Origin of the sequence: Mycobacterium sp. 141 (assembly GCF_000382405.1) — a bacterium.
In the GTDB taxonomy this organism is placed as follows: Bacteria; Actinomycetota; Actinomycetes; order Mycobacteriales; family Mycobacteriaceae; genus Mycobacterium.
This window is the reverse complement of record NZ_KB908259.1, coordinates 1-55,734: the sequence shown is the minus strand read 5'-3', so window position 1 is coordinate 55,734 and position 55,734 is coordinate 1. Positions and strand designations below refer to the sequence as shown.

Sequence of the window (55,734 nt, the reverse complement as noted above, 5' to 3'; positions counted from 1 at the left end):
GGCGTTCGAAGAATTTGAGGATGCTCTGGAACGAGTGGGTCTTTGAGCTCGGTGATCGCGCAGGCGCCGGTTGCGCGGAAGCGCATCACCAGCAACGGCCGCGTGGTAGGGCTTTCGGGGGCTGTCGTGCTGCTGGCTACGGTCTGCGTCGCCAGCCTCGCCATCGGCACCGAGAATGTCGCGCTCTCAACAGTGTGGCACGCCGTCACCGACTACCACGATGTCGGCGATCAGTGGATCGTGCACGACCTGCGTATCCCCCGCACCGTGCTGGGGCTTCTGGTCGGTCTGGCCCTCGGACTGTCCGGAGCACTGATCCAGGCCGTCGGACGGAACCCGCTCGCGGATTCGGAGATCCTCGGGATCAACTCCGGTGCCGCTCTGTTCGTAGTGGCCGCAATTGCGTTCTGCGGGTTCAGCGGCATCTGGACCTACATCGGGTTCGCCTTCCTGGGTGCCCTGTTCGCCATGGTGATGGTCTATCTGGTCGGAATGACCGGACGCTCACCGGTGACTCCCGTTCGGGTACTGCTGGCCGGTGTGGCGATCGCCGCGGTGATGGACGGTATCGGCTTCGTCATCCGACTGCGCAATCCCCGCGCCTTCGACAACATGCGGTTCTGGGACGCCGGGGCGCTCGACGGACGACCGCTGCAGGTGGCCGGGGCGATCACGCCCTTCATCGCCGTCGGAGTCATGCTGTGCGTAGTGGTGTCGCGCTCGCTGAACATCACCGCGCTCGGCGACGATCTCGCCAAGAGCATGGGCGGCAACGTGGTCCGCACGCAAACGCTCAGTCTGATAGCGGTGACTTTGTTGGCCGGCGCGGCGACGGCGGGTGCAGGGCCAATCGGATTCGTCGGGCTGATGGTTCCGCATGCGGTGCGCCGCTTCACCGGACCGGATTGGCGCTGGATCCTGGCCTACGCCACCGTCGTGGCCCCGACGCTGATGCTCGGCGCCGACATCCTCGGCCGCGTGGTGATTCGGCCGGCCGAGTTGCCGGCAGGGATCGTCACCGCCTTCCTGGGCGCTCCGGTGCTGATCTGGCTGATCCGCAAGTCAAGAGGCGAGCGGACATGACCGTGATCGATTTCGGAAAGCGGCAGTGCGTGGTGCGCGCTTCCCTACCGCTGGTTGGCATGGTCTCGGCGCGCGCGTCCTGGCGGGCGGTTGCGGTGGTGGCCGTGCTGCTGTTCGGCGCCGCGACAGCCGCTGTGCTGGCTATCGGGATCGGTAAGTACTCGATCACACCGGTGGACGTGTTGCGGGTGCTGGTCGGCACGAACTCCTCGTTCGACCGGGTCGTGGTGCTGCAATGGCGCATGCCACGCATGCTCATGGCCCTGCTGGTGGGTGCCGCGCTCGGTGTGTCCGGCGCGATATTCCAGGCGCTGACCCGCAATCCTCTCGGCAGTCCCGACATCATCGGGGTGAACTCGGGCGCGTACACCGGCGCGCTGGCGGTGCTGGCCGGCACGGGCGGTGGTTACTACGCCGTAGCCGCCGGTGCGTTGACCGGCGGATTGATAACCGCGGTGCTGGTGTACGCACTGTCCTATCGCAACGGGCTGGCCGGCTACCGGCTGATCGTGGTCGGAATCGGGGTGGGTGCAGTGCTCAACGCGGTGAACCAATGGGTGGTGATCAAGCTGGACCACCACACCGCGGTGACCGCCGCGGTGTGGCAGCAGGGCACCCTCAACGGGCTGACGTGGGCTCAGGTGGTGCCGACGACGGTGTGCCTGGTGATCGTCACCGCGGTCCTGCTAGGCCTGGGTCCACAGCTGCCCGTGCTGCAGATGGGTGACGACGCTGCCGGCGCTCTGGGAGTTTCACCGGAACGGACCCGTTTGGCGTACCTGGTAGCCGCAGTGGCGCTCGTGGCGCTGGCGTGTGCGGCGGCGGGCCCGATCTCGTTCGTCGCCCTGGCGGCGCCGCAGATCGCGCGGCGGCTTACCGCAAGTCCAGGCGTGGCGCTGATACCGGCCGCCGCAATGGGAGGGGTGCTGCTATTGGCCAGCGACATCGCCGCCCAACACGTGTTCACCGACAATGAGCTGCCGGTGGGCGCGGTCACGGTGTCGGTAGGCGGGATGTATCTGGTGTACCTGCTGTTCACCCAGGCGCGGCGCCGATCATGACTGAAGAGGGCGGAACCCCCGTGAACTCAATCGCGAATTCGATCGCAGACCCCAGCGTCGTGCAGACCGGCATCGCACTGCAGGCGAGCCAGGTGACGATCGGCTACGAACAGCGAACCATCATCACCGAGTTGTCGGTCGATATTCCCGTCGACCGGGTGACCGCGATCGTGGGTCCGAATGCGTGCGGAAAGTCAACGCTGCTACGTGGATTCGCTCGGCTGCTCAAGCCTGCCGCCGGTCAGGTGATCCTCGACGGCCATGACATCGCCGCGCTGCACACCAAGGAGGTGGCCCGACGGTTGGGGCTGTTGCCGCAGACCTCGATCGCCCCGGACGGCATCACGGTCGCGGATTTGGTTGCCCGCGGGCGCTTTCCACATCAGAAAGTGCTACGTCAATGGTCTCCCGCTGATGCCGAGGCGGTTGCCGACGCGATGTGCTATACCGGCGTGACTGAGCTCTCGGCCCGGCTGGTCGACGAGCTTTCCGGCGGTCAGCGGCAACGGGTTTGGGTGGCAATGGTGCTCGCCCAGCAGACCCCTCTGATCCTGCTCGATGAACCGACCACGTACCTGGACATCGCGTACCAGGTCGAGCTGCTCGATCTGTTCGCGATGCTCAATCATGAGCACAACCGGACCGTGGTTGCCGTGTTGCACGATCTCAACCAGGCCTGTCGATACGCCGACAAGCTCATCGTGATGAAGTCCGGAAAGATTGTGGCCCAAGGTAATCCGAACTCCGTGATGACTACCGATCTGATCGGCGAGGTGTACGGTCTGCAGTGTCAGATCATCGACGATCCGCAGACCGGGACGCCGTTGATCGTGCCGCGGGCATCTCAATACGCGCGGACCGTCACAGCTCGGGCGCCGCGGTGAGGTACCCGCCCGGACACACTGCGGGACGTGCAGAGAGAACTCAGCACAGTGCCAAACCGACAACAACAGGGTACGACGCCGTCGAGCCGCCTTCGGTGCTACGGCGACCGCGAACGTACGGGAGGAGTGCCTTGTATACCAACCCTTTTGATAACCAGAATGGCCGCTTTTCGATGCTCGTCAGCGACGAGAACCAGCACTCGCTGTGGCCGGTGTTCGCTGATAGGTCTACCGAATCGCTGCGCAGCCACCTGCAGCACTCTGCGGCCGCATCCGACACAGTTTCATCGGCGTGACCCCCGGCGGCGTCCTGCGACGCACTGTGAGCCGAAACCTCAAGTGGCTCACCTCAGGCACCGGCCTGATCGCACTGCATCAACTATGCGAGGTCTCGATACCGGTGCTAATCGGCATCATCGTCGACCGGGCGGTGGCGACCGGAAGTGTCGACGCCATCATTCGCTGGGTCGCTGTATTGGCTGCGCTCTTCCTAGTACTCACAGTGTTTTACCGTTATGGCGCACGGTTGCTGATGTTCGCCATCGCGCGCGAATCCCATCTGCTGCGCGTGGAGACCAGCGCCAAGATCCTTGATCCCGCCGGAATCAACACCGAATACAAAGTCGGCGAGCTGCTTTCGATCTCATCTGATGACGCCGACAACGTCGCTTACCTGCTGGACTACATCCCGCGCATCGTTGCCGCGGTGGTGGGCACCATTGTCTGCGGGGCCGTGCTGCTCAGCATCTACCTGCCACTGGGGCTGATGGTGCTGTTGGGCGTGCCCGTCGTGGTGGTCGGCCTGCAACTGACCGCGCCGCTGATCGCGAGCCGAGTGGAGGAACAACAGGCCGAGATCGGCCGCGCCACCGCGCTGGCCACCGACCTGATCAGTGGGCACCGTCCGTTGCAGGGCATCGGTGCCCAGGCCAATGCGGCCGCACGCTACCGGCTGGCCAGCCGCCGGGCACTGTCAGCGACCCTGCGGGCCGCACGTATTCAGAGCGTGCACCAAGGCGCCGCAGCGGCCGCCGGTGCCCTGGCCGCCATGGCCATCGCCGTGCTGGCCGCGTATTTCGCCATCCAGGGCGATCTTTCGGTGGGTCAATTGATCACCGTGATCGGGCTCTCCCAATTCCTGATCGAGCCGTTCTCGTTGCTGGCCATCGTGCCGAGCTGGGTGGCCGAGGCCCGGGCCTCAGCCAACCGCGTGGCCAACGTCCTCAATGCACCCACCCGGCATGCCCCAGCCGAGGTTTCTGCGGCCGAGCCTGGTGTCGCACCCGGCGCGCTGTCGGTCCAGCACGCCACACACGCCGGTCTGGGCGACCTGTCCTTCGACGTCGCACCCGGCGAATTCGTCGCTGTGCTCACCACCGACGTCCGCGACGCGACCGCCCTGATCGATCTGTTGTCCGGCCACGAGCGTTCCGAGCGGTCCGGCACGGTACGGGTCGGAGGGCGCCGGATCACCGAGATTCCGGCAGGTCAACGCCGCAATCACCTGCTGGTCGAGCATCACCTGAGTGCATTGTTCAGCGGCACGCTGGAATCCAATCTGAAGGTGACCGGTCCGGATGTGCAGGGAATACAAGAAGTTCTGCGTGCGTCATGCGCGATCGATGTGGTCGACCTGCATCCCGACGGCCTTGCCCACCCGGTGGCCGAACGCGGTTCCAGCCTGTCCGGTGGACAACGCCAGCGCTGGACCCTGGCCCGCGCCCTGCTGGTGAATCCAGAGGTGCTGGTGTTGCACGACCCGACCACGGCCGTCGACGCGGTTACCGAGCAGGCCATCGCGGACGGTCTACGCCGGCTGCGCACCGCGGCCGGGCGCACCACGATCGTGTTCACCAGCAGCCCGGCGTTGCTCGCCGCTGCCGACCGGGTGCTCCTGGTAATCGACGGGCGCCTGCACAGCGAGGGCACCCACCGCGAACTGGTGGACGCCCACGACCACTACCGCAATCTGGTGACACGATGATCTCCGACGAACCCATCACCCCGCCGGTACTTCCGGTCGCCACCACCAAGCGGTCTATGGGCTGGCTGCTGGCCGATTTGCACCGGCGCCGCGGCCAGTTGCCGGCGGTGATCGGGGTCGGCCTGGCCGCCGCCGGGGCCGCGGTACTGCCGATCTACCTGCTGGGCACCCTGGTGGACCGCGCCGACCAAGGTGACACCGCTGGCGGCTTGGTCGCCCTGGCGGCCGTCATCGCGGTGGCCGCGGTGGCCGGTGGCCTGGGCACCGGGCTGTCGTCCTACCTCACCACACGGCTGGGCGAACAGATGCTGGCAGATCTGCGCGAGCAGGTGCTGCATCGGGCCCTGAACCTGCCGGCCACCCTGATCGAGCAGAGCGGCCGCGGGGATCTGCTGTCGCGGGTCGGGCCCGACGTGGCGGTGGTCGCGCGAACGGTGTCGCAGGTGCTGCCGATGATCCTCAACGGTTTGTTCCTCGGTGTGGTCACCCTGACGGGCATGGCCAGTATCGACTGGCGGCTGGGCCTGGCCGGGGGCCTGGCCATCCCTGCCTATGTCGCAGGCCTGTGGTGGTACCTGCCGCGCTCGGCACCCATGTACGCCGAGGAGCGGGTGGCGATCGCCAGCCGGGCGCAGGTCACGGTGGAATCGATCCAGGGCGCCAAAACCATCGACGCCTACGAGGTCCACGACCGGCACCTGGCCGATATCGACCGGGCATCGGCGCGGGCGCGCGACATCTCGATTTCGGTGTTCACCTTCTTCACCCGCCTGGTCGGCCGGGTCAACCGGGCCGAGTTCATCGGCCTGACCGCGACGCTGGTGTCCGGCTTCCTGCTGGTGCGCGCGGGCGACGTCACTGTCGGCCAGGTCACTGCCGCAGCCCTGATGTTCCATCGGTTGTTCAACCCGATCGGTGAACTGATGTACAACTTCGACGAGATCCAGTCCGCCTCAGCGAGTCTGGGCCGGTTGGTAGGCGTCATCGACCAACGGACGCCTGATGCGGATCGCAACGACACTGCGGCCGGGGCTCGCGTTCCAGCCGGCGTCGAAGTCGACATCGCGAGAGTCTCATACACCTACAACACGGGACCCGAAGTGCTGCACAATGTCTCGCTGCACATCGCGGCGGGCACTCGGTGCGCCCTGGTCGGCACCACCGGCGCGGGCAAGACCACGCTGGCCGGGATCGTCGCCGGCATGCTGACCCCTACGATCGGGGTGGCTCGGATCGGCGGGGTCTCGATAGCCGATATCGAGCGCGACGAGCTGCGACACTGGGTGGCCACCATCACCCAGGAAGTCCACGTGTTCTCCGGACCGCTCATCGATGACCTGCGTCTGGTGGCACCCGACGCCAGCACCGAACAGGTCTGGGCCGCACTGGATACCGTCGGTGCCCACGGTTGGGTGCAGGCCCTCGACGACGGTCTGGACACCCTCGTCGGTGAACACGGTGTGGCGTTGACAGCAGCGCAGGCGCAGCATGTCGCGATGGCCCGGCTGGTGCTGGCCGACCCACGGGTGGTGGTGCTCGACGAGGCCACCGCGGAGGCTGGCAGCGCGCACGCCGTCGAACTGGAGCTTGCGGCCGCCGCTGCGACCGCCGGTCGCACCACCCTCGTCGTCGCTCACCGACTGACCCAGGCCGCGAAGGCCGACCAGATCGCGGTGATGGACAACGGTCGCATCGTCGAAAACGGTACCCACGCCGAACTCATCGCTCTCGACGGCAGATATGCTCGGCTGTGGCAGGCCTGGAGCAACCACAACTGACGATCACCGTGCTGGAGATGGATCTGACCGGCGGTGGGCTTCGAATACTGTTGCGCAGCTCAGGCGTTGGTCAGGTCGGCAACCGGTCGGCCGTTGAGCGCGTTCGCCAGCTGCGGGGTCAGCACGTCGAGCGCGTAGAGCAGCGAGTCGGGACCGCTGTAGGTCAGTGCATCGCTGAGCTTGGAGTCGAAATTGGTATAGAGCGTACGATCCTGGCTCACCACGCCAAGGCGGGCAAATGCCGGCGATTTGAGGAGTTCCTGCTTCGTAGCACCGTTGACGAACAGCACGTCGCGGTCGAGCAGTCCCAGCTTCTCCTCACTGACGTCACCCACCACGTCCTGGGTGTTGAAACCCAGCGCGGTGAACAACGAACGGCGGGGGTCCTTGGCGCCCAACAGGTAGTGCCCGCCGTCAGCCGGGCCGAAATCGACCACCAGGGTCTTACCATCGAATTCCGGGTTCTTCTCGCGAGCCTCGTCGATGCGTCCCTGTACCTGATCCACCAGAGCCTTTGCCTCGGTTTCCTTTCCGAGCGCCTTGCCGGTAGTCAGCAATTGGACGTTCCAGGGGGTTTCCTCGTCGGCATAGTCCGACGATTGGATGACTGTCGGCGCGATCTGCGACAGCCGATCGTAGGTTTGCCGGTCGATGGTCTCGTAAATCGCCAAGATCAGATCGGGTTTCTGCGCCGCGATGGCCTCGAAGTCGATCGAGTCGGCACCCCATGTCGGTACGCCCTTACCGTCGGTGGCCTTCTCAACCCACGGCAAATCGTTGTAATTCTCCGAAAATTCGCGACTGCTGACAGGTACCACCCCGAGTGGGAGTACGAAATCCTGATCGGTCCAGCCCACGGTGACGACCCGGCTTGGGTTGGTCGGAACCTTTGTCTCACCGAACTTATGGCTGATCGTGGTCGTGGTGTCGGTTGCCGTCGACGTGGATTCGCCTCCGCAGGCAGTCACCAATCCGGCAACGACGGCAGTGGCGACGATCGGCATCATCAGCCGGCGCCACCCTCCTTGTTGAAACTTCATTCACGAACTCCACTTCCCTGTGACGATCCTGGCAGCCCTTTAGCTTAGGCTACCTTTACTCACGGGGTGTTTCGTCTTGGTCGCGGTCGGTGTGGACTACAACCTGCTGTGGGTCGGCCACGTACGGGAAGAGTCACGTAACAGCATCGCTGCGGGATCATCCGTGCCATCCATTCCACAGGCGGTGTCATCACCTCGGCCGGAATCATCTTCGCGGCCTCGCTGGTCGGCCTGATATTTGGCCAGGCCATGCAAGTCCGCTCCCGGTCCGCAAGGCGGACACCACACCGGGTAATCGGCGCACCAGTCCGCGGTCAAGGAGGGTAGCCAAATGGCGGCCCTCCTTGACTGTGGGCTAGCGGCAGATGAACACTGGCGAACCATGAGCGTGGCTGTACTGCGGCAGATGTTCGAGCAGATGGTGGAGAACAAAAACCCCACAGCCATCGAGCGCTTCTACCATCCGACATTCGTGATGTTCTCCAACGGCGTTACGCAAGACTTCGATGCGTTCGCCGCAAGCCACAGGACCGTCTACTCCACGCCGATCCACTACTCCGTGGAATACGACGAACAGGCCTGGGTGGAGACGGCAGACAAGGTCGCAGGCCGGATATGGATCACGACCAGCCGCCCGGGCGAAAGCCCTACTCGTATCGAGGTGGTGTTGATCGCTGCATTCACCGACGGCAAAATCAGCCGTATTTGGGAAACGACATGGCCGAGCTGGAACACCTTACCGGCGTTCGAGACCTACTGACTCCCCTGCCGAACGTGAAGTCGTTGGCGAATTGTCGGATGTTTGTCACAGCCACGTTCAGACCCTTCGGCAAGGGCTCGCCCCACGACTACGAGTTGTGCTGCTGAAGAACGGTTGCGGGAACAGACGCCGTCTCTCGTCGTCGCCGTCCGCTCAACACAACGGTCACCGTTTGCCGCCATAGAACGAAACACGTTCGGCGCCAGTGGTTTAGGTGCGCCCGACATCGAGGACTCCGCGGTGCGGGTCGACGCCGGGACGATCCCGACATTCCGATGGCCCAAAATCTACGCATCGCACAGGTGGCCGGTGACTCGGGTTCGGAACGCTGGCGGCGCTCGCCATCACGATCGCTGCGATCGGTCCGCGGGCACGTGACCATCCTGCTAATTTTGCTCGTTGTGCTCACGACAGCGCGTACGCTCAGCCCATGGCCAGAAGGCTGCACATGGATGTGCGGCTCGCTACCCAGGTGCTGTTGCTGCAAGTCGCCGTAGTAACGCTCACTCTGGGTATCGCAGGCCGTCTGCTCGCCTTCATGAGTCACCAGCACCATGCCGACCGGTACGGAGCCGGACTCCGGAATACCGGGTGGGCGCGGCATCGGAATGGCCCTGTCTCACCAGATCAGTCGCGCATTGGGTGGCGATATCCGGCTGTCGAGTCCGGGTGATCCGGACACGGAGTTGTGCGGCGCAGAGTTCATCGCCCGGCTGCCGGGTGTGATGGTGGAGGAGGAAGCCCAATGGTTAGCACAGACCTGATGGTGCTGGTGGTCGACGACTTCCGAGTGGCGAACATGCACGCAGGCATCGTCAACGCACTACCGGGGTTCTCCGTATCAACAACGGTGACAACGCTCGCCGCTGCCCACAAGGCAGCCCCCGTCGACCTTGCCTTGGTGGACGTCTATCTACCGGATGGATCGGGGATCGACTTTATCCGTGGGTTACTGTGCGACAGTATGGTTTTGAGCGCCGCCACCGACGCCCGAACGATCCGCGCAGCGTTGGCGGCCGGCGCCCTGAGCTATCTCGTGAAGCCATTCGCTCCGGCAGACCTGGCAGCCCGCCTGTCGGGCTACGCGCGCTATCGCAGAATCCTTTCTGGAACCAAGCTTGGCGCCAGCAAGGTGGACTCGGCGCTGGATGCTCTGCGCCCCCGCATCACGCCCCTGCAATCCCCGACCGCCGCTACCTCGCCTACCAAACAGCTTGTACTCCAGGCACTTCGCTCATCGGGTCAGCCGATGTCGTCGGCCGAGGTCTCCACGGCGATCGGGGTTTCGCGGGCAACGGCACAACGGTATCTGTCGACGTTGGCCAACGCCGGCGAGGCCAAGATTCAACTGCGTTACGGCACGACCGGTCGGCCCGAACAGGAATTCGCCGCTGTCGACAAACCACCCAATCGGCAGGTGCGGTGAGCTTAATCGCCTGAGCCGGCCGGTCCCCCTGCCGAGGTGACGTCGTCGTTGCCGTTCGAGTGTTGTTCTGCCGCAACATATTGCGTCAGCTCCCCCAATCAGATACGCCGCGCTAACTCACCGGCGCCGGATCCGGAGAGCTCGGCCAGCCGCCGCTTGCCGCCCGACAGTCGGTCGGCGGCTACATATGCAACGGCTGTACCGACATGGTCCAGGCAGTACGAGTGCTGCAATCTGAGGGGCGGCGGATGTCCTCCCCGTGCACGATGATCTCGACGAGGCGCGAAGTTATGGGAAGCGGTGGCGAGGTCGCGGACCGACCACCCGTCGCACAACGAAGCGACCTACCATTGGGCCGGCCGGAGTCGGCTCAGGTCATCGACGAGTGCGACGCGCTCGGTGTGCACGTCCGCCCACACCGCGCCCACCCTGCCAGCCATAGCGGTCAGCAAACCACATCGCTCGAACCCAGGCATGTCCTCGTGGTGGACCCGCTGCGACAATGGTGGCGTGGTCGAGCAGAGCATCTGGATGCAAAAGGTCGCGGCTGACCCCGGCCATTCACAGTGGTACATCGAACGTTTTCGATCCATGGCGCGCGCTGGCCAGGACCTGGACGGCGAAGCCCGCCTGATAGACGCGATGGTGGCACGCGGCGCCCGCATACTCGATGCCGGCTGCGGCCCCGGCCGCGTGGGTGGGTACCTCGCCACCGTAGGCCACGACGTAGTCGGCGTGGATGTCGATCCGGCACTCATCAAGGCTGCCGAGCAAGATCACCCTGGGCCACGCTGGCTCGTCGGCGATCTTGCCGAACTCGACCTGCCCGCACGTGGCGTCTCACAGCCGTTCGACGTGGTCGTATCGGCCGGCAACGTCATGACATTTCTCGCCCCGAGTACCCGCATTCAGGTGCTGGGCCGACTTCGTGCGCACCTTCTCGGTGACGGTCGGGCGGTGATCGGCTTCGGAGGGGGTCGCGACTACGAATTCGGTCAGTTTTTCGATGACGCAGCCGAGGCTGGATTCACCCCCGATCTGCTGCTGTCCTCGTGGGATCTACGTCCGTTCACCGAAAACTCCGACTTCCTGGTCGCGGTTCTCCGGCGGTCACCATAACTCCTTGGCGAAAAGACCCGATCGAGCGACAGGGGCCACGAACCCGACGGATTCGTGGCCCCTGTGTCGTTGACCTGTCAAGAGTGTGCGGTTACGACTGGAGCTGCCCGAGGGTGACCTGCACGGTGCGAGAAGCTCCCGACTGGTCATCGTAGGTCAGCGTGATGTTGTCCCCGGGCGCCTTGGAATGAACCGCTGCGACCAGAGCGTCGGGACCGTCGATCACCTGGTTGTCGAGCTTTGTGATCACCACGCCGTTGGGCAGTCCGGCCTGGGCTGCCGGACTCCCGTCGACGACCCCGGCGACCATCGCCCCGGACGTGTCGTTACCAGACGCGAGTTGGACGCCCAGGGAGGCGTGCTGGACCGTTCCCGTTGAAACCAGCTCGTCGGCAATACGTTTTGCTTGATCCACCGGGATTGCGAAGCCGAGTCCGATGGAACCGCTTTGCGAGCCCTGAGCACTGCCCAGCGAAGCAATGGCGGAATTCACCCCGACGAGATCGCCGTTCATGTCCACCAGCGCGCCTCCGGAGTTGCCCGGATTGATCGCCGCGTCGGTCTGAATGGCACTGATCACCGAATGCTGACCAGTCTGCTCATCACCGGTGACGACCGGACGATCCAATGCACTGATGATGCCGGTCGTAACGGTCCCCTGCAGGCCCAACGGTGAGCCGACCGCGACGACGTTCTCTCCCACCTTCAGATCCTTCGAAGAGCCGATGGTGATCGGAGTGAGCCCGGAGACGTTCTGGGCCTGCACCACCGCGATGTCGTCGTCGGGGTCGGTTCCGACGACGGTAAACGGTACTGTGCGGCCATCGGAGAAGGTCACAGTTGCCTGTGCAGCGCCGGCGACCCGGGCGGACGGCCTGGCGAACGGATCCTGGGCGTCCGGTCCGGACTGACCGTCGCCGGGGAGCTCTCCACCCGGGAACATTCCGCGCGGCAGACCGGGAATTCGGATACTCGGCCCGCTTTCGGCAGGCATCGGCTGCTGACCACGAGCATCTTGTGCGACCGCGGCCACGACATGGTTGTTGGTGAGGATCAGCCCATCGGCGCTGAGCACGATGCCGGACCCCTCCTCACGTTCTTGCCCGCTTTGGATCTGCAGTTTCACCACGCTGGGCAAGACCTTGGCCGACACCTGCTCGACCGATCCGGTGGGCACCGCGCTTCCTGGCTGGGTTGGTGCGGAACCATTGGCAGGCGCGGGCTTTCCGATGTTCACCGGGGCCGGCGCCTGGGCGGTAGGTACGGCATGTCCCACATGGTCGACGACCGCGACCGCCGTCGCGGCGCCTGCCACCATGGCAACCGCGGCCGTGCCTGCTACGAGTAGGCCGACTCGAGGGCGCTTCCGACGCTGCGGCTTTTGCTGCGTCGGCCCTTCCTGGAACGGAGTACTCGCCTCAGGTCTCGGAGCATAGGGCGGGGGGTTCGTTCCGGTGGCGCCGGCTGGGTTGTACGGGTAGTGCTGCTCGGACTGGCTCCACTGTGCCGGGTTATCTTGATCGGATGGCTGTTTCGGCTGCCACTCGCCGTGGCTTCCCTGTGACGAATTCCTCGACCAGTCGCTCATTGCGTGGGTTCTTCTTCCTCGAGACGCAGATGTTCATACGCCGTGGCGGCGTCCGACTGTAGGTTGCCTGTGCTGACTGAGACTTTGCTGAGAATGAGTTCGGTGCTGTCCAAGACTTTGACGGGGTCGGTGCCAGGCTCGGTCAGCCGTCGGGGTGAGTCTTTCCCAGAACTCCTGTCGGCCGCAGCCGGTCAGATCACGCGGGCCACCTGACCGGGCAACGAGGCTGTTACGGTGACGGCCGTGAACTCCTCTCGCGTGTCTTGCTCCGTCGTGTTGGCAGCCTGCGCCGCATCGATCACCATGACACTCGCCGCATGCGGCTCCGACGCGGACAACCAATCGGCAAGCACGCCGGCGACACATACGTCTTCCGCGTCCGAATCGGCTCCGTCGCCCGTCAGCACAACGGCACCCATCGCCAGTGCGTGCCCGACGGCAGCACCAAACACCGGTGCCAACCCCGAATGGACGCTGGCCGGCGCCACCGGCAACGTCGCCGTGACGGGATCCACCGATACCGCGGCGCCGAACGTCGCCGTGGGCACACCGTTCACCGTGACCGAGACCCAGGTGCACACACTGCAACCCGGAGACGGCCCCGTCGTCGCCGACACCGCAACGGTTTCCGTTTGCTACATGGGCGTCAACGGACGTGACGGGAATGTGTTCGACAGCAGTTACCAACGCGGCGAGCCGGTGCAGTTCCCGCTTGACGGCGTCGTGACCGGTTTCAAGAAGGCCATCGCAGGACAGAAGGTCGGCTCCACGGTCGCCGTCGCCATGTCGTCCGCCGACGGGTATCCCGATGGCGAGCCCCGCGCCGGAATCCAGAAGGGTGACACACTCGTCTTCGCGATCAAGATTCTCGACGCCACGGACTGAGGCCGGCGCAGGCGACCGCCGTACTCACAAGGCGTCGTCGTGGATCTGGTCGATGCGAACGACACCGTCGACACCCGCGAGCACCCGGCTTGCTTCCATGACGCCCGCACCTGACAACGTCATGGTGATCCCCACTTCTCCTGGCATCACGGGACTTTGGGCCGTCAGAACCGACGGAGCACCACCCGGTGAATCGGCCACCAGCGAGATCAGATGCCATCGATGTACGTCGCACACCTGCAGCAGCTGGCGCAGAATCCCGCGGCCGTCCAGATAGATGACGTGTACCTGAACAGATCCAGGCAATCGCCGCAACAGCTTCCGCAGTCCCGGCCCGATCCCCAGCACGATGGTGAAATGCAGTGCCGTGACGACAATCGCCAACAGAAGCAGACCCGCGGCAGCCGCCATGCCGATCGCGGCCGATTCCCAGATTGCTGCCGCGGTCGTCAACCCCACCACGGCACCGCGGCGCGTGATGATGATGCCGGCTCCGAGGAAACCGATGCCGGAGACGATCTGTGCGGCGACCCGAGACGGGTCGAGGACAACGGCACCTGCCGTCACGACATCGCCAAAGCCGTACTTGCTCACCAACAAGATCAGCGCCGCGGATGTACCCACGATCGCTTGCGTGCGAAGACCCGCGCTCTTGCCCCTGGCCTCACGTTCGAGTCCGATCAAGGCAGTGAGCGCAAAAGCGGCCACCAACTCGACGATCTGGCGGGGCCCCTGTCCGGCCCCACTGAAAAATGCATCAGCCACCCACATATGTCATGCCACCATAGGCGCCATTTCTGGCGCTGACCACACGCGGCGTGTGGGCCGGTGATCACCCGATATTCGGGGCGTTACCTTTCCGACGACCGCGCGGTTGCGTGGCGTGGCCTGAAGCCCGGAACACCGGATTGTGCCATTCGGCGGTATCCAATGCAGCGTCCCACGGGCGGATCAGCATGTTCGGTCTTCCTGGGCTGTCAGCAATGCGTTGGACAGAAACCGTTGTGCGATAAGGATATTCGTACCCAACCGGCAGGGTGAGCGGCCAAGTCCGCGGCGAGCACCGTTGAGGAGCTCGTCGAGCGACTCAGCCACAGAGGGTCTCCGAGGGCTCCGATGCTCCACCAAAACTGGGTTCGAACACCCAACACTGCCTTTCTTGCATGCCAGTGGACATCCAGTTTCAGGACAATGAGCTTGTGCTCGTGCGCCTGATTGATGCATCGTTGTGCGCGAAACAGCGTCCCACAAGTGCCATGCTCCAGCGGTTTTAGCCACATGATCGGTTGGATCCACACTGATATGCAGAAAAACTGATTTAGCATCTCGCATCACATTGACATGCTTTTATGTCGACAGCTACATTCTGTTGCATACCACAAGCGCATCCGGCGAGGTGGCCGACCCCGGTCCCGACCGCGGTCTCGCCATAACAGCCATAACAACTGTTCGGCCCGTTGGCGCATCCACACCAGATCATCACCGGAAGAGGTAAATCCAGTGCCTGTCGACATCTGCCGCAGCAACACCGTTACCCGCGATATCCCGTGAGTCGTTCCAAGCCCGACCGGCTGATTGCCGAGATACGTCGACGCATCATCGCCGGCGAGATCCCACCCGGTGTGAATATCTCCGAACTGACCCTTGCCGAGGAGTTCGGAGTGTCCCGCACCCCGGTACGCGAGACGTTCAAGCAGCTGCAGACCGAGGGGCTGGTCGAGATCCGGCCCCGGGTCGGCACGTTCGTCACTACCCCGTCGCGGCGCGAGATTGTCGAGTTGTTCGAGATGAAAGAACTACTCGAAGGCGCCGGCGCCCGGCTACTCGCCGAGCGCGGAAGGGTGCCGGAAATCGATCAGCTGGAAAGCAACCTCCAGCGAGCCGCCGCTGCAGTGGTCGATGATGATCGCGCCCGGTACGCCGAGCTGGTTCACGAGTTTCACAACGTGCTCATGTCCGGGGCCGACAACGCCAAGTTGCAGGGCCACTACCGGACGTTGATGAACCAGCTCGCCTACTCGCGCCTGGTGACCACTTCGCTGAGCCAGCCCGGCCGGCTTGCCCAGTGTGACCGCGAGCATCGCCACGTGTTCGAGCTGATCGTCGCCCAGGACGGTGCCAACGCCGAACGTGTGATGCGCGAACATGTCCGCGCCAGCCGGCAAGCGCTGCTGGCCGGCGTGCAGTTCTGACCACCAATCCGACGAACAATCAGACCAGGAGCACGATCGATGACCGGCACAATCACACCGTTCGCGAAAAACGCCGGCTGGGCCGATGGTTTTCGTGCCGAGGTCCGGGAAGCGTTTGCTGCAGGATTGCCCGCAGTGTTCCTCGATGAGGGCGGCGCGCTGCTCGCATTTCCGGCAGCCACCGCCACCACAGCCCAACTGCACTTCGCCATCAGTCACTCGTCTGGAATTGTTCACGCCGCGATGCCGAGTTCACTGCTGGACAGATTGCGGATACCGGATCAGCCGATTCTCGCCTCGGAGAACAGCGGTGCGTCGTTCACGGTGGCTGTCGATGCTGCATCAGGCATCGGCACAGGCATATCCGCGCGGGACCGGGCACACACCATGCGAGTGCTCGCAGACCCCGGCACCGTCGCCGATGATGTGACCCGGCCGGGTCACATCCTGCCGGTCCGCTGTGCGGACGGCGGTTTCACAGAGCGGGGGCGGGCGTGGGAACGTGCCGTCGATCTGAGCAGAGCAGCAGGACATCCGCCGGTGGTCGTGATGTGCCGACTCGTCGATGACGCCGGCGAGATCCTTGACGGCCTGACCGCGACGTTATTTGCACTGAACCACCAACTGGCGCTGAGCGCCGGCACCTCTGGTATCGACACACGGCCGGACGGCGTCCGGGCAACGCGAACGAACTAACCGAGCGGCATGGCTTCTCGGCGCAACTAGACTGCGTGTCGTCGGCCACGGGAAGCGGTTGACCCCTGGTCGAGACCAGCAAGAAGGGCCTGACGGCTGGCACGGACGTGTTCGCGCATCACGCGTTCGGCAGTATCACCGTCTTTGGCGAGGATCAGATCCAGCACCTGACGGTGCTCGCGGTTGGACTGCAGCGGCCGACCGGGCTGGCTCAGTGAAGTGGTCACCAGGCGCGAGTAGGCGAGCTGGTTCATCAACGTCCGGTAGTGACTTTCCAATTTGGCGTTGTCGGCACCGACGATGAGTAGGTTGTGAAACTCGTCGATGAGTTCGACGTACCGGGCCCGATCGTCGGACGCCACGGCCTGATCGAACTGGCGCAAGTTTTCTTCGAGTCGATCGACTTCCGGCACACGCCCACGTTGGGCAAGCAACCGTGCCGCAGCGCCTTCCAACAGCTCTTTCATCTCGAACAGCTCCAGGATTTCGCGCCGCGACGGCGTAGTCACGAAAGTACCGACTCGAGGTCGAATCTCGATCAGGCCTTCGGTCTGCAGCTGCTTGAACGTCTCGCGTACCGGGGTGCGGGAGACTCCGAACTCCTCGGCCAGAGCGAGTTCTGAGATGTTGACTCCGGGAGCGATCTCACCGGTGATGATGCGACGACGGACTTCAGCAATCAGTCTGCTCTGAATAGAGCCGTTGCGGGAGCCGTCGTCGCTTCTCACCCGTGCCTCCCCTTCGATGTCACTCCAACCCTGGGTCAGCCCAGCGGCGACAAAGCGCCGCCATCGAAAAACTTACCGGCACTGTAAACCATCGGCGGACGGTCACTGACCGCGGCGTGCACCACTCGGCAGATGAACACCGTATGGGTGCTGGCTTGCAGTCGTTCGCGGATCTCCACTTCCATCTGAGCGCCGCTGTGGTTGATCAGCGGGCTCCCGAACGGTCCCGGAACCCAATCCAGGCCTGAGAACTTGTCCGGGGTTTTCGTGGCAAAGACATTGACCACATCGAGTTGATCGGTCGACAAGATGTTGATGGCCAGGTGCTTCGCCCGATAAAGGCAGTCGTGAGTAGACGATGTTCGCTGTACCGCAACCATCACCGTTGGGGGTTCGAGCGAGATGCTGGAGAAAGCATTAACCGCCAAGCCCCGAGGCGTCTGCTGATCTAGCGCAGTAACAACCGTGACTCCGCTGATGAACTGTCGATTGACCTGCTTCATCACGTTGAGGTCGGGCTCAATCTGGGCCGTTGCGCCGTCGTCTTTCGTCATCTCGATCAACGATCCTGGCCGACGGTGATGATCCCGAGCGCAGTCAGGAGCGCTCTGGGGTCCCAGGTGACGAACTCTTCAACGACATGGTCGCCGTCAAATCGCGAGAACGTCGCCCCGCTGATCTCGACTGTGCGGTGAGTGGCCGGTACCCCCAAGAACGGATGCTGGTGCGTTCCCGTGCTGTGCCAACGAACCGCGGCACGATCGCCCTCGATGATAATTTCGTCCACCACGGTCAGAAGATCGGGAAACGCGCCGCGGGTGCTGACAATCGACGCCTTGAAATCGGCCAAACCCTGACCGCTGCTGGAAGTGCCAAACCGCAGGTAGTCTGGGCTAAACAGCTTGTCGAGAGCATCTACTTCCCCGCGGTCCCATGCCGCCTCCCACACTTGCTGGATCCGATCACGACGGTCGTCGATGTCAGACATGTCCTTGTCTCCTTTCACTGTGCGACTACCGATCTGCTCATACGGACGAATTGACTGCGTCATGGCCGGGCGATGCTCCGACGGACCAAAAGCCAAGTACTCCAGGAAGATCAAGTTCACTGAAAGCACGGCCGGCTAGCGGGCGCCGACGCCTCCGGCCAGGGCGTCCTACCGAGCAGCTGCGGTACCAACACTGTGGTGTTCGGGAAGAAACACCCAGGTCATCTGGATCGCAACGATCTGAACACTCGTGCAAAAACCCGCCACGGGCCGGTCGCGGGCAGAGCCAGTCTGTCTGCTCGCACCTCCTGCGACAGCTCCCGCCGCCGCAGCGCGAAGGTCGTCGAGCCTGCCGAGACATGGCAATCCCTCGAGTCATGCGGAAAGCCGACAAGCTTGCATACAACAAAATGTAACGTAGCTCATAGTTGTATGTCAATGTGATGGGGGTTGGACGCAACCAGACCTTCCACCGCCCAAATAATGCCTTCGGCGACCATCGTGCATGAATGTTGAACAACCCTGTGTTTCAACATGTTTAGTCGTCATTGCGGTTACATCGCCAGCGCCCATATCAGATTTCCGCGCAAAGGCCCAATACACTATTGACCAACTCTCAGTAGAGGTCTACTGTGCTGTGGCATGCAAGAGAGTGGGCGCGAAGGCAGCATCGGGTTGAGGAAGCTGGTTCTCTATCGCGAGGCGGTGGTAACCGAGGCCGGCGAACGACCGGACAATCCGGCGCTGCAGGCCACTGTCGCCGCAGTGATCGCCAATCCATGGTTGGGAACCGGTCCGTCACGTGACCTTCAGCCAGAGGTCACCCAAATCGCTCCGGTACTCGCCCAACTCCTGAGTGATCGTTTGGTGGCGGCGCTCGGTGGGGTCGATGCAGTCGAGGCGTTCGGCAAGGCTGCCATCGTCGGTAATGCCGGAGAAATCGAGCACGGTGGCGCGCTGATCCACACCCCCTACTTCGGCAACCTCATGCGGGAGTTCCTGGAGGGCGAATCGATCATCTGCTTCGCTGATACTCGGTCCGAAGCCGGTGCGGCACTGGTCGTTCCACTCTGGCACAAGACACATGCCGCGACCCGCAGCCATTACCAGACCGTCAGCGCCAGGGTGTCCGACGCGCCCCGCCCCGACGAGATCGTCATCATCGCCGCCGGATCGACCGGTCCACGGCCCCACCCCCGCATCGGGGACCGCAAAACTGACCCCGCCGTCACCGTCAAGAATCTGGAGAGTGCCCTGTCATGAAGCTGCGCAAGATCGTCACCGTCGTCGAGGAGATCCGCACCGAGGGCGGACGCGAGGTGAACCCGCCGGCGCGCATCGCCGTCATCGCCGCGGTGATCGAAAACCCCTGGGCTGGACAGGGTTTCGTCGAGGACTTGGCTCCCGGTATCGATGCGACCGCCTCCGATGTGGGTGCACTGCTGGCACCCCTGGTCCTGGAAGCTCTCGAGGGTACTGCGGAGGCCTACGGTAAGGCCGCGATCGTCGGCCTCAATGGCGAGATCGAGCATGGCTCGGGGCTTATCCACACACTGAAGTTCGGTGATCACTTCCGCAAGGCGGCCAACGCCACCACCCTGTTGCCTGCTGTCGAGAAGCGCGGTCCAGCCGGTGTCATCTTCGACGTCCCGCTCAAGCACATCACCGATGCCACCATCCGGTCGCACCATCAGACCATCGAGGTGCGCATCGCCGACGCTCCACACGCCGACGAGATCGTCATTGCGCTCGCAGCTGCTACACAAGGTCGCCCACAGCAGCGCCTCGCTCCCCTGAGCAGCGAAAAGTAACGATCGATGACCGGGCCGACACTCGTTCTGCTGCACGGGGTGGGCCTTGACCACACCGTGTGGGAGCCGGTGACTGCGCTGCTGGACGACCGGTTCACGGTCCTGGTTCCCGACCTGCCCGGGCACGGCGGCCGGCCACCGGCCCCGGCGGGAGTGACGTTGGCGGACTTGGCCAACGGCGTGGCCGACGAGATCCCAGCCGGGTCGCATCTGGTCGGATTCTCCCTCGGTGCACTCGTCGCCCAGTATCTGGCCGTGCACCGACCGGAGCTGGTCGCTTCGCTTACCTCGGTTGCCTCAGTGTGCCAACGGACTCCGGAGGAGCGGGCAGCGGTACTGGCCAGACTCGATACCGCCGCCACGGACGTTGCAGCGAGTTCGGCTGCGTCCCTGCATCGTTGGTACGACGGTACCGACGTCGCCGCCGACCAGATCGCACAGACCAAGGCGACGCTGCTGGCCAACGATCCGGACAGTTTTGTGAACTGCTATCGAGTGTTCGCCACCGGCGATGCCGAGGTCGGCCCTGACTTACACCGCATCGCCGTACCGGCACTCGCTGTCACGGGTGAGCTCGATCCGGGTTCCACTCCTGAAATGACGTCACGCCTCGCCGCCGCCATCCCCGGCTGCGAAGCGGTCGTCATCCCCGGTGCGCGACACATGCTCCCGGTCCAGTGCCCGCGCGAACTCACCGACGCACTGTCCTCGTTCTTCGGAAAATTCATCGGAGGTTACCCACGTGTCTGAACCCCGCAAGCTGCAGCACTTCATCGGCGGAAAGTCAGTGGAGCCTGCATCCGGTGAGTACTTCCCGAGCACGAACCCTGCCACCCGCGAGGTGTTGTATCTGGCGGCCCGCGGCAACGCGACCGACATCGATGCCGCGGTGGTATCGGCCACCGAGGCGTTCCTCGACCCGCGGTGGCGTGACCTCAGCCAGACCAAGCGCGGGCACCTGCTGCGCCGCCTCGCAGATCTGATCGGCGAGCACGCTGAGGAGCTGGCCCGCTCGGAGTCCCTCGACAACGGCAAATTGCTGCGCGAGATGCGCGGCCAGATGGCCACGCTGCCCGAGTATTACTACTACTACGCGGGTTTGGCCGACAAGATCGAGGGCGCTGTGGTCCCCACATCGGACCGGCGAGTGCTCAACTACACCATGCGCGAACCGCTCGGTGTGGTCGGGGCGATCACCCCCTGGAACTCGCCGCTGACGCTGACCACCAGCAAGCTGGCGCCCGCGTTGTGTGCCGGTAACACCGTGGTGATCAAGCCATCCGAATACACCTCGGCGACCGTGCTGAAACTGGCCGAGCTCGTGATCGAGGCCGGCTTCCCGCCCGGCGCGGTCAACGTCGTCACCGGGTTCGGGGCTGAAGCCGGCCAGCCGCTGGTGGACCACCCGGGGCTGGCGAAGATCTCGTTCACCGGCAGCACCGCGACCGGGGCGCGGATCGCAGCATCGGCGGCAAGCCGGTTCATCGGGTCGACACTTGAGCTGGGCGGCAAATCCCCCAACATCATCTTCGATGACGCCAATGTCGCCAACGCTGCAATGGGCGTTGTGGCAGGCATTTTCGCCGCCGCCGGGCAGACCTGCATCGCGGGCAGCCGCGTTTTCGCACAGCGGGCGATCTACGACGAATTACTGCAACTGGTCGCCGATCGCGCAAGCAGCATCCGGATGGGCAACCCGCTCGACGATGACACCGAGATCGGTCCGCTGGCGTTCGAAGACCAGCGCAACAAGGTGGCGTCCTACGTCGACCTCGGCCGCGACGAAGGGGCCCGGGTGCTCACCGGCGGTCGCGCCACCGATGCCGGGCTCGGCGGATTCTTTTACGAACCAACGGTTCTGGTCGACGTCAACAACCAGATGCGGGTGGTCCGCGAAGAGATCTTCGGTCCGGTCGCGGCAATCATGCCGTTCGACACCGAAGACGAGGTCGTGCAGTTGGCCAACGACACGGAGTACGGCCTCGCGGCCGGCGTCTGGACCACCAACCTGGCGCGCGCCCACCGTATGGCCGGGCGGCTGGATGCCGGCACCATCTGGGTCAACACCTACCGGGCCATGTCACCGATGTCGCCGCGCCAGGGCTTCAAGAGCAGCGGCGTGGGTGTTGAACACGGTACCGAGACCATGAAGGAGTACACCCGGCTCAAGAGCGTGTGGATCAACACCAACGAGGGCCCGGTTCCCGACCCGTTCGTGATGCGGAGCTGACATGCCACTCGTCGAGGTCACTCTCGCAGCTGGTCGCTCGGACGACCAGATCCGCGCCATGATCCACGAAGTACACGAGGCCGTGCTGCGGACCGTGAACACCCAACCCGAGCACATTCGGGTAATCGTCCGCGAGGTCCCCCGAACCCATTGGGCAACAGGCGATATCACCATCGCCGAGATGGATCGCAAGAAAGGTAGTGCGTGATGAGATTCTCCTTGTTCATCCACATGGAGCGATGGGACGAGTCGGTGAGCCACCGGCAGCTCTTCGAGAATCTCGCCGAGCTGTCCCTGATGGCTGAGGCCGGAGGCTTCGGCACCGTGTGGATTGGCGAGCACCACGCCATGGAGTACACGATCTCGCCCAGCCCGATGCCCTTGTTGGCTTACCTCGCCGGCCAGACCAGCACGATCCGCCTGGGAGCGGGCACCATCATCGCCCCGTTCTGGAACCCGATCCGGGTCGCCGGCGAATGCTCGCTGCTCGACGTGATCAGCGACGGCCGCATGGAAGTCGGGTTGGCGCGCGGCGCCTACCAGTTCGAGTTCGACCGCATGATGCCTGGGCTGTCCGCGGCTGAGGGCGGTAAGTACCTGCGCGAACTGGTGCCGGCAGTACGCAAGCTCTGGCAGGGTGACTACGCCCATGACGGCGAGATCTGGCAGTTCCCCACCTCGACCAGCGTGCCCAAGCCGATCCAGCAACCGACGCCGCCGATGTGGATCGCCGCGCGCGATCCCGATTCCCACGACTTCGCGGTGGCGAATGGGTGCAATGTGATGGTTACCCCGCTGATGAAAGGCGACGAGGAAGTTGTCGACCTCAAACGCAAGTTCGACACCGCTGTTGCCAATCACCCCGAGGTGCCCCGACCTGAACTGATGGTGTTGCGCCACACCCATGTTCACTCCGCCGACGATCCCGACGGCTGGCGCCCGGCCGCCGCGGCGATCTCAAAGTTCTACCGCACCTTCGACGCCTGGTTCGGCAACAAGACCACGCCGGTCAACGGGTTCCTCGACCCCAGCCCAGAAGAGAAGTTCGCCGGGCGTCCCGAATTCGAACTCGAGTCCCTGCACCGTACCGCGATGATCGGCACGCCCGACGAAGTCATCGAGCGGCTGCGCTCCTACCAGGAACTCGGGGTCGATGAGTTCAGCTTCTGGATCGACAACAGCATGTCACACGACGAAAAGCGCAAGTCCCTTGAACTTTTCATCAAGGAAGTCGTTCCCGCCTTCAACTGATATGCGTTGTTCTGCACGTTCATAACGAATCTCCGCTGACTCCCGCCGGTCGTGGCAGTCAGGCCGCCTCCTCCAACCGTCGACTGACTCGAAGCCCGACAACAAGCAGGACCGAAAGGCAGATCAATGAGTGAAGACGTTTCGCTCGCATCCACCGGTGAGGTTGCCGCCGACCTCCATTACCGAAACAAGATCGCAGCCGTAGAACCCTATAGCACCGACGCGATCCCCGATTCGGAGCGGCATGGGAAGGCAGTCTCCCAGTTCTTCATCTGGTTTGCCGCCGGCATGAACTTCCCCATCATGGTGCTGGGTTTCGCCGCGGTCGGCATGGGCATATCGCTGGTCTCGGCGATCACCGCGATCGTCGCGGGGTCATTCGTCGGAGCCGCCGTGATGGGCATTATGTCCAGGATGGGTGGCAGACTCGGTGTCCCCCAACAGATTCAAGCACGCGGACCCCTGGGGTTCTTCGGCAACTTCGTCCCCGTCGCCTACGTCAACGTCTTCGCCGGCATCGGCTGGGCCGCCGTCACGATCATCCTCGGCGCACAGGCGGCACACGCCCTGATGCCGTTCATCCCGTTCTGGCTGACGGCCCTCGTGCTCGTCAGCCTGCAGCTCACGGTGGCCGTGTACGGGTACAACATGATTCACTTCCTCGAACGCATCCTCGCCGTGGTGCTGTTCTTCGGCTTTCTGCTGATCACAATCGTGTCACTCTCCCGCGGCTGGTCCGGTTCATTCCCCGCCAACCCGGATGCGAAAGGATGGGTCGGCCCCATCGGTGGCTGGATTACGTTCGCCGGGTTCTTCTTGTCCTTCCTCATTGCCTGGTGGCCGTTCGCGTCGGACTACTCCCGCTATCTCCCCGACGAGGATCACGTCAACCGTGCCAGCGGGCTCTGGACCTTCGCGGGCAACTTCCTGTCGCTGTCCTGGCTGGGCATCACCGGCGCGATTCTGGGCCACTTCGCCACAGCGGGAGAGAGCCCGATCGAGGCGCTCCATCGTCTCACCGCCGGCCCCTTCGCCGTCATCGCACTGATGGCTGTGCTGCTGTCGTCGTTCTCACAGAACTTCCTCAACGTCTACGGTGGGGCGATCTCCATTCAGACACTGCGGATACCGGTCAGCCGTACCACCGGAGTGGTCTTCATCTGCGTGATCGCCTACGTCATCGCCCTCTGGGCGGACGAAAACTTCGAGAACAAGTTCAAGACGTTCCTGTTCTTGAGTTCCTACATGATCGCCCCGTTCGGCGCCCTACTGCTTCTGGACTACGTCCTCAACCATCGTCACGACCGGTCCAGGATCGCCGAACTCTACGACTCCCGGCGAATCTTGGAGTGGGGATTCATCGCATGGCTCATCGGCGTCGTGGCATCCATGCCATTCTGGCAGCTGGCGTTCTTCACCGGTCCCATCGCAGCCAAACACCCTGATTGGGGCGACCTTTCATACGTCATCGGGTTCGTGGTGGGTGGATTCGCGTTCATCATCCTCAACCGGCTACCTCCGCTGTGGCACACAAAAAATCCGGTTCTCCGGGACCAGCACCCGCATACATAGGTCCGTCGAGACCTAACGTCCCGCGAGTCACCCAGTTCGTTGAAGACAACACCAGTCCCAGGAAAGTACCGCAATTCGTGGAGATCAGAGCAGCCGTTCTAGATGCCATGGGCGCCACCCCGCCGTACGCGTCATCCAAACCCTTGACGATCGAAAACCTCCAGTTGCGGGCGCCCGGCCCCGGCGAGGTGCTGGTACGCGTCAAGGCCGCAGGACTGTGTCACTCAGATCTGTCTGTCATCAACGGAAGCCGCCCACGGCCGATGCCGATGGCGTTGGGTCACGAAGCTGCCGGGATCGTGGAAGAGGTGGGCCCCACGACCGGTGGCGGAGACGACCTCAAGCCAGGTGACCATGTCGTGTTTGTCTTCGTCCCGTCGTGCGGCCATTGCGAGCCCTGCACAGAAGGCCGCCCCGCGCTATGCGAGCCGGGCGCGGCAGCCAACGCTGCGGGCACCCTGCTATCCGGCGCCCGTCGGCTGCAGCGCCAGGACGGCACCCCGGTCAATCACCACCTCGGAGTATCGGGATTCGCCGAGTACGCCACAGTTTCCCGCCGTTCACTGGTGAAGGTCGATCCCGAACTTCCGTTGGTGGAAGCTGCCCTGTTCGGATGCGCCATACTCACCGGCGTCGGTGCGGTGATCAACACCTCACGGATGCCGGCCGGGTCGTCGAGCGCGGTGATCGGTCTCGGCGGCGTCGGGCTGGCGGCGCTGCTCGGTGCGGTTGCTGCCGGCGCACGCACGATCGTGGCGGTTACCCGATCTGACGAGAAGTTGGCGTTCGCACGCGAACTCGGTGCCACCCACGCCGTCAATGCCAGTGACCCCGAGGCCGCGCAGCAGGTGATCGCTGCGACCGGCGGCGGTGTGGACTATGCCTTCGATTTCTCTGGCTCGACCAGAGCCCTCGACCTTGCCTACCGCATGACCCGCCGCGGAGGAACGACCGTGACCGCCGGCCTGCCGGCGCCGGACGCAACCATGCCGCTGGCGCCCGTCACGCTGGTCGCCGAGGAGCGCACCCTTCGAGGTAGCTATATCGGCACCGCGGTCCCGAATCGGGACATTCCTCGCTACATAAGCCTTTATCAGCGCGGCCGACTCCCCGTCAACCGGCTGCTCACCCGAACGCTCGAACTTGACGAAATCAACGACGGATTCGACCGCCTCCACGATGGGCAGGCAATTCGGCAGGTTGTCACGCTGTAAGCGCTAATCGGTGGGAAGCGACGACCACATTGTGGCGCATCCGCGGCTTGCTGCTGTTCCTGTGCCATCGATCGACGAAGACACAGCAATGCCAGCATGATTCGGGATCTACACGGGCCTCGGACCCGTATACTGCTGCTGCGTTGCGTCGGAGTTTGATATCAGTGCTCCCATAGGGAAGGAAAAGTCCGCCATGCCAGTGACTTCTTCGATTGCTCCACGGGCAGCGCAGCTCGCAGCGGGCGCTGCGGCGCTGATGGCGTGCTTGCTCATGCCGGCGACGGCGGGAGCAGAACCGGAAGACGCCCCGAACTGCACGGCGGCAGATCTGGCCGGCGTCTCGGCGGGTGTCGCCGCATCCGCCTCGGCCTATCTGTTCACTCATCCCGAGGTCAACGACTTCTACACCGGGCTGCACGACCAGCCGCGCGACCAAGTCGCCGACCAGGTGCGCACGTTCTTCGACAACAATCCGCAGGCGCACTCAGAGCTACTGGGTATTCGCCAACCACTCGTCGACTTCCGCAACCGCTGCGGAATGTCCGAACCCGATCAGCCACTGCTAGGACAATGATGTTCGCGACGTTGAAAGCGTTGACCAGACTGAACTCTCACCGATCCTGGGTCGCTGCGGCACTGGCCGTCGTTGCTGTTCCCGGTGCCATCGTCTTCATCACTCCCGCCGGCACGGCCGCGGCAGACGTCTGCGTGGGTGCCGGCCGGCGGATCAACATCAGCGGCTGCACCAACATCGCTGCCGCGGTCGCTCCCTACGCCCCGCCTCCAGCCGCTTACGCGCCGCTGCCCGAAGACGTACCCCCGCCGCCTCCTCCCCCACCCCCGGCTCCGGCCATCACAGGCTGCGTCGGCTACAACGGCCGCTGGGTCAGCGCCAACGGGTGCCGCTGACCCTCGGGTTTCGATGCCACGGTGTGGGCGCAGGGAAAGACCGACACCAGCCACGGGTGCCTAAACCTGAACCACGACAACGCCGTCTGGTTCTACAACTTCTCGGTGCCCGGCGATGTCGTGGCGGCAGCACCCAGGCATAAGCGACCGCCAGAAGCGGTGGGCGCGGCCGCGCGTACGGCGGCCGCGCCGCAACGATCTCCGGTCAGCCCTGTGCGAGAGCCGCGTAGAGCGAACGCTTTGCCTCGGTGACAGCGGTCAGGATCGTGTTCCTCGCCTCCTCGAGCTTCTCCTTCTGCTCGTCCGTCCCGGTCCACATGATCGTGCGGGCCAGACCGGCAACCTCGAGGAACTCCTTGCGCAACTTGAGAACACCGGCGAACTTCGACGCCTGTGCCAAGAAGGCATGCGCGGTATCGCTGTTGATGCCCCGCCACGCCAAGATGTTCTCTCCGAATTCGGTCAGCGTCGCCACACCATCTTCGACCGTCACCACGCCTCGACCCGCTAACAGGCCGATGCCGACCTCTGCGGCTCCTTCGGGCGGGGTGAACGCGCCGTCAGTAACCTCGGACACCCGTCGGGTGATCTCCGCAGCATCGGCTGGTCCATCGAGCAACAACGCCGCTGTTGCCGCGGCCGCAACCTTGGCCCTACCGAAGCCCAGGCCAAAGCCATGGCCTCCAAACCCCGGCCCCCCACACCCTGGGCCGCCGAAACCGCCACCAAACCCCGGCCCGCCGAAACCGCCACCGAAGGGGCCGAAACCCCCTCCGCCGAAACCGAATCCACCGGGAAATCCTCCACCGTCAAACATGTCTGCCTCCCTCTCGTGAGGTGTGCTACTGCTCGGTACAACGCTGCATCGCGTCAATATCACGATATATCGATTACTTACCGAGGTGGTCTATCTAATCCAATCTCTCAGCCAAAAATCAGGTGCTGTGAGATCGCTTCACTTCACCGAGGATCTACGGCGCACGTTCGCCCGCAACACAGATTGGGCGCTCAGCAGGCGCCTGCGTGTCGCTCCACTGGGCGACCCGCAGACGCGGCCACGCGACCGGGTGCGGGTTAGGCAAACGGGTTGAGCAGCAGCGTGCACAACCGCGGCAGGCGCCCGATGGGAATCCAAGCCACCATGGAACGACAAGTTCCCGAAGCCGTGCCGACCGGGCCGCCACACACGGGCCACGCACCCAGCCCCTGTGTCTGCAGCACATTCCGTGCCACCCGGATCTGCTCAGCCCGAGGTGCCGCTGCGGGCGAACCCGTTCCACCGTTGGCCGCCCACGTGGCCGGCGTGAACTGCAGCCCACCATAGAAGCCATTGCCGGTGTCAGCCGACCAGTTGCCGCCCGATTCGCATTGAGCCATCGCGTCCCAGTTGGGTTCTGCGTCGGCAGTCGCCACTTGCAGGAGTGTTTGGGCCGCGGCGATCACACCGATGATCGCGAGCACCGTGACGATCTTTCGCACGAGCATGTCGATCCCCTTCATGGCCGTGCGCTCAACGCGCACGCCGGTAAAGGCAAGGACGAGACACCTTCCCGCCCTCCATCGTGATACAGAGTTTACCGATGAGGCTCGAGTTAATCAGGCGTGCTAGTGAGTCTAATTATCTTCTATGAGTTTATTTAATAGTTATGCGCCAAATGAGGCCAATGAGGATGCGGCAGTACGCGAATCAGCAGGTCACAGCATTGAGAGGTCGGAACAGCGCCGAATGCCTCAGAGATCCCATCAATCACATAATTTGCCCGACAGAATGTGACGATTGATTAATTTGATACGCATAATAGTCAGAGTTATAGCAGTGGCAGAAATGAATATTGTTACCACTGTGAGATGTGAGGCAGATATGGCTGCTGTTAATAATCTGCCCCGTCAGAATGCGTCGGTGCGATCCGTGCGATACGCACCTTCAGGACACCCGGCGACACAACCGAGCGTTGGCGAGCGCGTGCGACTCGAGCACACGGAAAACGCTGGGCGCCTCTGAGCGGAATGCAGCGAAGGCGACCCGTCAGGACGCCGGAGCAGCCGCGGGAACCTGCCCTGCCGGCGCCGGAGTGCCCGGCGCGGGAGCCTGGCCATACTCGTAGCCGGGTGGCGGCGGGCCGTTCAACGGGTAATAGCCGGGAGGTAACGCCGGACCAGCGGGCGCACTGCCAGGATCAGGTGCTGTCACCGGAGTCTCGGAGCCGGGCGCGTTGATCGATACGTATCCGGGTGGCAGTTTCGGTGCAGGGCCTGCACCGGGCGGTGGCGCAACGCCGCCCGCTTCATCGGGATCCTGCAGAGGAGATGGGTCGCGGGCCTGGTGCCACAGATCGCGCAGCGTCCCGATCGGGCCTGAACCGTACTGGCCTGAGCCGTATACCGGATTCGCGATCTCAGGGACCTGCGGTGGGCCGGCCGGTGGCGCAGCAGGTGGACCGGCGGGGCCGTCGTTCGACACCACTACTTGCCCGGGTGCCGCGGCGGCTGGATCTGACGGAGTGGGTATGGGGGCGGCAGGATCCGCCAGCGCCGACCCGACGGGGCCCAGAACGGCACCGGCGGCGGCCACTCCTGCGATCGCAAACTTCACAGTGCTGATGGAGAGTGTGGCGCGGCGCTGGGTCATCGATCCGGCGGTCCTCTCTGTTCCCTGCGGGAGTCTGTTCCGGCCCTCGCTTCACGAGAACGAGCCGAGCGTAGAGGTTATGGTCGCACATATCGGCCGGCCACACCTATCTCACGTCGAATATGCGCGGGCGCCCACCCGCCGACTGAGCGCACGGGTACGCGTCACCCGCCGCGCCCACTCTGCGTCAGAACTGCGGCGCGGGGATTAAGCCCTGCCGCCCCGACTCAACCACCTACCAATCGCTTAGATTGGTTAAGCTTCAGGTGTCCGACTTCAGTTTCAACCGCCGAGGTACGCAAACATGATCCTCATCCGCAAGAGCGCTCTGGCGGCCGTCGCGGTCGCGGGCGCAATCGCCGGCTCAGCAATCGGGCTGGGTGCCGCCAACGCGAGCGCCGATCCTGCAGCGCCGACGCCGTCGCTTGAGGCACCGGCCTCGGCGCCGCGTAAGCCGGCGCAGACGTGGGAGGGTCAGCCGGTCGTGTGGTGGGACTGGGGTTCGGGCGGCCACTGGGGTGTCTGGATCAACGGCGGATTCATCGCGCTCACCTGATCCGCGCGCCGGTTCAGTGGCGGCCGAATTCGTCGCGGATGACGGTGACGAATCGATCGACATCGGCTTCGGTGGTGTCCCACGCGGTCATCCAGCGCACCTCACCGCGAGCACGATCCCAATCGTAGAACCGCACGCGCTCACGGATCCGGTCGGCGATATCGGTCGGCAGCGTGGCGAAGATCGCATTCGACTGGCTGGGCTGAGTGAACGCCAGCCCCCGAAGCGCCCCGTCGGCGATCCCGGCCTCGAGCGCGGACCGCAGCCGCGCCGCCATGGCGTTGGCGTGCGCTGCGCTGCGCAAGCCCAGGTCGTCGTCGAACAGGGCGAGAAGTTGCACCGAAGCGAAGCGCATCTTGCTCGCGAGCTGCATCGTGAGCTTGCGCAGGAAGACCAGGCCCGCGGCGGGATCTGCGACCGGCACCACCACCGCTTCCACGCCGAGTAGCCCGTTCTTGGTGCCGCCGAGACTGAGGATGTCCACCCCGGCGTCAGTGGTGAACTCCCGGAACGGGACGCCGAGCGCCGCGGCGGCGTTCCACAGCCGAGAGCCGTCCATGTGGACGGTCATACCGCGTTCGTGGGCGAAGTCGGCGAGTGCGCGCACCTCGGCGGACGTATAGACGGTGCCCAGCTCCGTGCTCTGGGTGATGCTCACGGCCAAGGGCTGAGCCCGGTGTTCATCACCCCAGCCCCACGCCTCGCGAGCCACCAAATCCGGTGTGAGCTTGCCGTCCGGGGTGGGCACGGTGAGGAGCTTGATACCGGTCACGCGTTCCGGGGCGCCGGCCTCGTCGGTGTTGATGTGCGCCGTGGTTGCTGCCACGACCGCACCCCACCGTGGGAGCAGGCTGGTGAGTGCGACGACGTTGGCACCGGTGCCGTTGAAGACCGGAAACGCCTCGGCACGCGCACCGAAGTATTCGCGGATGACATCCTGCAACCGCTCGGTGTACCGGTCACCTCCGTAGGCCACCTGGTGACCGCCGTTGGCTGCGGAGATCGCCGCCAGGACCTCGGGGTGCACACCGGCGTAGTTGTCGCTCGCGAAGCCACGCCATTGGCCGTCATGGATGGGAAAGATCGCCACGCTTCATCTTTGCATCGGCGGCGCACGGTTCGGCGCTCATGCCTGCTGACATGACGAAAAATATTGGAAACAAATGCCTTTCATCATCCACCCGGCTCCATCGGTCAACGATGCCGTAACCGTGGCTGTGTGTTTGCCAAACGCGTGGATACCACCGCCGCCAAGTGATGTAGTGGATACGTCCGCATTCGGTACGACGGGGGGAAGACGCCACAATGACCGACGCCCGGCAACAACAACTCATCCACCGCATCAAACAGTTGCAGGCAACTGACCCGCAATTCCGTGCTGCCGCACCGGCTCCCGAGGTCAGCGCACATATCCAGAGCCCTGACCTGCGACTGTGGCAAGTGATCGACGCGTGTCTGACCGGCTACTCCGACCGGCCGGCGCTGGGCCTGCGGTCCAGGGAGGTGCCGCGCGACCAGGCCACCGGACGCGCGAGCACCACGCTGCTCGCCGGTTTCGACACCATCACCTACGGCCGGCTACGGGACAATGTCGTGGCACTGGCCAACACGTGGACCGGCAGCGGGTTCGAGCCCGGGGACTTTGTCGCGGTACTGGGTTTCACCAGCATCGGCTACACCGTCATCCAGTTGGCGTGCGCCCGACTCGGGGCGGTTTTCGTTCCACTGCAGACGAGTTCCTCCGCTCGGCAGCTGGCACCGATCATCGCCGAAACAGCACCGCGGATCTTCGCCACCAGCGTGGAGTCGCTGGACACTGCCGTCGAGTTGATCATCGGCGCGCCGTCGGTACAGCGATTGGTGGTCTTCGACTACACCGAGACCGACGACGACCAGCGTGAATACTTCGAGGCTGCCACCGCTCGGCTGTCCAAGGCCGGCCGCGCGGTCGAGGTGGTATCGCTGATAGCCGACATGGACTCGGGCCGGGTGATGGCCGAGACCGCACCGTTCATCCCGGCGGCCGGGGAGAACCCGCTGGCCACTCTGATCTACACGTCGGGCAGTACCGGCGCCCCCAAAGGGGCGATGTACACCACGGATCTGGTGACGCGGCTGTGGCAGCGCCCGCGCAGCCCGTCGCTGAACATCGGAGTCGAGATCCCGGCGATCCATCTGCAGTACATGCCGCTGAGCCATGTGTACGGGATGGCCTGGCTCATCTCGACATTGACCTCGGGAGGCATCGGCTACTTCGCGGCCAAGAGCGACATGTCGACCTTGTTCGACGACATCGCGCTGGTGCGCCCCACCGCGCTGAACCTCGTGCCGCGGATATGCGACATGTTCTTCCGGCGTTACCGCAAAGAACTCGACCAGCGCACAGCCGCCGAGCCCACTGCTGCGGATCTCGAAGACACGGTGAAGGCAGACATGCGCCAGAACTTCCTCGGCGGCAGGGTGATCTCGGCGATGTGCGGCAGCGCGCCGCTGTCGAAGGATATGCACGCGTTCGTCGAATCGCTGCTGGACGTCGCCGTCAGCGATGGCTACGGTTCGACCGAAAACGGTGGCGGCATCATGCGAAACGGTGTGGTGCAACGCCCGCCGGTCACCGAGTACAAACTCGTCGACGTACCCGAGCTCGGGTACTCCACCGCCGACAAGCCGCATCCGCGCGGCGAGCTGTACCTGAAGACGACCACGCTGATTCCCGGGTACTACAAGCACCCTGAACTGTCCGCCGACATCTTCGACGCCGACGGCTTCTACAAGACCGGTGACGTGATGGCCGAAGTCGGCCCGGATCACCTGGTGTACCTCGACCGCCGCAACAACGTCATCAAACTGTCGCAGGGCGAGTTCGTGGCGGTGTCCAACCTCGAAGCCACATATTCGACCAGCCCGTACATCCGGCAGATCTTCATCTACGGCAGCAGTGATCAGCCGTTCCTGCTTGCCGTCATCGTGCCGAATGCCGACAGCGTGGGTAATGGGGATGCTCGATCGCTCATCTCGAATTCACTACAACGGATCGCCGCCGAGACCCATCTCAATCCATACGAGATACCACGGGATTTCGTGCTGGAAACCGAACCATTCACCCGGGACAACGGACTTCTTTCGGGTGTGGGCAAGTTGCTACGGCCTGCACTGAAGGCCCGTTACCAGGACCGGTTGGACGCGATCTACGCCGAAATCACGGCCGGACAGGACAATCAACTCGATGCGCTGCGTGTTGCGAGCCGGCATCGACCCACGATCGACACTGTTCGTGGCGCGGCCGTTGCGACACTCGGCTTGGAGACGACCGGATCCGATCTTCCCGATGACGCGAAATTCATTGACCTCGGCGGAGATTCACTGTCGGCGTTCTCGTTCGCGACCCTGTTGGAGGGCATCTTCAACATCGACGTGCCGGTGCAGACCATTGTCAGCCCCACCGCGACACTGACAACCATCGCCGATTACGTCGACGGTGAGCGCCAATCAGCCTCCACCCGACCGACCTTCGCGTCGGTGCACGGTCGCGAGGCAGAGGTCGTCAAGGCGACGGATCTGACCCTGGACAAGTTCATCGACGCAGCCACCCTGGCCGCCGCCCCCGGCCTGCCCGCACCGACCGGAGCCGTGAACACCGTGCTGATGACCGGGGCCAACGGCTACCTCGGCCGGTTCTTGTGCCTGGATTGGCTGGAGCGACTGGCCGCGACAGGCGGCAGGCTGATCTGCCTGGCCCGCGGCGCCGATCCGATGGCCGCGCGACAACGTATTGAGGAGGCTATCGACTCCGGTGACGAGACATTGTCGAAACGCTTCCGCGAACTGGCCGACAAGCACCTCGAGGTGCTCGTAGGCGACGTCGGCGCGGCGAACCTCGGTGTCGATACGGCGACCTGGAATCGGCTCGCGGACTCGGTCGATTTGATCGTGCATTCCGCAGCGTTGGTCAATCACGTTCTGCCCTACAGTCAATTGTTCGGGCCGAATGCCGTCGGCACCGCCGAGATAATCAAGCTGGCCATTACTTCCCGACTCAAGCCCGTCAACTACATCTCCACGGTCGCAGTGACCGCTCTGCCCGACGGAACCTACGTCGGCGAGGACGTCGATGTGCGGGAAGCCAGTCCGGCACGCCCTCTGGGCTCCGCATACGCAGGCGGCTACGCGACGAGCAAGTGGGCCGGTGAAGTCCTGCTGCGCGAGGCCAACGATCTCTGCGGTCTGCCGGTCACGGTGTTCCGATCGGACATGATCCTGGCCCACAGCACGTATTCGGGGCAGGTCAACGTCACCGATATGTTCACCCGGCTGATCCTCAGCATCGTCGCGACCGGACTGGCACCGAAATCGTTCTACACCCTCGATGCCTCGGGTGACCGTCGGCGAGCCCATTACGATGGTCTACCAGCGGATTTCACCTCGGCGGCGATCACGACCCTGGGTGCCACGAGCACCACCGGCTACCACACCTACAACGTCCTCAACACCCACGACGACGGGATCTCCCTCGACGAGTTCGTCGATTGGCTGATCGCGCAAGGACTTCACATCGAACGCATCGACGACTTCGACGAGTGGCGCGACCGGTTCGAGGTGGCCATGCGGGCGCTGCCCGAGGACCAGCGCAAGAACTCGGCGCTGCCCCTGATGAGCGCCTACGCACACCCCGCACCCCCGACCGGCGGAGTTCAGATACCGGCCGAAAAGTTCCGTGCCGCAGTGCAATCCGCCGGGATCGGGACCGACCGCGACGTACCCCACCTCTCCAAGAAGCTCATCGCGAAATACATCGCAGATCTGCGCCAGCTCGGCCTACTCGACAACGTCGAATAAACCTCAGCCGCCGATCTCCCCCGCCAGATACTGGGCGCGACACGCGCGGCGCGCGAGCTTGCCGCTGGTGGTGCGCGGGATCGCGCCGGCCGGGATGAATCTCACGTCGGTGGCGGACAGACCGTGCCGGTTCGCCACCGCCGCCCGGATCGCCTCGACCGCCGGCTCGGGGTCGGTTCGCCCAGTGCCGGTAGCTCGTTCGGCGATGATGACCAATCCGGTGTCCGCCGAGGTGTTTTCGTCGACTGCGAATGCCGCGACGTGGCCGTGTCGCACGATCGGTGACGCATCGGAGACCGTCGCCTCGATGTCCTGCGGATAGTGCTGCCCTCCGGCGATGACGATGAGGTCGGCCACGCGGCCGGTGACGTAGAGCTCACCGTCGAGGTACACCCCGAGATCTCCGGTGCGCAGCCACGAGCCCCCCGTATTTGCACCGTCGGCGTGACTGTTCGCGGTAAGGCGGCTCTGCAGTAAAGCGCCGAAGGTCTCTCGCGATTCGTCGGGCAGGCCCCAGTAGCCGCGTCCGACATTGTTGCCCTGCAACCAGATTTCGCCGACCGAGCCGTCCGGCAGTTCGGCCGCGGTCACGGGGTCGACGATGACGGCCCGCAGGCTGCGTGCGATCTGACCGCACGGCACATGCGCGACTGCTCCGACGGCATCGGCCGCGACCGGCACCGCACGCCCCGCGGCGAGCTGATCTCGATCGAAGTACGTGGCGGTCGCCTGTGCCTGCGGGGCGATGGTCGACACGAACAGTGTTGCCTCGGCGATACCGTACGAAGGTTTGAATGCCGTGACAGGCAACCCGTATGGCGCGAACGCTTTGTTGAAGGTGGTGATCGCACCGATGCTCACGGGCTCAGAGCCGATGATGAGCACCACGTTGCTCAGGTCGATGTCGTCGCCCGGCGCGGGCAGCCCACGTTGTGCCGTCCACTCGTAGGCGAAGTTGGGTGCCGCGGTGATCACCCGACTGTGCCGCGATTCATCGGACAGCGCGCGGATCCACCGCTGGGGTCGCCGGATGAAGGCGGTCGGCGACATGAGTGTCGAGTGCCCACCATAGACGGCGGGAAAGCCGATCATCGACAGCCCCATATCGTGGTAGAGCGGTAACCAGCTGACACCGTGGGTGTTTCGGTCCAGCAGATCGATCGACAGGATCATCTGCAGCAAGTTCGTGCCGACCGCGCGGTGGGTGATCTCGACGCCGACCGGGGGCCGTGTCGATCCCGACGTGTACTGCAGGTGTGAGACATCGTCTACGTCGATCACAATCGGCTCGAACATCTCCCCCGCCGCGTCCGGGATCTCGTCGATGCACATCACGCGCGGTTGCCGCCGAGGCGGCAGTGTCATCAGGAACTCACCGACCGCCGGGTTCGCGGCCGTCGTCGTCAGGATCACTGCGGGCTGTGCGTCGAGCAACGCGGTCTCCAGCCGTTCGGCGTGGCCCTGTAGTTCCGGGGCGAACAACGGGACCGCGATCATGCCCGCCTTGATCACCGCGAAGAAGGCCGCGACGTAATCGAGCCCCTGCGGCGCGAGAATCGCGACGCGCTCGCCACGCGCGGTGGTCTGTTGCAGGTGTGCGCCGATCGCACGCAACCGGACACCGAGTTGGGTCCACGTCAGCTCGGTGACCTCGCCGTCCGATCGGCTGTGGTCGACGTAGCGGTACGCGATGGTGTCGCCGACATTGGCGATGTTGCGCTCGATCAGGGATATCAGGTGGACACCGGGCGGGAGCACGATGTCACCGTGAGCGTCGAGGCAGTCCTCGACCCGCAACAGACCTTTTGGTGCCTCAAAAGCCATGACCGCAGTTTATGACGCAGCGCAGTCGGGGCCGGCTCCCCGTGGCCCGATGCCGCTACCTTGCGTGGCTGTCGAAGAACTGCCAAGACTCCTCCGACGCGTCGAAGCCACGGGTTGCGGGGCCGACCGCCTGCACGGGCAGGATCTCCGGGGCGCCGGGCCATGTGTGGCCGCCTCCGTCGACTCGCATGAACACCACCGCGGTGCCCTGCGCGCACGGCGCATAGGCAATGCGTTGTGTACTGGTGCCGTCACCGGTCGCCGGTAGGTCTTGCTGCGCGGGGACGCCGGGACAATCGTTCACCTGGCGCCACCGGTCGACCAAGGCCGGGGCGGACAGGATGTCGCTGGCGCCGCCACGGCCCGTCATGGCCCCGCCGTCGAACGGCACGATCGGGTCGGCAGTTCCATCGGTGGCCAAGACCGCCACCGGTCGCGACGGGTTACAGCCCACGCTGACGCCGAGAGTCCCACCGACCGGGGCGATCGCGGCGAACAGGTCCGGTCGGTCGCACGCCAGCCGGTTCGCCATGAATCCACCGGCCGACAGGCCCGTCGCGAACACCCGACCGCGATCGACGTGGTATTCGGTGACCAGTTGATCGACCAACGTGGAGATGAAGCCGACATCATCGATCCCTTGCCGGTCGGGCACCGAGGCACCGCGGCCGTCGGCCCAGCTCAGATCGATACCGTCGGGGTACACCACGATGAATCCGTGCGCGTCGGCAACGGCGTCGTAATGGGTCAGCGCGGCCTGGTCTGCGCCGGTCGCACCCGCTGCGTGCAGATTCACCACCAAGCCGGACGGATGTTCGACACCGGCTGGGACATGCAATTCGTAACTGCGGGCCAGCCCGCCGTAGTCGATCTGGGCCGCCGGCCAAGGCCCTGTGGTGGCTTGGGCCATCGGCCCCGGCACGAGCGTCGCGACGGACACGACGGCGGTGGCGATCATCAGGCCGATACGTCTGAACGCGAGCCGCATGATGCCAATATGCCCGAAACCGTCCAGGGAGACCGGGACTTCGCTGAGACGACAGATTCTGCCGAGGTGTGCTTCTCCGGGGCGGATCAGCTGCGCTCCAACACGGCCGCGAGCTGATCGAACGTGAGTATCCAGCCGTTGTGGAAGTTCTCGAATTCCTCGGACGGCAGCAGGGAGTGCTCGATGGACATGAGAGTCTGATCGTCGCCTACCGGCGCGAAGTTGACGTTGACGACGCTGACTCCGGTCGGGTCCGACCAGTTCGAGTTACTCCAGGTGAAGCTCAGCAGACGCGGCCGGTCAATGGTCAGGAATTGCCCGGTGATCAGCACGCTGGAGCCAAGATGGTCGACGTCGAACCGCACCCTGCCGCCGACCCGGGGCTCCACCTCCACCGCCACGCAGCGTGACGGGCGCGGGCACATCCACTCCCGCAGCGCCTCCGGGTCCAGCCATTCGTCGAACACCACCTCCGGCGTGGCGGGCATGACCCGTTGCACCCGGACCACCACCGTCTCGGTGCTCATCGGCGGCCCTTCTTTCGCCGCAACCGCTCGGCCAGCGCCTCTGTGCGCACCGACCAGAATTCGGTCTGCTCGTTGATCCATTGCTGGGCCAGCGTCAGCCCATCGGGTCGCAGCGACAACCAGTGCTCACGGCCACGCACCTCACGCCGGACCAGCCCGGCCGACTCCAGCACCCCGATATGGCGCGACACCCCGGCGAACGTCATGGGTAGCGGGGCAGCCAGATCGGTGATCCTGGCGTCCCCTTGGCGCAGCGTCTCCAGCAGCAGCCGGCGCGTGGGGTCGGCGAGCGCCGCATACGCCCGGTCCAACACCTGATCTTCAACCACATTGTTGACTATATCCGCCTGGCGTGGTGTGCTGAAGAACAGATATTCAACCATATTGTTGAATTTTGCGAGGAGCGCACATGAAGACACCGCCGATCGTCACCGCACTGCAATGGGATGCCGCACACCAGCAGATGCTGGTTCGTGAAAAGGAATTCACCCGGGCTCGAGATGAACTGGCTGCAGCGCGCCGCCGCATGCCGTGGACCCGGGTACGCCCCGACTACGAATTCGACGGCCCAGACGGGATTGTGACGCTGCTCGACCTGTTCGGCGGCCGGCGCCAACTCATCGTCTACCGCGCGTTCGTCGATCCGGGAGTGCGCGGCTGGCCCGAACATGGTTGTGTCGGTTGCTCATTGATGGCCGACCACATCGGCAACCTCGCCCACCTCAATGCCCGCAACACCACGCTGGTGTACGCCTCGCGTGGCTCGCAGGCCGACATTGCGCGGATCAAGACGCGGATGGGCTGGAACATCCCCTGGTACACCATCGTTGCCGACAGAGATTCCGGACACGCCTTCGACGTCGACTTCGGCGTGGACCAATGGCACGGCACCAACGCGTTCATCCGTGACGGCGACCGCGTCTTCCGCACGTACTTCATCAACAACCGCGGCGACGAGGCGTTCGTCAACACCTGGGCGTTCCTCGACATGACGGCCCTGGGCCGCCAGGAGACCTGGGAGGACTCGCCCGAGGGTTACCCCCAGACCGCACCGTACGAATGGTGGGACTGGCACGACGAATACGGCACCCGTGAACCATCGCGGTGGTTCGGCGACCCGGACCCGACCGACCCCGATGATCCCAGGCCGGCAGCGTGCCAGTGCGCAGCCGGCCGCTGAGCTCAGCGCTTCTCGAAATGCTGATAGTCGATCGGAGATCGCCAAGCCCCGCCCCACTGCCAGCCGCGATCGGTGAATGCGCGCACCGCGGGATCGTTCTCGTGGAGCAATCCGGGATCGGTTCGCGTGCGATCCAGATACCGCGCAGCGTTCGCCGGTTCCAGATCGGCACCGTCGAGGTACGGATTGAGCAACGGATTGAGATCGATGGCCCGGCCGTAGGCATGCAGTGACCAGTGGGCCGAGCCCGGAATGCCGCGGCAATTGAACGCCGAGGTGTTGTTGTCCGCCATGGACAGCTCGTCCTCGGCGCGCGAATAGTGGTCCACTGTGCGCATGCGCTCGATCGGATAGCCCATTCGGTACAACTGCTCGAAGATCGCAATGACCTGTGGGACAAGGTCTTCGTGCACGACGAGGGCACCACGATGGGGCTGGCCGTCGAAGCCGAGGTAGTCGAGCTCGACGCGGCGCAGCTGCTCGGGCCCGACGGGGCAGCCCGGGCGCCAAGTGGCGCCCAGGTCAGCGGCGGTCACCCGGTTGACGGAGGCCGGTGCCTGCACCAGGGCCGACGACATCGTTGCCGGCGGCAAGTGAGGCGGTGCGGGAGAGCACTGGACCAGCAGCACGGCCGTCGCCAACACAGCGACCGCCTGCCAGGCTGCGGTCCGGTCCATCAACCCTTTGTACCTGGGTACCTGGCAATCCCATCACACTGCGGCGACGCCGCTGCGCGGCCGGACAATTCGGGGTTGACTGGAGGCCTCACGCCACAGAAAGGGGCGACGGACATGGTGGTGGATTCAGGCTCTGCCGCTCCGGCGCCGGGCCGCGGGCCGGCCCGGCACATCCGGCTGACCTCGCACAGCGGTGCGGCCGATGCGCTGACCATCCACTGGGGCGCGCCGACCGCCGCGCAGCGTGGCCCCGTCATCGGAACGACGACCACGCGTGCTCACCGCAATGTGATCGGCACCCACAGCGGGTCCTACAGCGTGTACCGCGCCCTGGCCGTGGCGGCCGGAGCGCTCTCGCGCGAACACCGGGCAGATCTGACCAACACCGCGCCCACCGATGTGATCGGGCCTTACCCGCAGTGGAGCGATCCGGCCGCGATCGTGAGCCTGGATCCATGGGGGGCGATGGTCGCCGAGGCGTTCACCGCCGAGCTGGCCGCCGGCTATGACATCCGCCCGACCATCGCCGTGACGAAGGCCCACGTGATCGTTCCGGAGATCGCCGAGGCGATTACCAAGGGCCGGCTCCAGCCCGACGGAAGGGTCCTGTTGCCCAGCGGCGCCGCGCTGGTCACCAAGGCCGCAATCGAGCCGGTCTGGTATCTACCCGGCGTCGCGGCGCGGTTCGGGTGCAGTGAAAACGACCTGCGCCGCGTGTTGTTCGAGGAGACCGGCGGCATGTACCCCGAGCTCGTCACCCGTGGTGATCTCGAGGTGTTCCTGCCGCCGATCGGCGGGCAGACCGTCTATATTTTCGGCGCCCCGCGCGATCTGGCTGACGTGGGCGTCGAATTGACCGCCCGGGTCCACGACGAGTGCAACGGGTCGGACGTCTTCGGATCCGACATCTGTACCTGCCGGCCGTATCTCACCCATGCGATCGAGGAATGCATCCGCGGCGCCCAGCGTGGCGGGGTCGGCCTGGTCGCCTACTCCCGCAAAGAGGGCCGCGCACTCGGTGAGGTCACCAAATTCCTGGTCTACAACGCCCGCAAGCGCCAGGAGGGCGGTGACACCGCAGAGGCCTACTTCACCCGAACCGAATGTGTTGCCGGAGTGCAGGATATGCGGTTCCAGGTACTCATGCCCGATGTGCTGCACTGGCTGGGCATCCGCAAGATCCATCGCCTGGTATCCATGAGCAACATGAAGTACGACGCCATCACCGGATCCGGCATCGAGGTCGGCGAACGGGTGAACATCCCCGACGAGCTGATCCCGCCGGACGCTCGTGTCGAGATCGATGCGAAAATGGCCGCCGGCTATTTCACCCCCGGACCGGTACCCGACGCCGAGGAACTGAAGATCGCCAAAGGCCGCGGCCTGTCGTCATGACCGCCGCCGACACCGAGACCGCCACCGCGGTCGCCACCCTGCGCACCACCGGCGCGATCCGCGAACGTGCGGGTGTCCTGCTGCACCGGGCCCGGGCGGGCCGCTCACCGTGGTTCGTGGTCGACGACGATGCGTTGCCGCGCGCGGCCGCCGAGGTCGTCTCGGTCACCCGTGAGCGGTACCCCGACCTGCGCATCCCGTATCACAGCCGATGGCGCCACTTCGAGGCCGGCGGCGTAAACCGCAAGGCCGAACTCGACGCCCGCCTGGCGGATCTGGCGCCCGCGGAACGGGCCAGAACACTCATCGATCTGACCGTGATCAGTGTCCTGCTCGACGCCGGCGCCGGGCCGGGCTGGCAGTACCGCGAAATCGCCACCGGGCAGCGCTTCGCCCGCTCCGAAGGCCTCGCGGTGGCGAGTTGGCACGCCTTCCTCGACGGTACGTTCTCCAGCGACCCGGAGCGGCCCTGCCAGGCCGACGCCATCGGGCTGGCCACTCTGCAACCCGATGCACTCGAGCGGGCGTTCCAGGTGGGTCCGCACAATCCCCTCGTCGGACTCAACGGCCGGGTGCAACTGTTGCGTCGTCTGGGTGCCGCACTGGCGGCCCAACCCGAGGTGTTCGGACAGCCGGGCCGCCCCGGCGGGCTGTTCGACACTCTCGGTGGCCCAACCGTCACCGCCCACACCATCTTGAGCCGGCTGTTGACATCATTGTCCGGTATCTGGCTGGCCGACAACGCCATTGACGGCCAACCCCTCGGCGACTGCTGGCGTCATCCCGCGGTGCCCGGCGACGGACCGTCGTGGGGCTGGATGCCGTTCCACAAGCTGTCACAGTGGTTGACCTACTCGCTGCTGGAACCGCTCGAATGGGCCGGCGTGCACGTGAGCGGCCTGCAGGTGCTGACCGGGCTGCCCGAGTACCGTAACGGCGGTCTGCTGCTCGACACCGCGGTGTTGCAGCTCCGGAAGCCCGAGTGGGCGGCGCGTACGTGGTCGGTCGGAGACGAACTTGTGGTGGAGTGGCGTGCCCTGACCGTCGCGCTGCTCGACGAACTCGCCGCGCAGGTACGGACACGACTCGGTGCCGGCGCAGAGCAACTGCCGTTGGCCTGTGTGCTCGAAGGCGGTACCTGGGCAGCCGGGCGGCGACTCGCCCGACGGCTGCGGGCCGGCCGCCCGCCCCTGGCCGTCACCAGCGACGGCACGGTCTTCTAAGGAGGGCAGCATGGGCAATCTGCACATCATCGACCATCCCCTGGTTCAGCACAAGCTCACCATGATGCGACAAAAAGAGGTGTCCACCAAGGGTTTCCGGCAACTGCTCACCGAGATCTCGATGCTGATGGCCTACGAGGTGCTGCGCGACGTCCCGATGCACGAGATCGAGATCGATACGCCACTGGAATCCACCAAAGGCTCGGTGATCGACGGCAAGAAACTGGTTTTCGTATCCATCCTGCGGGCCGGCAGCGGCATCCTCGACGGCATGCTCAACGTTGTCCCGAGTGCGCGCGTCGGCCATATCGGTCTATACCGGGACCCGAAAACCCTTGTCGCCGTGGAGTACTACTTCAAGATGCCGAGCGACCTGCAGGAACGCGACGTAGTCGTGGTCGACCCGATGCTGGCCACCGGCAATTCCGCGGTGGCTGCCATCGACCGGCTCAAGGAATACCAACCGAAGTCGATCAAGTTCGTCTGCCTGCTGACCTGCCCCGAAGGCGTCGCCGCGATGCAAGCGGCACATCCCGACGTCGCGATCTACACCGCGGCACTGGACCGCGAACTCGATGCCGACGGCTACATCGTGCCGGGCCTCGGCGATGCCGGCGACCGCATCTTCGGGACCAAGTAACCGTGGCCGCCGAAACCGGGCGGGGCGACAGCGAAGTCGCGCCAGAACTCACAGCCGGCAGGCAATCGCCACGGCATCGCTGGGGCCTGGGTGCGTTCGCCGTTGTCGAGGCGGCCTACCTGCTCATCTCGGCAGCATTCGTCGTGGCGTTCACCCGCGACGGACCGCCGCAGACGGCAGCCCTGGCACTTGCCGTGGCGGTGCCGACGCTGGCCGCAGCCGGCTTGGCCTTGCTCATCGCCCGGGTACGCGGCAACGGACCACGAACTGACTTCCGGATGCACTGGTCATGGCGGGATTGGGGCATCGGCGTCGCGTTCGGGATCTGTGGGCTGTTCGTCACGCTGCCGGCGGCGATGCTGTACAGCTCGATCGCCGGGCCGGAGGCGAACTCCGCGGTGGGCGAGGTGTTCGGCGGGGTGCGGGCCTCCTGGCCGGTGGCCGTGCTGGTTTTCGCCGTCATCGTCGTCGTCGGGCCGGTCTGTGAGGAGATCCTCTACCGGGGCCTGCTGTGGGGTGCGCTCGAACAGCGCTGGGGACGATGGGTGGCGCTCGGAGTGAGCACGGTGGTGTTCGCACTGGCCCACCTGGAATTCGCGCGCTTTTTGCTGCTGCTGGTGATAGCCGTTCCGCTCGCGCTGGCCCGATTTTTCACCAATGGCCTGCTCGCCGGTATCGCCGCGCATCAGGTGACCAATCTGCTGCCGGGCATCGTGGTGATGCTCAGCCTCACCGGGGTGATGCCTGCGGCCTGATTCGCCGGTCAGCGTTTGCCTTCACGCACCCTGGTAGGGCGATGACGGCCGAAGTGGTTATTCGTCATCAGACCGCGCATTGCGCCGCCACTCAGAGATTTTTCGGCCCATCGAATCAGCCGCACTGGTGGCCGCCTGACCGACCCCGTCGACGATCCCGCCGAGGCCGTCGCGGATGCCCCGGATCAGCGGATCGTCGGACTGGTCGAAACCGTCCTTGTATTGGCGCGCAGCGGCGCTGACGTCGTCAGACCAGCGAGCTTTGTCGTCGTCGGCACACATCGGGTAGTCACCTGCCATGATCGCGCCGTATCCGCCGGTGTCGACCCATCTGGTCAACGCGGCCGCCCGCAGCACCGAGAACGGGTGGCTGCGCAACTCGAGGTTGAGCAGCTTGAGCACGCCGTCGCGCATGTCGCCGGCGGCGTCGTAGTCCCTGGCCTGGGCCAAGAAAGCCTGGGTGTCGAGTTTGTCCAGCCGAGCGCCGGCCGCCAACTTGAGTTCGACGCGGATGGCGGTGTCGAAATCCTGCCCGCACAGCAGACCCGCGCGGTCACCAGAAAGTTCGGATTTGCGTTGCCATTCCTGCAGCGCCGCCACGATGGCCCGCAGCGCCCACCCGCCCAGCGGGATGAAGCCGAACGACGATGCAAGGTGCATCAGGTGATTGAGCATGGTCCGGTAGACCGCGTGCCCGCTGAGTGCGTGGCCGAGCTCGTGGCCGACGACGAACCGCATCTCGTCGTGCGTCAACAGGTCGTACATGCTCGAGGTGATGACGATGAACGGATCGTCCATGCCGATCGTGTACGCATTGGCGAAAGGTGACTGGATGACAAACATTTCAGGCTTGCTCGGCGCGTCGAGCACCTGCACGCACTCGTCCAGCAACGCGTCCAGATCAGCGAACTGACGCGGCCCGACCCGCGCCGAATTGGCCAGGTACACCAATCGGTGCTGTCGCTCGCGCAACATTCCCGAAACCAATTTGAGGATCTGGTCGAACCCCTTGAGGCGGCGTAGCGCGGTCAGTGCGGTGCGGTCGGCTGGATGCTCCCAGGCCCGGGAACTGATACCGGGGAATACGGTTCGCATGGTCGCGGGTGGCTGGTTCATCGCGGTCTGCCCTTCGTGGTGTCTGACTCAACACTACGGAGAGGTTGCGCCGCGCCCCTGACACCGATTTTGCGCCACCGCACGGCCTCAGGCGATGATGCGGACCAGGTAGGGGGTCATGCCGTTGGTGCGCACCGGCGAGACTGCCACCCCCCGGTCGGTGGTCTCGACCATCTGACCGTTGCCGATGAACAAGGCCACGCTCTGTGTGCCCTCCGGACCGTAGAAGATCAGGTCGCCGGGAGCCGCCTGCGCCGGCGCGACCTTCTGACCGACCTTGTACTGCTCACCCGAGGACCGCGGCAACTTCACACCGACACCGGCGAACGAGTACACGATGAGACCGGAGGCGTCGAAACCGACGACGTCGGGCGCGACAGGTGCGGCCGGAGTCGCCCCGAGACCCAGCAGGCCGGGGAACAGTCCGGGAGAAGCCGGCGTGGTGGGTGCAAGAACCGGTCCCGCGGCGTCCGGCAAAGCCGGATTCGCGGTGGCCACGGCCGCGTCACGGACAACACCGCGGGTGGGCCCGTTGGAGTCACCTCCACCGTAGACAAACGGCACGCCGCGTTGCGAAAGTGCCCGGGAGATAACCTGTTCGATGAACTTCTGGTTGCCGGCTGGCCGCTGGTACGGGTCGGCGGACGCCAGTCCGGGGGCCGCCAGCAGCAGGGCCAGGCTGACCATCAAGGCATACGTGCGCTTCATCGGCTTCTTCAACTCTCTTCGATCCAGTACCATCCGAGGCCGACTGCCCGTCGACAGCAGCCACCGCAACTATTTGTACCGGCGAATTTGCTGCTTGCCCAATTTCTATGTGGCACAACGCTAATGAGATGCAGTACCGTGACCGAACGGTGACTCGGAGCGGCCGCGGAACTTGACGGCAAGCTGCAGCAACCCGGGAATCACACTGTCGAACCATGTTGTGCTGCAACAATTTTTCTCACAACGTCCAGAGACCTGACAAGATAGCGGTCATGAACGCGACGACAAGCTGGTCGACCCGGCTGTGGAACGACATCGACGACACCTTCACGGCGATCATGGCCCATCCCTTCATCACGGGGCTCACCGACGGCAGTCTCGACGAAAAGGCTTTCGCCCACTACGTCGCCCAGGATGTCCACTATCTGCGGGACTATGCGCGCGCACTGGCGATCGTCGCGGCGAAGGCACCGACGCTGACCGACACCGCAATGTTCTCGCGGCACGCCGCCGAAGTGTTCGATGTGGAATTGGAACTGCACACGCAGCTACTGCCCGAACTCGGACTGGACCCGGTGACACTGAATGCCGAACCCGTGGCGCCGACCACCCGGGCGTACACCAGCTATCTGCTCGCAACGGTGTACAGCGGCAGCTTCGCCGACGGCCTGGCGGCGGTGCTGCCGTGCTACTGGATCTACGCGCGGGTGGGGACCGAACTGGCCACCCTGGGATCGACTGACTCGCGCTATCAGCGCTGGATCGACAGTTACGGCGGCGAGGCCTTTGCCGCCACCGTCTCGGAAGTGCTGGCTCTGACCGACCGTGTCGGGCCGACCCTGACCACGGCGGAGGAGGCTGTCGCGCGGGCGCATTTCACGCAGACTGCGCGCTATGAATGGATGTTCTTCGACGCCGGATACCGGCGCGAAGGCTGGCCGGTCTGACCGGCTGCCCGGTGCCCGCTTGACATCGCAGGCGGGCACCGCGCGATCAAACGCTTACTTCAGGGCGGCCAGTGCGGCGTCGTAATTCGGTTCGTCGGCGATCTCGGGCACCAACTCGGTGTAGGCAACATTGCCATCGGCGCCGATCACCACGACGGCGCGACCGAACAGACCGGCCATCGGACCGTCGGCGATGGTGATGCCGTAGTCCTCACCGAAGCCGTCCCGGAAGGCCGACGCGGTGGTGACGTTCTCGATGCCCTCGGCACCGCAGAAACGACTCTGCGCGAACGGCAGGTCCTTCGAGACACACACCACGGTCGCGCCACTGGCGGCGGCCTTCTCGTTGAAGGTACGCACGCTAGTGGCGCAGGTCCCGGTGTCGATCGACGGGAAGATGTTCAGCAGCACGGCCTTGTCGCGGAACTGCTCGCTGGTGACGGGGCCGAGATCAGTGCCCGTGAGGGTAAAGCCGGGTGCCGGCGAACCGACGGCGGGCAACTCGCCCACGGTGTTGACGGGGTTTCCACGCAAGGTTATCTGTGCCATGTGCACAGTCTGTCAAAGCCGGCGGCAGGCCAGGCAGGCCGGGGTGCGACCATGGGGCCGATGATCGATCTGCCCGACGGGGTGCGTGCGATGGCCGCGCGTGGACCGCAGTGGCAGGACTGGGTCGACCGGCTGCCTCGCCTGCTGCGAGCCCAGCTCGATGACTGGGAGCTCACCCTCGACGGCGATCCCATGCACGGTTTCTGCTCGGTCGTGCTGCCCGTGCGCACCCGCGACCGCGGCGCTGCGGTGCTCAAGGTGGCATTGCCCGACGAGGAGTCCGAGCACGAGCATCTCGCGTTGCGCCGGTGGGGCGGCAACGGCGCAGTCCGGTTGCTTCGCGCCGAGCCGCACCGCCGAGCCCTGCTGCTGGAGCGGTTGCACACTCGAGATCTCAACGCGCTCTGGGATATTGAGGCGTGCGAGATCGTGGCATCGCTGTACCGTCGGATCCACGTTCCGGCACTGCCGCAACTACGCCCACTATCCGGATTCGTCGAACGCTGGACCGCAGACCTGACGGCACTCCCCCGCAACGCCCCGGTCCCACGCCGCATGGTCGAGCAGGCAATCACCCTGGGCGCCGAACTCAGCGCCGAACCCGCGAGCTCGGCAACGCTCATCCACAGCGATCTGCACTACGACAACGTACTGCGCGCCGAGCGGGAACCGTGGCTGGTGATCGACCCGAAACCGGTCAACGGCGATCCGCACTACGAGATCGCACCGATGCTGTGGAACCGGTGGGACGAGCTGAGCGGTTACGTCCGCGACGGGGTCCGGCGCCGGTTCTACACCTTGGTCGACACCGCCGAGCTGGACGTCGATCGGGCCCGGGCCTGGGTGATCGTGCGAGCGATGCACAACGCGATGTGGGAGTTGACCGAGCAGGACAAGCCCGACGCGGACTGGCTGACCACGTGCGTGACCATGGCCAAGGCCGTGCAGGACTGATCGCGCTCAGCCCCCCAGGTGGGTGGCGGTATGAATCCGGCCATGCCATGACGCGATCTGCCGGGGATCGGTGACGGCATAACGTTCGACCAACTCCGGTTGGGGCGCCGGGGGCATCGGTGCGACCGGCAGGAAGCCGTCCACGACCCGCAGCGAACGTGACTCGGCGACCACGTCGCCCACGAGCAACGAACGGCCGCCGAGCTCACATGCGAAGGGCAACTCCGGTAGAGCACCCGCAAGTGCGAGCCCGGCCATCATGCCGATGCTGGTCTGCACACTCGATCTGACGACACACGGCAGCCCCGTCGTCTCGGCCACCCGTAAGGCTCGTCGCGCACCGCCGAGCGGGCCGCACGACAGCACGGCGATGTCGGCGACATCGTGCACCTCGGGCCCCGCGGCTCCGAGCAGTGCCATGTCGACCGCGACGCGCACCTCGACCCGGGCCCGCACACGGGCACCGTCGGTGGCGGCGTGGCAGGGTTGCACGACGAATTCGAGCCCGCCGGCCGCGCGGTCGAGGGCCGTGATCGCGGTCACCGCGGTCTCGACATCCCACCGCCCCTTGGCATCGCAGCGGACTGCTCCGGCGGGCCCGACCGCGTTGCGCACTGCGGCCACCCGTGCGATGTCATCGGCGAGCGCGGTGCCGACCTCTACCACGGCGGACCGGCAGCCCGCCGCCAGGGCGATCTCATGGGCGCGGGCCGGATCGACGGCGGGCACGGTGGCGGCGATCGGTATCCGACCGCGGACCGGATCGGGCCAGCCCACCGTGCCGGGCTCGGTCGCCGCGGTCAGCCAGCGCACCAGCGTCCGGGGGTCGGCGGCGGCCGGCGGGCTGAACTCGCCCCAGCCCTGTGGGCCCTCGACCAGCACGCCCTCATGGCTGGCGCTGCCGTCGCGCAGGGGAATCGCGAATACCGGAGAGCTGTCGAAGTCGATCAGGGTCTGCACAAGCAGGTGACGCTAGCCGACGTAGACCGGTCAGAGAGCGCGCGGCAGCTGCCTGCTGATGAGCGGGGCCAGCCGGTCGGCCATATAGGCATGCCCGGCGTCGGTGGGGTGAATGCCGTCTCTCGCGATGAGATCGGGCCGGTCGAAGAACCAGCCGTCTTCGATGGGGTCGAAGAACACTGCGCCTACGTCGTGAGCCTGGGTTTTGAGGATGTCGCGAATGCCCAGGATCGAAGGTGGCACGTCGGCTGACACCCACGGCGGACCGACGACCAGCAGTTTGGCCGACGGCGCGATGTGCTGCGCAAGCGTAAACGCATTGTGGCTCATCATCGTGATCGCTGCCGGGTCCATGTCCTTGTCGTTGCGCGATCCGAAGAACACCACCAATGTGTCGTCGGGTTTCACGGCCCGGGCCGTCAGATCCCCGAAGACGCTGCCTCGGTTGCCCCTGGCCACATATCCCGCTCCCCCTTCCGCGACCACGTCAGCGTTCAGCTGTACGCCGCGGTGGGCCAGCTCGCTCCACGCGAGGCTCGACCAGCCTTTCGGTCCCAGACCGCCTTCATCCGTCCCAGTGGTGTACGAGTCGCCGATCACCGCGATGTGATTCAGATGCGGATCCAGGCCGGACGTCGTGAACCGCTCGACAGGGGTGTGGGTGACCACGCCCGCCAGCAGACCAAGTGAGAGGACGAACGTGAACAGACGACTCACTGCTACCTCCACTGCCGGTGAGACGACGCGTCCCGCACCATGATCACGGCAGGCCGACGGACTGCCCGAGGCAGGTTACCCCGGCCACGGTGACACGCTGATAACGGGACCATTACAACCTGCGGCACAGGCTGTTTCGCTACCTGGTGCATCTATCCGGCGCGGGCTGAAACACCGGCGGAGCGGGTCTCGAGCTCGCTATCGATCCGGTGCAATCTGTTGGGTGGTTCCGCCGGCCTGATGTCGACCATCCGGCGCATCCAGCGGCGGGCCGGTTCTTCGACGATGTGATAGAGCAGGATCGCCCCGAGAACCGACAAGGCGAACAGGCCGAGCACGGTGACCTTGCCCGACAGGGTGGGCGTCAGCGTGAGCTCGAACTGCTTGACCGTCCATATCCAGGCGGTATGGACAAGCTCATGCACCATGTAGAGGCCGAAGGAGATCTGCCCGCCGTACACCAGCAGCCGGGTGGACAGCAAGGCGGGCAGGCTGCCGGTGCCTACGGCCAGCACCACGATCAGCGGCACGAAAAGCAGGTCGACAAGACCACCGGCGTCACCCACGGTGTTCAGCGGGTGCGCGTCGAAGAAGTACAGCCCGGTGACGACCAGTGCAATCAGCGCAATCGACAGGTAGCCGGCACGGCGACGGGCCGTGTCACCGAGGTCTAACTTGCGCACCGCGGCGCAGGCCAACGCGCCCGCGGTGAATTGCATGACGATTCTCGGCAGCCAGCTCCACGGCGTATAGATGTGCCCGCTGACCATCATCAGCACCACGGGAGGCGTCGATGCGGCGATCGCCAACAGCGTCAGGCTGCGCGCGCCGGTGGCCCGGGCGACCCGGAACACGACCAGGATCAACGCCCCGAACAACAGGTAGGCCAACCATTCTGCGCTGATCGACCAGGCCGGGCCGTCCCAGCTGGAGCCGTCGAAATAAGGTTGGAACCACAGCTGGACGAGGAAGAACTGTCGGAGGTAGCTGACCGCGCTGTACGGGCTGATGTCCTCGGTCGGGATATGCCCGACGTTGAGGGTGAAGATCACCCACAGCGCGGCCAGGTGCAGGGTGACCAGATACACCGGCCAGACCCGCGACAGCCGCAGCCACAGGAAATGCAGCGTCGCGCGGGTGGACCAGGATGGCCCCATCTGATCAAAGTAGTTCCAGGTCAGCACGAAGCCGCTGAGGATGAAGAACAGGTCGACGCCTTGCGCCCCGCAGTTGAGCACGGGAGCCAGCGCCTTGGTGGTATTTGGCGCGACCTCATAGAGCAATGGGCGGAAGTGGAACAGCACGACCCACACGGCTGCGACGATGCGCAGTCCGGTGAGGGCCTTGATCTCTGCGCCGCGCGCCACTTTGGTCCGTATCCTTGCCGATTTACGTGTCCACTCACCGATTCGCCCGCATCATGCGCCGTGGCTGGCCGAGGGGGAAGGCTCCCGCAACCGGGCGACCGGCAGCCTTCGCAGACTAGCAGCGGCGGCGCTTCGGCCGCGCGTCCATGTTCCTGTGTACTTGCTGAACCACTTCCCGATGGTGCTGAACAACAACCGGATCCGCTTGCGCAGCAAAATGATCAACCGATTTACCGCCCGCTTGTGTGGACGGCCGCGCGCGGCCTCGGCGTGTCGGCTACCCCCGATTTGTCAGGGTGTCGGGACCTGCGATCCGTCGTACTGACGCGCACCGTTGTTCACGGTGTTCAGCCAGCCGCGCAGTTGGGCTCCGGCGATCAGCGCCGATAGCCCACCAGCCGGCTGGGCGTCGGCGGGCGCGTCTGTCAACGTCCATGCCTGGCAGCCGCTGGTCTTGAACGCCTTGTCTGTCGGCTCGATCGCCACCGTCTGGGGCTTCTTGGTCATCGCATTGTCGATGATCGGATTCTGATCGTCACCGATCCGCTTCCAGTAGCACGCGCCGTCGCCGACGGGGCCCGCCGAGGCGTAGTTGCCCGGTGCGATGTCCTTGCCGACGACGAAAGTGCCGTCATGGTCAATGCTGGTGGCCAGAGCGCCGGCCGGCGCCGGCGGTGCGTTCGGATCCGGAGCCGGGGTCACGGGCGGCGCCGGCGGATTGGGCGTGGCGGGGTCAGCGGTGGCGACACCGCTGAACATTCCAGCCCCGGCCGCAGCAAGGGTCGCGGCGAGGATCGCTGCTCTCATCGGCCTCATAGCACGCCAGCGTACCCGGGTGCGGGGCGATGTCCCGCTGCCGCTGAGCGGTCTTCCCGGCCTGACCGGCCAAGGCAAACGGGGCCGAACGCGCCGGACAGTGCAGGTCGATCGGTGTGGGAAGCTCACAACGTGGATGCGCCACACCTGGATCCCGATGCGCCCGCACTTGCCGATGTGGTGCCGGCGGTGTTGAGCACGCTTGGGGTGAGGGGCTTCGATTCCCGCCTCGAGCTGCCCGGCCAAGCGCGCGGTGCCTGCGTTCTGCTGGTAGACGGGCTCGGCGCCGAACTGCTCGACGCCCACGCCGGTGATGCGCCCGTGCTGGCCGGGTTGCGCGGGAAGACGCTGCAGGTCGGCTTCCCTTCCACCACCGCAGCCGGCTTGGCGGCCATCGGTACCGGATGCCGGTCAGGCGAACACGGTCTAGTGGGCATGTCGTTCCGGGTGCCCGACGCTTCCGACGTCCCTGTGCTCAACGCCCTGCGGTGGCGCCCGCACCCGCGCGGCGAGGACCTGCGTGAACGCATCCGCCCCGAGGAACTGCAGCCACTGCCCACGACGTTCGAGCGAGCCGCGGCCGCCGGAGTCGCGGTGAGCGTCGTCTCGGGCGCGGAATTCGCCGGGTCAGGACTGACCCGAGCCGTCCTACGGGGCGCCCGCTATGTCGGCGTACACGCCCTCGGCGAGCTCGCCGCCGGGGTGAGCGACGCCGTGGCCCGCGGCGGCTTCTGTTACGGCTATCACGGCGAGCTCGACCTCGTCGGGCATCTGCACGGGCCGGGTTCACCGGCCTGGCGCATGCAATTACGCCAGGTCGACAAGCTGGTGGAGTCGATTGTCGACGCTTTGCCGCGTGGTGCCCTGCTCGCCGTCGTCGCCGACCACGGGATGGTCGCGGTCGATCCCAGCGCGGTGGTCGACCTCGATATGCGTCCGGATCTGTTGGCAGGCGTGCAGGACATCGGCGGTGAAGCTCGGGCCCGCCACATCTACGCGGTGGCCGGCGCGGGCGACGACGTCGTGGCGCAGTGGCGGGAGGCGCTTGACGACACGGCGTGGGTGCTGGGCCGCGATGAAGCCATCGCCGCCGGCTGGTTCGGGGCCCGCGTCCGTGACGCGGTGCGCGGGAGAATCGGCGATGTCGTCGTCGCGGCACGCGGCTCGGCGGCATTGTTACGGCGCACGACCGAACCGATCGAGTCTTCTCTCATCGGGCAGCACGGCTCATTGACCAGCGCCGAACAACGGATTCCGCTGTTGTTGGCGTACGGCTGAACAGTGTTGGCGGCGCTGATTCGGAATCCGGTGTGCGGAGGCTTGCTGTCCCAATTCTGTATTAGATGATCTAAGATTCAGCGCATGAAGCTTGCAGGCCTGGCAGCAATCGGCGCGGCCGCCGCGATCGCATTCGCCGCTCCAGCACATGCCGAGATCGACACCGACTTCGCCAACCAGCTGCACACCTTCGGTATTTACGGACAACGTGACTACAACGCCTGGATCGCCAAGATCGCGTGCAAGCGGCTGCACAACGGGGTGGATCACGACGCTTACCAGTCGGCCAAGTTCGTCGCCACGAACTTGGCAAAGGACAGCACCACCGCGCAGGCTTGGCAGTTCTTGGGGACGGCCATCAACTTCTACTGCCCCGATCTGCAGCCGGTGATCGACCAGGTGGCAGCGCATCAGGGCTGATCGTCAGCCAATCCAGATCTCAGGACTCGGAGCGATACATTGAACGTTATGCGACCACGTCGGGTAGCCAGTCTGATCCGTGCCAGTGTCGCCGTGTGTGCCGTGGCGGGCAGCCTGGCCGCAGCGCCAGGTATGGCGTCCGCCGACGCCACCGATGACTACCCGATCCCAAACCGGATCCTCAAGACCACCTGTACCGCGGAGCAGATCATGGCTGCCGCCCGGGACGTCGAGCCCGTGTACTACGAGCGGTACATGATCGACTACAACAACAAGGCGCCCGAGCTGCAGCAGGAGACGCAGGACCGGATCCACTGGTTCTTCTCGCTGGATTACGCCGGCCGCCGGCAGTACTCAGAGAACACCGCGACCAATGCGTTCTACGAGAACATGGCGTGGAAGTGGCCGAACTGGGCGAAGCTTTTCTTCAACAACAAGGGTGTCGCCGCCCGTACGACTGATGTCTGCGCGAACTACCCGGCCGGCGACATGTCGGTATGGAATTGGCATTAGACCCTCGGCGACTCCACGCAGCGGGCTGTCCATTTCAAGGGCTTGACCGGCGTTCGTTTCTGTTCACGTCACCATCTGCGTTCGGCATGAACACGGTCACGTCGGGGTCCCGCAGGTAGCTACCCGGTTTGCGGTTCTGTTAAATAAGCTAATATCTCGCCTAATTCAGCTGACGATAACGATGACGAGGCGCAACGAGATGCACATGGCGCAGGCCAGCGACGACATCCGGTTTCGCACCGGCAGCCCCGCCGGGCATCCGGTGCCTGCCGTGTGCCGTTCCGCCACCGGACGGCGATGAGCACCGAGACGAAAAAGCCGCGCCGCAAACAGTTTTCACTGTTCGGCATCATCCGGCGGTTCTGGATTCCGGTGCTCATCGTGGTGGTGGTGGCGATCGGGACGTTCACCGTGATGCGGGTCCGTACCTTCTTCGGGGCCGGTGATGGTTCGGGGGTCGCCAGCGCGAAAGTCGATGACACCAAGCCGTTCGACCCCAAGGTCGTGGTCTACGAGATCACCGGGGAACCCGGCGCCACCGCCGACATCAACTACCTCGACCTCGACGCCCAACCACAGCGCGTCGACGGCGCGGCGCTGCCGTGGACACTGCGCCTGCAGAGCACCGCGCCGTCGGTGTTTCCCAACATCGTGGCCCAAGGCAACGGTGACACGATCAGCTGCCGGATCACCGTCGACGACGAACTCAAAGATCAACACACCTCCACCGGCGTCAACGCCCAGACTTTCTGCTTGGTGAAATCTGCATGAGCACCCCCACCCACGACGCGCCCACCGACGCGTTCCCGGCGAACCCACCGCCCAAGCACGCCGCCGAGCGCAGCGGTATCGCCAAGTGGATCCGGCGCCTGGCACTGCCGATCATCCTCGGCTGGATCGCCGTCATCGCGGTACTCAACGTGATCGTCCCCCAGCTCGAAGAGGTGGGGGAAATGCGCT

At 64.9% G+C, this 55,734-nt stretch carries 59 protein-coding genes and 3 pseudogenes (1 of these 62 only partly in view); 40 read left to right on the top strand and 22 right to left on the bottom strand.

The annotated features are described in order from the left end of the window. From H276_RS0109415 to H276_RS0109385, 7 genes and pseudogenes are all read left to right on the top strand, one after another. On the top strand, positions 1–46 hold the final stretch of the coding sequence (locus H276_RS0109415) for a siderophore-interacting protein (RefSeq protein ID WP_019971055.1). The gene continues 770 nt to the left of window position 1, outside the view; the window shows 46 of its 816 coding nt (coding positions 771–816); its start codon lies beyond the left edge, outside the window; its stop codon occupies positions 44–46. A gap of 5 nt (positions 47–51) precedes the next feature. Continuing rightward, positions 52–1,083 carry an iron ABC transporter permease gene (locus tag H276_RS0109410; protein WP_036460860.1) on the top strand — a complete coding sequence of 344 codons (1,032 nt, stop codon included), beginning with the start codon at positions 52–54 and terminating at the stop codon, positions 1,081–1,083. After that, positions 1,080–2,144: an iron chelate uptake ABC transporter family permease subunit gene (locus H276_RS0109405; protein ID WP_019971053.1), complete on the top strand. Its 1,065-nt coding sequence runs from the start codon at positions 1,080–1,082 to the stop codon at positions 2,142–2,144. The genes H276_RS0109410 and H276_RS0109405 overlap by 4 nt, the downstream gene beginning before the upstream one ends. Next, on the top strand, positions 2,141–3,028 hold the full coding sequence (locus H276_RS0109400) for an ABC transporter ATP-binding protein (RefSeq protein ID WP_019971052.1): 888 nt from the start codon (positions 2,141–2,143) through the stop codon (positions 3,026–3,028). The genes H276_RS0109405 and H276_RS0109400 overlap by 4 nt, the downstream gene beginning before the upstream one ends. Positions 3,029–3,159: 131 nt before the next feature. After that, positions 3,160–3,252: pseudogene (locus tag H276_RS25275) on the top strand (MbtH family NRPS accessory protein); the annotation flags it as partial. A 68-nt stretch (positions 3,253–3,320) separates the two neighbouring features. Next, positions 3,321–5,012 (top strand): ABC transporter ATP-binding protein, encoded by a 1,692-nt coding sequence (locus tag H276_RS0109390; RefSeq protein WP_019971050.1) that lies wholly within the window; start codon positions 3,321–3,323, stop codon positions 5,010–5,012. Beyond that, a complete protein-coding gene (locus tag H276_RS0109385; protein ID WP_019971049.1) occupies positions 5,009–6,790 on the top strand; it encodes an ABC transporter ATP-binding protein in 1,782 nt (593 codons plus the stop codon). The genes H276_RS0109390 and H276_RS0109385 overlap by 4 nt, the downstream gene beginning before the upstream one ends. A 59-nt stretch (positions 6,791–6,849) precedes the next feature. Here H276_RS0109385 and H276_RS0109380 read toward each other — a convergent pair whose 3' ends face one another. Further along, complete coding sequence (locus tag H276_RS0109380) at positions 6,850–7,830, bottom strand: ABC transporter substrate-binding protein (protein WP_019971048.1); 981 nt, start codon at positions 7,828–7,830, stop codon at positions 6,850–6,852. A gap of 73 nt (positions 7,831–7,903) precedes the next feature. On the opposite strand from H276_RS0109380, the pseudogene H276_RS24595 reads away from it, so the two are divergent. The 5 genes and pseudogenes from H276_RS24595 to H276_RS0109360 all read left to right on the top strand — a co-directional run. After that, positions 7,904–8,070 (top strand): annotated as a pseudogene (locus tag H276_RS24595) (MMPL family transporter); the annotation flags it as partial. A 142-nt stretch (positions 8,071–8,212) separates the two neighbouring features. Next, entirely contained in the window at positions 8,213–8,590 is a 378-nt protein-coding gene (locus tag H276_RS0109375; RefSeq protein ID WP_019971047.1) for a nuclear transport factor 2 family protein, read from the top strand. 554 nt (positions 8,591–9,144) lie between these two features. Next, positions 9,145–9,354 (top strand): ATP-binding protein, encoded by a 210-nt coding sequence (locus H276_RS0109370; RefSeq protein ID WP_019971046.1) that lies wholly within the window; start codon positions 9,145–9,147, stop codon positions 9,352–9,354. Continuing rightward, complete coding sequence (locus tag H276_RS0109365; RefSeq protein WP_026356768.1) at positions 9,336–10,016, top strand: response regulator; 681 nt, start codon at positions 9,336–9,338, stop codon at positions 10,014–10,016. Before H276_RS0109370 ends, H276_RS0109365 begins: the two co-directional genes overlap by 19 nt. A gap of 510 nt (positions 10,017–10,526) precedes the next feature. Continuing rightward, positions 10,527–11,135 carry a trans-aconitate 2-methyltransferase gene (locus H276_RS0109360; RefSeq protein WP_026356767.1) on the top strand — a complete coding sequence of 203 codons (609 nt, stop codon included), beginning with the start codon at positions 10,527–10,529 and terminating at the stop codon, positions 11,133–11,135. A gap of 91 nt (positions 11,136–11,226) precedes the next feature. On the opposite strand, the gene H276_RS0109355 is transcribed toward H276_RS0109360, so the two are convergent. Next, entirely contained in the window at positions 11,227–12,453 is a 1,227-nt protein-coding gene (locus H276_RS0109355; protein WP_019971042.1) for a S1C family serine protease, read from the bottom strand. A 513-nt stretch (positions 12,454–12,966) separates the two neighbouring features. Between H276_RS0109355 and H276_RS0109345 the strand changes: the two genes are divergently transcribed. Beyond that, the gene (locus H276_RS0109345) at positions 12,967–13,608 is read left to right on the top strand and encodes an FKBP-type peptidyl-prolyl cis-trans isomerase (RefSeq protein WP_026356766.1); all 642 of its coding nucleotides are present in this window, start codon (positions 12,967–12,969) and stop codon (positions 13,606–13,608) included. Between the two features lie 24 nt (positions 13,609–13,632). Here H276_RS0109345 and H276_RS0109340 read toward each other — a convergent pair whose 3' ends face one another. Continuing rightward, positions 13,633–14,379: an MgtC/SapB family protein gene (locus tag H276_RS0109340; RefSeq protein ID WP_019971038.1), complete on the bottom strand. Its 747-nt coding sequence runs from the start codon at positions 14,377–14,379 to the stop codon at positions 13,633–13,635. A gap of 776 nt (positions 14,380–15,155) precedes the next feature. On the opposite strand from H276_RS0109340, the gene H276_RS0109330 reads away from it, so the two are divergent. Next, positions 15,156–15,800 carry a GntR family transcriptional regulator gene (locus H276_RS0109330; protein ID WP_019971036.1) on the top strand — a complete coding sequence of 215 codons (645 nt, stop codon included), beginning with the start codon at positions 15,156–15,158 and terminating at the stop codon, positions 15,798–15,800. A gap of 39 nt (positions 15,801–15,839) precedes the next feature. Beyond that, complete coding sequence (locus H276_RS0109325; protein ID WP_019971035.1) at positions 15,840–16,496, top strand: 3,4-dihydroxy-2-butanone-4-phosphate synthase; 657 nt, start codon at positions 15,840–15,842, stop codon at positions 16,494–16,496. Between the two features lie 26 nt (positions 16,497–16,522). Here H276_RS0109325 and H276_RS0109320 read toward each other — a convergent pair whose 3' ends face one another. The 3 genes from H276_RS0109320 to H276_RS0109310 are packed head-to-tail and all read right to left on the bottom strand — an operon-like array spanning position 16,523 to position 18,212. Then, on the bottom strand, positions 16,523–17,224 hold the full coding sequence (locus tag H276_RS0109320) for a GntR family transcriptional regulator (protein WP_019971034.1): 702 nt from the start codon (positions 17,222–17,224) through the stop codon (positions 16,523–16,525). 35 nt (positions 17,225–17,259) lie between these two features. Further along, entirely contained in the window at positions 17,260–17,778 is a 519-nt protein-coding gene (locus H276_RS0109315) for a flavin reductase family protein (protein WP_019971033.1), read from the bottom strand. Between the two features lie 5 nt (positions 17,779–17,783). Further along, complete coding sequence (locus H276_RS0109310; RefSeq protein WP_026356765.1) at positions 17,784–18,212, bottom strand: ester cyclase; 429 nt, start codon at positions 18,210–18,212, stop codon at positions 17,784–17,786. A gap of 642 nt (positions 18,213–18,854) precedes the next feature. Between H276_RS0109310 and H276_RS0109305 the strand changes: the two genes are divergently transcribed. The 11 genes and pseudogenes from H276_RS0109305 to H276_RS24590 form a co-directional block, all read left to right on the top strand. After that, positions 18,855–19,475, top strand: coding sequence for an amino acid synthesis family protein (locus H276_RS0109305; RefSeq protein WP_019971031.1), 621 nt, complete (start codon positions 18,855–18,857; stop codon positions 19,473–19,475). Further along, positions 19,472–20,023 carry an amino acid synthesis family protein gene (locus H276_RS0109300; RefSeq protein ID WP_019971030.1) on the top strand — a complete coding sequence of 184 codons (552 nt, stop codon included), beginning with the start codon at positions 19,472–19,474 and terminating at the stop codon, positions 20,021–20,023. The genes H276_RS0109305 and H276_RS0109300 overlap by 4 nt, the downstream gene beginning before the upstream one ends. A gap of 6 nt (positions 20,024–20,029) precedes the next feature. Continuing rightward, complete coding sequence (locus H276_RS0109295; protein WP_019971029.1) at positions 20,030–20,773, top strand: alpha/beta fold hydrolase; 744 nt, start codon at positions 20,030–20,032, stop codon at positions 20,771–20,773. Continuing rightward, positions 20,766–22,253, top strand: a complete 1,488-nt coding sequence (locus H276_RS0109290; RefSeq protein WP_019971028.1) for an aldehyde dehydrogenase — start codon at positions 20,766–20,768, stop codon at positions 22,251–22,253. Before H276_RS0109295 ends, H276_RS0109290 begins: the two co-directional genes overlap by 8 nt. 1 nt (position 22,254) lies before the next feature. Further along, complete coding sequence (locus tag H276_RS0109285) at positions 22,255–22,461, top strand: tautomerase family protein (RefSeq protein WP_019971027.1); 207 nt, start codon at positions 22,255–22,257, stop codon at positions 22,459–22,461. Next, positions 22,461–23,504 (top strand): LLM class flavin-dependent oxidoreductase, encoded by a 1,044-nt coding sequence (locus H276_RS0109280; RefSeq protein ID WP_019971026.1) that lies wholly within the window; start codon positions 22,461–22,463, stop codon positions 23,502–23,504. Before H276_RS0109285 ends, H276_RS0109280 begins: the two co-directional genes overlap by 1 nt. Positions 23,505–23,630: 126 nt before the next feature. Continuing rightward, positions 23,631–25,076, top strand: coding sequence for a cytosine permease (locus H276_RS0109275; RefSeq protein WP_019971025.1), 1,446 nt, complete (start codon positions 23,631–23,633; stop codon positions 25,074–25,076). Between the two features lie 77 nt (positions 25,077–25,153). Beyond that, positions 25,154–26,290 carry a zinc-dependent alcohol dehydrogenase family protein gene (locus tag H276_RS0109270; protein ID WP_026356764.1) on the top strand — a complete coding sequence of 379 codons (1,137 nt, stop codon included), beginning with the start codon at positions 25,154–25,156 and terminating at the stop codon, positions 26,288–26,290. A gap of 193 nt (positions 26,291–26,483) precedes the next feature. Then, positions 26,484–26,864, top strand: coding sequence for a heme-binding protein (locus H276_RS0109265; protein ID WP_019971023.1), 381 nt, complete (start codon positions 26,484–26,486; stop codon positions 26,862–26,864). Then, positions 26,861–27,199 (top strand): hypothetical protein, encoded by a 339-nt coding sequence (locus H276_RS0109260; RefSeq protein WP_019971022.1) that lies wholly within the window; start codon positions 26,861–26,863, stop codon positions 27,197–27,199. The genes H276_RS0109265 and H276_RS0109260 overlap by 4 nt, the downstream gene beginning before the upstream one ends. Positions 27,200–27,211: 12 nt before the next feature. After that, positions 27,212–27,322, top strand: a pseudogene (locus H276_RS24590) (L,D-transpeptidase family protein); the annotation flags it as partial. Between the two features lie 82 nt (positions 27,323–27,404). Here the strand turns inward: H276_RS24590 and H276_RS0109255 are convergent. From H276_RS0109255 to H276_RS22770, 3 genes are all read right to left on the bottom strand, one after another. Next, complete coding sequence (locus H276_RS0109255; RefSeq protein WP_026356762.1) at positions 27,405–28,016, bottom strand: hypothetical protein; 612 nt, start codon at positions 28,014–28,016, stop codon at positions 27,405–27,407. Between the two features lie 257 nt (positions 28,017–28,273). After that, a complete protein-coding gene (locus H276_RS0109250; protein WP_036460855.1) occupies positions 28,274–28,684 on the bottom strand; it encodes a transglycosylase family protein in 411 nt (136 codons plus the stop codon). A 541-nt stretch (positions 28,685–29,225) separates the two neighbouring features. After that, the gene (locus H276_RS22770; protein ID WP_369758461.1) at positions 29,226–29,801 is read right to left on the bottom strand and encodes a hypothetical protein; all 576 of its coding nucleotides are present in this window, start codon (positions 29,799–29,801) and stop codon (positions 29,226–29,228) included. A 331-nt stretch (positions 29,802–30,132) separates the two neighbouring features. Here H276_RS22770 and H276_RS0109240 point away from each other — a divergent pair, with 331 nt between their 5' ends. Further along, a complete protein-coding gene (locus H276_RS0109240; protein WP_019971018.1) occupies positions 30,133–30,384 on the top strand; it encodes a hypothetical protein in 252 nt (83 codons plus the stop codon). A gap of 13 nt (positions 30,385–30,397) precedes the next feature. Here H276_RS0109240 and H276_RS0109235 read toward each other — a convergent pair whose 3' ends face one another. Beyond that, positions 30,398–31,474 (bottom strand): low specificity L-threonine aldolase, encoded by a 1,077-nt coding sequence (locus H276_RS0109235; protein WP_019971017.1) that lies wholly within the window; start codon positions 31,472–31,474, stop codon positions 30,398–30,400. Between the two features lie 215 nt (positions 31,475–31,689). Here H276_RS0109235 and car point away from each other — a divergent pair, with 215 nt between their 5' ends. Next, the gene (car, locus tag H276_RS0109230; protein WP_019971016.1) at positions 31,690–35,220 is read left to right on the top strand and encodes a carboxylic acid reductase; all 3,531 of its coding nucleotides are present in this window, start codon (positions 31,690–31,692) and stop codon (positions 35,218–35,220) included. 3 nt (positions 35,221–35,223) lie between these two features. Here the strand turns inward: car and H276_RS0109225 are convergent, their stop codons facing one another. The 4 genes from H276_RS0109225 to H276_RS0109210 all read right to left on the bottom strand — a co-directional run bounded on the left by H276_RS0109225 (position 35,224) and on the right by H276_RS0109210 (position 38,888). After that, positions 35,224–37,044, bottom strand: a complete 1,821-nt coding sequence (locus H276_RS0109225) for a fatty acyl-AMP ligase (protein ID WP_019971015.1) — start codon at positions 37,042–37,044, stop codon at positions 35,224–35,226. A 55-nt stretch (positions 37,045–37,099) separates the two neighbouring features. Continuing rightward, positions 37,100–38,032 carry a PHB depolymerase family esterase gene (locus H276_RS0109220; protein ID WP_019971014.1) on the bottom strand — a complete coding sequence of 311 codons (933 nt, stop codon included), beginning with the start codon at positions 38,030–38,032 and terminating at the stop codon, positions 37,100–37,102. A gap of 86 nt (positions 38,033–38,118) precedes the next feature. Next, positions 38,119–38,559, bottom strand: a complete 441-nt coding sequence (locus H276_RS0109215) for an SRPBCC domain-containing protein (protein ID WP_019971013.1) — start codon at positions 38,557–38,559, stop codon at positions 38,119–38,121. Next, positions 38,556–38,888: a helix-turn-helix transcriptional regulator gene (locus tag H276_RS0109210; RefSeq protein ID WP_026356761.1), complete on the bottom strand. Its 333-nt coding sequence runs from the start codon at positions 38,886–38,888 to the stop codon at positions 38,556–38,558. The genes H276_RS0109215 and H276_RS0109210 overlap by 4 nt, the downstream gene beginning before the upstream one ends. Positions 38,889–38,968: 80 nt before the next feature. Between H276_RS0109210 and H276_RS0109205 the strand changes: the two genes are divergently transcribed. Further along, positions 38,969–39,739: a DUF899 domain-containing protein gene (locus H276_RS0109205; RefSeq protein WP_019971011.1), complete on the top strand. Its 771-nt coding sequence runs from the start codon at positions 38,969–38,971 to the stop codon at positions 39,737–39,739. A gap of 2 nt (positions 39,740–39,741) precedes the next feature. Here H276_RS0109205 and H276_RS0109200 read toward each other — a convergent pair whose 3' ends face one another. Next, positions 39,742–40,416, bottom strand: coding sequence for a M15 family metallopeptidase (locus H276_RS0109200; protein ID WP_019971010.1), 675 nt, complete (start codon positions 40,414–40,416; stop codon positions 39,742–39,744). Positions 40,417–40,530: 114 nt separating this feature from the next. Here H276_RS0109200 and H276_RS0109195 point away from each other — a divergent pair, with 114 nt between their 5' ends. The 4 genes from H276_RS0109195 to H276_RS0109180 are packed head-to-tail and all read left to right on the top strand — an operon-like array spanning position 40,531 to position 44,429. Then, complete coding sequence (locus tag H276_RS0109195) at positions 40,531–41,811, top strand: GTP cyclohydrolase II (protein ID WP_019971009.1); 1,281 nt, start codon at positions 40,531–40,533, stop codon at positions 41,809–41,811. Then, the gene (locus tag H276_RS0109190) at positions 41,808–43,034 is read left to right on the top strand and encodes a URC4/urg3 family protein (protein ID WP_019971008.1); all 1,227 of its coding nucleotides are present in this window, start codon (positions 41,808–41,810) and stop codon (positions 43,032–43,034) included. Before H276_RS0109195 ends, H276_RS0109190 begins: the two co-directional genes overlap by 4 nt. Positions 43,035–43,044: 10 nt before the next feature. After that, positions 43,045–43,674 carry a uracil phosphoribosyltransferase gene (gene upp, locus H276_RS0109185; RefSeq protein ID WP_019971007.1) on the top strand — a complete coding sequence of 210 codons (630 nt, stop codon included), beginning with the start codon at positions 43,045–43,047 and terminating at the stop codon, positions 43,672–43,674. 2 nt (positions 43,675–43,676) lie between these two features. After that, on the top strand, positions 43,677–44,429 hold the full coding sequence (locus tag H276_RS0109180; RefSeq protein WP_019971006.1) for a CPBP family intramembrane glutamic endopeptidase: 753 nt from the start codon (positions 43,677–43,679) through the stop codon (positions 44,427–44,429). Between the two features lie 57 nt (positions 44,430–44,486). Here the strand turns inward: H276_RS0109180 and H276_RS0109175 are convergent, their stop codons facing one another. Further along, positions 44,487–45,545, bottom strand: a complete 1,059-nt coding sequence (locus H276_RS0109175; RefSeq protein WP_019971005.1) for a M48 family metallopeptidase — start codon at positions 45,543–45,545, stop codon at positions 44,487–44,489. 87 nt (positions 45,546–45,632) lie between these two features. After that, entirely contained in the window at positions 45,633–46,253 is a 621-nt protein-coding gene (ripD, locus tag H276_RS0109170; RefSeq protein ID WP_019971004.1) for an NlpC/P60 family peptidoglycan-binding protein RipD, read from the bottom strand. 272 nt (positions 46,254–46,525) lie between these two features. On the opposite strand from ripD, the gene tenA reads away from it, so the two are divergent. Continuing rightward, positions 46,526–47,200, top strand: a complete 675-nt coding sequence (tenA, locus tag H276_RS0109165; protein WP_019971003.1) for a thiaminase II — start codon at positions 46,526–46,528, stop codon at positions 47,198–47,200. A gap of 54 nt (positions 47,201–47,254) precedes the next feature. Here tenA and tpx read toward each other — a convergent pair whose 3' ends face one another. Further along, positions 47,255–47,749, bottom strand: a complete 495-nt coding sequence (tpx, locus tag H276_RS0109160) for a thiol peroxidase (RefSeq protein ID WP_019971002.1) — start codon at positions 47,747–47,749, stop codon at positions 47,255–47,257. 60 nt (positions 47,750–47,809) lie between these two features. Here tpx and H276_RS0109155 point away from each other — a divergent pair, with 60 nt between their 5' ends. Next, complete coding sequence (locus H276_RS0109155; protein WP_026356759.1) at positions 47,810–48,703, top strand: aminoglycoside phosphotransferase family protein; 894 nt, start codon at positions 47,810–47,812, stop codon at positions 48,701–48,703. Between the two features lie 6 nt (positions 48,704–48,709). Here the strand turns inward: H276_RS0109155 and H276_RS0109150 are convergent, their stop codons facing one another. The 4 genes from H276_RS0109150 to H276_RS0109135 all read right to left on the bottom strand — a co-directional run bounded on the left by H276_RS0109150 (position 48,710) and on the right by H276_RS0109135 (position 52,563). Beyond that, on the bottom strand, positions 48,710–49,663 hold the full coding sequence (locus tag H276_RS0109150) for an enolase C-terminal domain-like protein (RefSeq protein WP_019971000.1): 954 nt from the start codon (positions 49,661–49,663) through the stop codon (positions 48,710–48,712). Between the two features lie 30 nt (positions 49,664–49,693). Continuing rightward, positions 49,694–50,380 carry an Rv0518 family GDSL lipase gene (locus H276_RS0109145; RefSeq protein ID WP_019970999.1) on the bottom strand — a complete coding sequence of 229 codons (687 nt, stop codon included), beginning with the start codon at positions 50,378–50,380 and terminating at the stop codon, positions 49,694–49,696. Positions 50,381–50,532: 152 nt separating this feature from the next. Continuing rightward, on the bottom strand, positions 50,533–51,747 hold the full coding sequence (locus H276_RS0109140; protein WP_019970998.1) for an acyltransferase: 1,215 nt from the start codon (positions 51,745–51,747) through the stop codon (positions 50,533–50,535). Positions 51,748–52,038: 291 nt separating this feature from the next. Next, positions 52,039–52,563, bottom strand: coding sequence for a hypothetical protein (locus H276_RS0109135; RefSeq protein ID WP_026356757.1), 525 nt, complete (start codon positions 52,561–52,563; stop codon positions 52,039–52,041). Between the two features lie 132 nt (positions 52,564–52,695). Between H276_RS0109135 and H276_RS0109130 the strand changes: the two genes are divergently transcribed. The 5 genes from H276_RS0109130 to H276_RS22765 form a co-directional block, all read left to right on the top strand. Continuing rightward, entirely contained in the window at positions 52,696–53,841 is a 1,146-nt protein-coding gene (locus H276_RS0109130; RefSeq protein WP_019970996.1) for an alkaline phosphatase family protein, read from the top strand. Between the two features lie 84 nt (positions 53,842–53,925). After that, positions 53,926–54,261: a DUF732 domain-containing protein gene (locus H276_RS0109125; RefSeq protein ID WP_019970995.1), complete on the top strand. Its 336-nt coding sequence runs from the start codon at positions 53,926–53,928 to the stop codon at positions 54,259–54,261. Between the two features lie 48 nt (positions 54,262–54,309). Further along, positions 54,310–54,774, top strand: a complete 465-nt coding sequence (locus H276_RS0109120; protein ID WP_019970994.1) for a DUF5078 domain-containing protein — start codon at positions 54,310–54,312, stop codon at positions 54,772–54,774. 297 nt (positions 54,775–55,071) lie between these two features. Further along, complete coding sequence (locus tag H276_RS0109110; RefSeq protein ID WP_019970992.1) at positions 55,072–55,545, top strand: MmpS family transport accessory protein; 474 nt, start codon at positions 55,072–55,074, stop codon at positions 55,543–55,545. Then, on the top strand, positions 55,542–55,734 hold a 193-nt coding region (locus tag H276_RS22765; protein ID WP_026356953.1), incomplete at its 3' end, for a hypothetical protein. The genes H276_RS0109110 and H276_RS22765, both read left to right, overlap by 4 nt.

Excerpts from the sequence above, each read along its gene's own strand:
- H276_RS0109325 (WP_019971035.1), top strand. The coding sequence starts at position 15,840 with ATGACCGGCACAATCACACCGTTCGCGAAAAACGCCGGCTGGGCCGAT.
- H276_RS0109215 (WP_019971013.1), bottom strand. The coding sequence starts at position 38,559 with ATGAGCACCGAGACGGTGGTGGTCCGGGTGCAACGGGTCATGCCCGCC.
- upp (WP_019971007.1), top strand. The coding sequence starts at position 43,045 with ATGGGCAATCTGCACATCATCGACCATCCCCTGGTTCAGCACAAGCTC.
- H276_RS0109355 (WP_019971042.1), bottom strand. The coding sequence starts at position 12,453 with ATGGTGGCAGGCGCCGCGACGGCGGTCGCGGTCGTCGACCATGTGGGA.
- H276_RS0109280 (WP_019971026.1), top strand. The coding sequence starts at position 22,461 with ATGAGATTCTCCTTGTTCATCCACATGGAGCGATGGGACGAGTCGGTG.
- H276_RS0109285 (WP_019971027.1), top strand. The coding sequence starts at position 22,255 with ATGCCACTCGTCGAGGTCACTCTCGCAGCTGGTCGCTCGGACGACCAG.
- H276_RS0109375 (WP_019971047.1), top strand. The coding sequence starts at position 8,213 with ATGAGCGTGGCTGTACTGCGGCAGATGTTCGAGCAGATGGTGGAGAAC.
- H276_RS0109310 (WP_026356765.1), bottom strand. The coding sequence starts at position 18,212 with ATGTCTGACATCGACGACCGTCGTGATCGGATCCAGCAAGTGTGGGAG.
- H276_RS0109120 (WP_019970994.1), top strand. The coding sequence starts at position 54,310 with ATGCGACCACGTCGGGTAGCCAGTCTGATCCGTGCCAGTGTCGCCGTG.
- H276_RS0109110 (WP_019970992.1), top strand. The coding sequence starts at position 55,072 with ATGAGCACCGAGACGAAAAAGCCGCGCCGCAAACAGTTTTCACTGTTC.
- H276_RS0109365 (WP_026356768.1), top strand. The coding sequence starts at position 9,336 with ATGGTTAGCACAGACCTGATGGTGCTGGTGGTCGACGACTTCCGAGTG.
- H276_RS0109250 (WP_036460855.1), bottom strand. The coding sequence starts at position 28,684 with ATGCTCGTGCGAAAGATCGTCACGGTGCTCGCGATCATCGGTGTGATC.
- H276_RS0109265 (WP_019971023.1), top strand. The coding sequence starts at position 26,484 with ATGCCAGTGACTTCTTCGATTGCTCCACGGGCAGCGCAGCTCGCAGCG.
- H276_RS0109175 (WP_019971005.1), bottom strand. The coding sequence starts at position 45,545 with ATGAACCAGCCACCCGCGACCATGCGAACCGTATTCCCCGGTATCAGT.
- car (WP_019971016.1), top strand. The coding sequence starts at position 31,690 with ATGACCGACGCCCGGCAACAACAACTCATCCACCGCATCAAACAGTTG.
- H276_RS0109305 (WP_019971031.1), top strand. The coding sequence starts at position 18,855 with ATGCAAGAGAGTGGGCGCGAAGGCAGCATCGGGTTGAGGAAGCTGGTT.
- H276_RS0109300 (WP_019971030.1), top strand. The coding sequence starts at position 19,472 with ATGAAGCTGCGCAAGATCGTCACCGTCGTCGAGGAGATCCGCACCGAG.
- H276_RS0109275 (WP_019971025.1), top strand. The coding sequence starts at position 23,631 with ATGAGTGAAGACGTTTCGCTCGCATCCACCGGTGAGGTTGCCGCCGAC.
- H276_RS0109190 (WP_019971008.1), top strand. The coding sequence starts at position 41,808 with ATGACCGCCGCCGACACCGAGACCGCCACCGCGGTCGCCACCCTGCGC.
- H276_RS0109405 (WP_019971053.1), top strand. The coding sequence starts at position 1,080 with ATGACCGTGATCGATTTCGGAAAGCGGCAGTGCGTGGTGCGCGCTTCC.
- H276_RS0109225 (WP_019971015.1), bottom strand. The coding sequence starts at position 37,044 with ATGGCTTTTGAGGCACCAAAAGGTCTGTTGCGGGTCGAGGACTGCCTC.
- H276_RS0109370 (WP_019971046.1), top strand. The coding sequence starts at position 9,145 with ATGCCGACCGGTACGGAGCCGGACTCCGGAATACCGGGTGGGCGCGGC.
- H276_RS0109385 (WP_019971049.1), top strand. The coding sequence starts at position 5,009 with ATGATCTCCGACGAACCCATCACCCCGCCGGTACTTCCGGTCGCCACC.
- tpx (WP_019971002.1), bottom strand. The coding sequence starts at position 47,749 with ATGGCACAGATAACCTTGCGTGGAAACCCCGTCAACACCGTGGGCGAG.
- H276_RS0109220 (WP_019971014.1), bottom strand. The coding sequence starts at position 38,032 with ATGCGGCTCGCGTTCAGACGTATCGGCCTGATGATCGCCACCGCCGTC.
- tenA (WP_019971003.1), top strand. The coding sequence starts at position 46,526 with ATGAACGCGACGACAAGCTGGTCGACCCGGCTGTGGAACGACATCGAC.
- H276_RS0109125 (WP_019970995.1), top strand. The coding sequence starts at position 53,926 with ATGAAGCTTGCAGGCCTGGCAGCAATCGGCGCGGCCGCCGCGATCGCA.
- H276_RS0109315 (WP_019971033.1), bottom strand. The coding sequence starts at position 17,778 with ATGACGAAAGACGACGGCGCAACGGCCCAGATTGAGCCCGACCTCAAC.
- ripD (WP_019971004.1), bottom strand. The coding sequence starts at position 46,253 with ATGAAGCGCACGTATGCCTTGATGGTCAGCCTGGCCCTGCTGCTGGCG.
- H276_RS0109380 (WP_019971048.1), bottom strand. The coding sequence starts at position 7,830 with ATGAAGTTTCAACAAGGAGGGTGGCGCCGGCTGATGATGCCGATCGTC.
- H276_RS0109205 (WP_019971011.1), top strand. The coding sequence starts at position 38,969 with ATGAAGACACCGCCGATCGTCACCGCACTGCAATGGGATGCCGCACAC.
- H276_RS0109135 (WP_026356757.1), bottom strand. The coding sequence starts at position 52,563 with ATGAGGCCGATGAGAGCAGCGATCCTCGCCGCGACCCTTGCTGCGGCC.
- H276_RS0109195 (WP_019971009.1), top strand. The coding sequence starts at position 40,531 with ATGGTGGTGGATTCAGGCTCTGCCGCTCCGGCGCCGGGCCGCGGGCCG.
- H276_RS0109200 (WP_019971010.1), bottom strand. The coding sequence starts at position 40,416 with ATGGACCGGACCGCAGCCTGGCAGGCGGTCGCTGTGTTGGCGACGGCC.
- H276_RS0109155 (WP_026356759.1), top strand. The coding sequence starts at position 47,810 with ATGATCGATCTGCCCGACGGGGTGCGTGCGATGGCCGCGCGTGGACCG.
- H276_RS0109340 (WP_019971038.1), bottom strand. The coding sequence starts at position 14,379 with ATGTGGGTGGCTGATGCATTTTTCAGTGGGGCCGGACAGGGGCCCCGC.
- H276_RS0109295 (WP_019971029.1), top strand. The coding sequence starts at position 20,030 with ATGACCGGGCCGACACTCGTTCTGCTGCACGGGGTGGGCCTTGACCAC.
- H276_RS0109400 (WP_019971052.1), top strand. The coding sequence starts at position 2,141 with ATGACTGAAGAGGGCGGAACCCCCGTGAACTCAATCGCGAATTCGATC.
- H276_RS0109260 (WP_019971022.1), top strand. The coding sequence starts at position 26,861 with ATGATGTTCGCGACGTTGAAAGCGTTGACCAGACTGAACTCTCACCGA.
- H276_RS0109255 (WP_026356762.1), bottom strand. The coding sequence starts at position 28,016 with ATGTTTGACGGTGGAGGATTTCCCGGTGGATTCGGTTTCGGCGGAGGG.
- H276_RS0109240 (WP_019971018.1), top strand. The coding sequence starts at position 30,133 with ATGATCCTCATCCGCAAGAGCGCTCTGGCGGCCGTCGCGGTCGCGGGC.